We start from the raw sequence: 52,926 nt of genomic DNA on the forward strand, positions 1-52,926 counted from the left end.
CTGATTATCAGCCCTCACCAATCGGGCTTTTACGGGCAACAGGGACCCCGGCCTAACTTCTTTGCTTCCGCTGAATTTTGAGATGGGGGTCTTACTGTCCGCAAATAGCGGGATAAATGTATAATAAAAAGCCTGTTTTCACAGGCTTATGTTTTCGTCTATTAGTAACTCCATTACAACACCTACAACTGGACCTTCATCATCAATATCACCATTTAAGCGGAAACCAAATGATTCATATAGTCCCATTGCAAGTTTGTTGTCTGGATGTAAACTTAAGTAAATTATTTTACATTCGAATTTTTCTTGTAAGAATTGAATGAGTAAGCGAAGGAAACGTTTTGCGTATCCTTTTCCTTGATATTGTTGGTCAATCATAAAGCGATCGAGCCATACGCTTTTATGTTTTTCTGAATACCATCCATACATTGCGTATCCTACAAGTGTTTCTCCATCATATAAACCTACTGACGTTCCCTTTCCTTCATATAATGATTCTGCTAAAGAAAACGCGTTACTTTCAATAAATTGTTGCTGATCTTTTGTGACGTTTAAAGCAACTACTGAACGCCAATTTTTTGCTGTTACTTCACAAATGTGAAGATTCATAATTCCAACTCACCTTCTAAATTAATATAGCTTTAAAGCTAATATGGATAATTTTACTTGTTATTTTGGTCAAGTCAAGGATAAATACATAAAAAGGCAGCTGAATACCAGATTCAGCTGCCTAGAAAATATAATGGATTAGTTTGTTGCTTCTTTCAATGTGTTTACGTTTTCTTCCATTAAAGTGAAGTAATCTTTATTATTTTTCGCATCATCTTCAGAAATAGTAGCTAAGTGATTTAAGCGTAAAACTTTTGTACCAGTTTCTTTTTGAATTACGGATGCTACTTTTGGAGTAGAGAACGTTTCGAATAAAATATATTTTAGACTATGTTCTTTTACTGTTTTTGTAATGTCAGCAAGCTGCTTTTGAGATGGTTCATCAGAAGCTGAAATTCCAGCGATAGGAATTTGTTTTAGGCCGTATCGTTGTTCCCAGTAACCATAGGCAGCATGAGAAACTAAAATTTCTTTCGTTTTTGCGTTCGCTACAGCTGCCTTAAATTGATCGTCTAAATCAGTAAATTTAGTTTGAAGTGCGGCGAAGTTTTTTTCGAATTCTTGTTTATGTTCAGGTTGTAATTCTACAAGTGCATTTTTAATTTTTTCCGCCTGTTTCATTGCTAGAGTAGGATCTAACCAAACATGCGGGTCTTTATCGTGATGATGTTCATCTTCTTTATGGCCATCTCCATGATCATGATGCTCTTCTTCAGTAGAAGCACGAAGCTCAATACCTTTAGATGCATTTACAATTTTAACATTTTCTTTTTGTAATGTTTTTTCCATTTTTTCAGCAAATGGTTCTAATTCAGCGCCGTTATAAACGAATAAATTAGCTTTTGCAACTTGTACTGTTTGTTTTTGACTTGGTTCAAATGTATGTGAATCTGCACCAGGTGGGTAAATTGCTTCAACATTTACATAGTCGCCACCGATTTTCTTTGCGAAATCAGCAAGTGGGAAAATCGTTGTATAAACTGTTAGCTTTCCATCTTTCTTGGCATTACTTTCTTTTTTATTTGAGCAGCCAGCGAAAATTAAGGTGAAAATAAGTAAGAATGAAAATATAGTCAATCTTTTAGGCATGAAGTTCTCCTCTTTTCTTTTTTACGGATATATTTTCCCCAATTATAGAAGAAAAATATCATTTTAATACAAAACGGAATAATTACGTTTTAGTTTGCGAACTTAGTATAATACATCTTTAATAAAGTTGCAATAAATAATAATCATTCCGATTTGTTTTTGTTATAAAGTTGTCAAATATAAGTGTATTATTTTTGCAAATGCATGCATATGTGACAACGCTGTTTTCATATATTGAAAAGGAGGTTAAAGAGGGGGGTGAGCGTTTGGGTTACTTAATGGAAGCTATTTTATTAATATTAGCGGTAGTATTGCCATTATCTTTTGTATTAATTTTTTTAAGAAGATTAATAAGTAATTTAGGGGACGCTACAACAATAACGAAATTACAAGAGAGAGATGAGAAAAAAGAGTAAGTAAAACACTATGCGTACGCATAGTGTTTTACTTGTGGTAAAATAAGATCAGGAAACTCCTAAAGGTTGTATTTTACTGAAGGAGAGAAAAGTAAAATAAGAGGTATATGCATATATGAATAAGCGAACAGCGTTAATACTTGGTGCAAGTGGTTTAGTTGGACAAGAGATAACGCGTCTATTACTTGAATCAGATTACTATGATTCGGTTACTATTTTTGTAAGAGATCCAATGCAATGGCAACATGAAAAGTTACAGCAGAAACAAGTTGATTTTTCGGTATTAGAGGAATATAAAGAGTTCTTTGCTGTGGATGATGTTTTTAGTTGCTTAGGAACAACAATAAAAAAAGCAAAAACAAAAGCAAATTTTAAAAAAGTAGATTATGAATATACGTTACGAGCTGCTTGTTTAGCTGAAAAACAAGGGGTACAAAATTTCCTTGTTGTGTCTTCTATGGGAGCGAATCCTAAATCATTTTTCTTTTATTCACAAGTGAAAGGAAGAATGGAAGAAGAATTGCAAAAGTTAGTGATCGGTGGTATTCACATTTTTAGACCATCATTATTAGTAGGAAATCGACAAGAATTTCGTTTCGGTGAACGAATGGCTGAAAAGTTATCTCGTATTATTCCTTTTATTTTTAAAGGGGCTTTCAAAAAGTATAAACCAATTTCAGCTAAAGATGTGGCGAAAGGGATGTATATAACCGCGCTGCGCGAAGAATCGGGTATCCATACTTATAATTCAAATGAAATTCCAACGATAGAATAAATAAAACCGAGAAGAATGACTTCTCGGTTTTATTTATTCGTATGAATTTTTCCTGGTGCTCGCTTATATTGGTGAGGTTCTTGCAATTCAAAGCCAAGTTCATTGGCTGCTATTCTCGGGAAGTACGGGTTGCGAAGTAACTCACGTCCGATGAAAATTAAATCTGCTTCGTTATCATTTAAAATTTGCTCTGCTTGAGATCCAGTCGTAATCAATCCAACTGCACCAGTTGCAATGTTAGCATGCTCTTTAATATGTTTAGCATATTGTACTTGATACCCAGGATAAACATCGATGCGTGCAGGGACAACAGCCCCAGAGCTACAATCAATTAAATCTACTCCTTGTTCTTTCATCCATTTTGTATACTGAACATAATCTTGAACTGTTAACCCGTCAGGATGATAATCATTTGCTGAAATACGAACGAATATTGGTCCGTCCCAAACTTTATTTACAGAGTCGATGATTTCGCGTAAGAAGCGATAGCGGTTTTCAGGTGAGCCGCCGTATTCATCCGTTCGTTTATTAGTAAGTGGTGATAGGAATTCATTGATAAGGTAACCGTGAGCGCCATGTAGTTCGATAACATCAAATCCGGCTTGTTTTGAACGTAACGCGGCCCTCTGAAAAGCTAATATAGTCTCTTTGATTTGCTGTATATTCATTTCTACTGGTATTTTCATCGTATCATTAAAAGGAATTGCAGAAGGAGCGAAAGCATTCATATCTAATTCAGCTTTTCTTCCGGCGTGAGCGAGTTGAATGGCAGCTTTTGCACCGTTATCATGTATAAAAGTAGTCGTTTTATGTAAGCCTTCAATTAGGTTGTCATCCCAAATGCCTAAGTCTTTATTAGAAATTCGTCCTTCAGCTAAAACGGCTGTTGCTTCAATCATAACTAAACCAACTTGACCGGCAGCTCTTGTTCCATAATGAATGAGATGGAAATTCGTTACTTGGCCATCCCCGTTTTCCGATGAATACATGCACATAGGTGACATAACAATCCGGTTTTTTAATGTAACGTCCTTAATTGTATAAGGTGAAAAAAGTTCGGAATTCATCCAATAGCCTCCTAGATTGAATTTTCTTACATTGTATCATTCTCTTTTTTGTTTCTCTAATAAAACGCTTATACGAAAAATTTTGTATATTCGTGTTACAATGACTAATATGAACTGAATTGGAGGATGGCATATGTACCAGGCTTATTATGAAAGCGAAGTAGGTTTGCTTGAAATTACAGCGAATCAAGAAGGAATTACGTCTGTTATATTTGTTGATGAACGACAAGAAGAAAATAAAAATGAAATGATAGAACAATGTATAAATGAGTTAGATGAATATTTTAAAGGGAAAAGAAAAGAGTTTACGGTCCCGCTGTCTGCGGAGGGAACAGCATTTCAAAAAAATGTATGGGATGCACTTTATACTATTCCATACGGCGTAAGTGCTTCATATTTAGATATTGCAGAGAAAGTTGGAAATACAAAAGCTGTACGGGCAATAGGAGGGGCAAATAGTCGGAATCCAATTTCAATAATTGTTCCATGTCACCGTGTAATAGGAAAGAGTGGAAAGCTTGTTGGATATGCTGGTGGTTTATGGAGGAAAGAGTGGTTATTAAAACACGAAGGTATTTTGAAATGACGTATGGATGGGAAGAGGGATTGTTTTGAAATGTATAAATTGTGGGCAATCTTGCGAGGAGGAACAGTTAAATTGTGCAAGTTGTCAGCGAAACTTGGATAATGAACAAGAGGAAGGTAGCTCGTTAATAGATAAAGAACTAGAAGTATATGTAGGGAGACAATATCCGTATTACAAAAGGAAATGGGAACTTGAGAATAAGCGGATTGCTAGGTGGAGTTGGAATGGTTGGGCTGCTATTTTCAATATAGGCTGGCTAGGATATCGTAAGTATTATGTACCAGCTGCTTTATTTATGTTGTTATTAGTAGCGTGTGATGCATTTTCGTATTATATGGGATTTAATGTAGCGTTGCCAATCATTAATATGGTACCTCTTACGTTTTTATTACTCATTTTTATTCTGTTTGGAATGGGGATTTTTGCAAATGGATTATACTATCAATTTGCGGAAAGACGTATATACCGAATAAAAGCAAGAGAAATAAAAGATAAATCAGTTGAAAACTATCTAATCAATGATAGCGGCGGAACGAGCAAAATGGGAGCGACAATTGTTACTATTTTAGCAGTTGCTAGCATATTTTTTAGTCATTTCTTTTTTCCGACTGATCGAGACGTTATTCAAAAGGTTCGTACAAGCTCGCTTTATGAATATCCTTTCTTTTCAATAGGTGAATCTTTCGAAAATTATTTTCAAAATTCAGGTTGGATATATTATCGTGGAACGGAAGGGTTAGAATTAGTAGAATTCCAAGGATATAACACCGGAACGCCAAGACAAAAGGTGAAGATTCAATTTGTTGTCGATTATAAATTAGGTGAAGTGGAACCATACTCACTTATGGTTAATGGTGAATCTAAAACTGAAGAAGAGTTTTTGAAGCTGATGGAAGAAATATTTAAAGTTCAAAATCCATTTGATATAGAGGATGGATTACAAGTAAATGCTATTCAAGGAAGCGGCTGGAAAGAAATTTCCGATCGCTTTTTTCTATGTTTGTTAAAATAAATATTTAAAATAATCAGAATCTTTTGTATAATAAAATATATTATATAGGATTTAACTTATACATATAGATTGGGGGAAGGAAGAATGAAGAGAAAGACAACAACAATTGCTGCACTTGCGTTAACGACGAGTGTATTGGTTGCAGGATGTGGGAATGGTGAGAAGGCTTCGACAACGAAGAAAGAATCGAATAAGGGAATGGCCGATAAACAAGTTTTAAATTTGCTAGAAACAGCTGAAATTCCTTCAATGGATACATCTAAATCAACGGATTCTGTATCTTTCCGTGTATTTGTAAATGCAATGGAAGGTTTATATCGTCTAGATAAAGATAATAAACCAACACCAGGTATGGCAAAAGATGTGAAGATTAGTGAAGATAAAAAGACATATACATTTGAATTACGTGATGCGAAATGGTCAAATGGTGATCCAGTTCGAGCACAAGATTTTGTATATGCATGGCAACGTACATTAGATAAAGCAATAGCGGCAGAATATGCATTCATTTTATTTGATGTGAAAAATGCACAGAAAGTAAATAAAGGTGAATTACCAGCAGATCAATTGGGTGTTAAAGCGAAGGATGATAAAACGTTGGTAGTAGAATTAGAGCAACCAGCACCTTATTTTCTTGAGCTTACGTCGTTCCCTACATTTTTCCCATTAAATGAAAAATATGTGAAAGAGCAAGGAGATAAATACGGATTAGAAGCAGATAAATTAGTATATAATGGACCATTTACAATGAGTCAATGGAAACATGAACAAAATTATCAGTTAAAGAAAAATCCTAATTATTGGGATAAAGATACTGTAAAGTTAGACGAAATTAATGTAAGTATTGTGAAGGAAACAAGCACGGGAGTAAATTTATATGATAGTGATCAAGCAGATCGAGTTATTTTAACTTCTGAATTTGTTGATAAATATAAAAAGAATAAACCAGATGAATTTAAAACGAAGTTAGATCCACGCATATATTTCTTACGTTTTAACCAAAAAAATGCAACATTTAAAAACCAAAAAGTACGTGAAGCGATTGATTTAGCATACGATAAAAAAGGAATTGCTGATGTCATTTTAAATGACGGTTCATTGCCAGCATATTTCTTAGTACCTGAAAAATTCACGACAGGTCCGGATGGAAAAGATTTCCGCTCTGTAAATAAAAACTTCCGTGATAGTAAAGATAACGCAGAGAAAGCAAAAAAATTATGGGAAGAAGCGAAGAAAGAGCTTGGTCAAGATACAATTACGGTTGAATTACTAAACGATGATAACGGTAGCCGTAAAAAAGTAGGCGACTTTATTAAGGAAGAACTAGAGAAAAACTTGCCTGGTATTAAAGTGAATTTGAAACAGCAACCATACAAGCAGAAGCTAGATTTAGAAAAGAAATTCCAATATGAATTCTCATTATCTGCATGGAGCCCTGATTATCCGGATCCAATGACTTATATTGATATGTTTGTTACTGGAAGCTCATTTAATGAAATGGATTATTCTAATCCGAAGTATGATGATTTAGTAGCGAAATCAAAAGGAGAGCTATTAAAAGATGATAAAGCACGCTGGAATGCACTTGCGGAAGCTGAAAAAATCTTAATTGGTCAAGACGCAGCAATTTCTCCTACGTACCAACAAAGTACAGCTTATTTAGAGAAGCCATTTGTAAAAGGCATTGCTAACCATACGTTTGGCGGGGACTTCAGTTATAAATGGGCATATATTACAAAAAAATAGTATAATAAAAGATGAGTGAATTTTCGCTCATCTTTTATTTGTATAAGGAGGAATTATAGTTGTTAAGGGGAATCAATCACATTTGTTTTTCGGTATCTAATTTAGAAAACTCTATTATGTTTTATGAAAAAGTATTAGAAGGAGAATTACTAGTTAAAGGAAGAAAATTAGCTTATTTTAACATATGTGGAGTATGGATAGCGCTTAATGAAGAGACGCATATTCCGAGAAATGAGATTCATCAATCTTATACGCACATTGCATTTTCTGTTGAACAAGAAGACTTTAAATGTCTAATACAGCGATTAGAAGAAAATGATGTTCATATTTTACAAGGAAGAGAACGTGATGTAAGAGATTGCGAATCTATATACTTTGTTGATCCTGACGGTCATAAATTTGAGTTTCACTCAGGGACACTGCAAGACCGTTTAAATTATTATAGAGATGAGAAACCTCATATGACATTTTATTAGGGAGGGATAGCATTTGCATGCACTTGTAATTGGTGGAACAGGAATGCTAAAGAAAGTTTCTATGTGGCTTTGTGAGAAAGGATTTTATGTTTCTATTATCGGGCGAGATGAAGTGAAATTAGAAAATGTTAAGCGAATGAGTTCTGCACCAGAAAATATTACATGCCTTTCGTTAGATTATCATAATGATGAAGATGTAAAGCTAGCTATTAAAAGTACAATTAAGAAAAATGGCCCGATCACATTAGTTGTTGCATGGGTACACACAAGTGCAAAGCATGCACTATCAAATATTTGTAAAGAACTAGATTTGTCGTCTAAAACATATAGTTTATTTCATATTTTAGGTAGTAAAGCATCACGTATGCCTGCACAAAAAATAGGGAGTACGCGATGTATTTATCATAGAATTATTTTAGGTTTTATTTTAGAAGATACATATGGAAGATGGCTTACTCATGAAGAGATAGCTGATGGAGTTATAAAAGGGATTGAAAGTAAACGAGCGGAGTGGATTGTAGGGAGAGTTGAACCGTGGGAATTACGACCAACATGGTGAGGGGGAGTAAGAAATGAAAACAACTATATATGTAACAAGGCATGGTGAAACAGAGTGGAATGTAGCGAAGCGAATGCAGGGACGGAAAAATTCTGCTTTAACTGAAAATGGTATAGTTCAGGCGAAACAATTAGGGAATCGAATGAAAGATTTACCAATCCATGCGATCTATAGTAGTCCGAGCGAAAGAACACTTCATACGGCAGAGTTAATAAAGGGGGAACGTGATATACCTATTATAGCGGATGAGCATTTCTATGAAATCAACATGGGTATATGGGAAGGACAAACAATCGCGGATATAGAAAAGCAATTTCCAGAAGAAGTACATCTGTTTTGGAATGAGCCACATCTTTTTCAGTCAACATCAGGCGAAAATTTTGAGGCCGTTTATGAAAGAGTAATTGAAGGGATGCAGCTTCTTTTAGAGAAGCATAAGGGACAAAGCATATTGATTGTTTCTCATGCGGCAGCAGCAAAATTACTTGTAGGGCATTTCGCGGGAATTGAAATAGAAAATGTGTGGGATGATCCATTTATGCATAGTGCTAGTTTGAGCATAATAGAATTTGAAGAGGGTATTGGTAAAGTGAAACAATTTGCAGATATAAGTCACTTTCAATAAATGTAAAAAAGGCCGCAAAACGGCCTTTTTTTGGTGGTATAAAAACTAGCAGTTACGTTTTTTATACCAGAAGTGATCAAATTTCTTATTTTTGCAAGATGGGAATTTATGTCCGCCTTTGCAATCATTCCATTTGTGCCCATCATCGTGACAGTCTTTACCACGATCACATGAATCATCGCAAGAGCCGCCGTGTCCGTGAGGGAAGAATTCGCATTTTTTACAGTAACATCGTTTAGTCCAGTAAAATTTCTTTTCAAAACGTACACATTTTGTAACGAAAGTACAATGTTTTCTACGCGTACGTTTTGTAACTAAAACGCATTCTTTTCTACGTGTTACTTTCGTAACGAACGTCCATTTTTGAACGCGTACACGAGTACATTTCGTAACAAATGTCCACTTTTTAACGTGAGTACATTTTGTAACAAATGTACAATGTTTCACACGAGTACATCTTGTTCTTGGGCATTTACAATCGTCGCTACACTCAATTTTTGAAGAGCAATCGTCATCACATTCGAATGTGCTTGGATCTTGGTGTAAGAAATCCTCCATCCCAGCACTTTTGATTTCTTCAACAGCTTTTCTAATATCACGTTTCATAGAAATCCTCCTTATCATGTATTAAGTTGAAAAGGTATTCTTTTTCCTTAACATGATATGAGAGATGACGTCTTTCTGAACAGGACAAGAGTGTAATTTTCTATAAATAGATGATAGCGGATGTATGGACAAGACAAGGCGCATACATTGAATGAAGAGAACTGAGAAGGGATGAGAAAATATGTTACCTTCATATGATTTTTTTGTTCATCCAATGTACTTAGTGGAATTGAAAAAAGACATTTGGTCAGATAGTCCAGTGCCAGCAAAATTAACTTATGGAAAAAAGAAATATGACATTGATATCGTATACCGAGGAGCTCATATTCGTGAGTTTGAGAAAAAATCTTATCATGTTATGTTTTATAAACCAAAAAAATTTCAAGGTGCGAAAGAGTTTCATTTGAATTCTGAGTTTATGGATCCGTCTCTCATACGAAATAAACTATCGCTAGACTTTTTTCATAACATTGGTGTACTTTCGCCAAAATCACAACATGTATTTATAAAAATTAATGGTCAAATTCAAGGTGTGTATTTACAGTTAGAATCAGTTGATGAAAACTTTTTGAAAAATAGAGGATTACCGAGTGGTTCTATTTATTATGCGATAGATGATGATGCGAATTTTTCATTAATGAGTGAACGAGATAAAGATGTTAAGACGGAGCTCTTTGCGGGTTATGAATTTAAATATTCGAATGAAAATAGTGAAGAACAACTGAGTGAATTTGTATTTCAAGCGAATACTTTGACGAGGGAAGCCTATGAAAAAGAGATTGGGAAGTTTCTACATGTAGATAAATATTTACGATGGTTAGCAGGAGTTATTTTTACGCAAAACTTTGATGGTTTTGTCCATAACTATGCACTATATCATAACGATGAAACAAATTTATTTGAAGTTATACCGTGGGATTATGATGCGACTTGGGGGCGAGATGTACAAGGGAGACCGCTTAATCATGAATATATCCGCATTCAAGGGTATAACACGCTAAGTGCAAGATTGTTAGACATACCTGTGTTTAGAAAGCAGTATCGAAGTATTTTAGAAGAAATATTAGAAGACCAATTTACAGTTTCGTTTATGAGGCCGAAAGTAGAAGGATTGTGTGAATTGATTCGTCCATATTTACTACAAGATCCATATATGAAAGAAAAATTAGAAACATTTGATCAAGAGGCTGATATGATTTATGAATATATAAATAAAAGAAGAAAGTATATACAAGACCACTTATATGAATTGGATTAATTTTGAAAGAGATTGAAACGTTATCAATCTCTTTTTTTTGTATAATAAAGATGTATCAATAAAAGTGAAGTAATATATTTGAAAGAGAATGGGGATGCGGATATATGACGATTAAATGGATTGATTGGGTAAAACAAATACAATCTATAACCCAAGCAGGTTTAACGTATTCTAAGGATGTGTACGATATAGAACGCTTCCAACAATTACGAGACATTTCGATTTCGATGATGTCACATTACACAAAAACTGATTGGGAAGTTGTAGAGAAATTATTTGCAAGTGAGACAGGCTATCAAACACCTAAAGTTGATATAAGAGCAGTTGTTTTTCAAAATGAAAAGTTATTATTTGTGAAAGAAAAAAGCGATGGGAAATGGGCATTGCCAGGTGGATGGGCTGATGTCGGTTATACGCCAACCGAAGTTGCAGCAAAAGAGGTTGTCGAAGAGACGGGTTATGAGGTAGATCATTTTAAGTTACTAGCTATATTTGATAAAGAAAAACATCAACCATCTCCATCGGCGACGCATGTATATAAGATTTTCATTGGATGCGAGATTATTGGTGGAGAAAAGAAAACTAGCATTGAAACAGAAGAGGTGGAGTTTTTTGGTGAAAATGAATTGCCTAATTTATCAATTGCTAGAAATACAGAAGACCAAATTAAAGAGATGTTTGCCTACATGAAAGACCCGCAGAAAGAGAAATTAATAGATTAATCCTGCTTGAATTGTACATATTGTTAAAATGAAGATATTGGCAGATTGCAGCCTTTATGTAATAATGGGATGGTATGTGAAGAAAAAAGGAGATAAAAAAGAACATGTTAGCAAACATAATAGATCAGTTATTGCAATTTTTTGCAAGCTTAGGTTACTTTGGAGTAGCTCTTGCTTTAATGATTGAAGTAATCCCAAGTGAAATTGTACTTTCGTATGCTGGCTTTTTAGTAGCGAATGGTAAAATTAGTTTTGTGGGTGCAGTTATCGCCGGAACTATTGGTGGTACTTTAGCCCAAATCTTTTTATACTGGCTTGGATACTACGGAGGGCGTCCGGTTGTAGAGAAATATGGGAAATATCTGCTTATTAATAAACACCATTTAGACATAGCGGAAGGTTGGTTTAAGCGTTATGGAGCTGGCGTAATATTTTCTGCGCGCTTTATCCCAGTAGTACGTCATGCAATCTCTATTCCAGCAGGACTAGCTAAGATGCCATTAAAACTATTTACGCTTTATACGGTTGTAGCGATCATTCCATGGTCAATTCTATTTATATACTTAGGTGAAAAACTTGGTGGGAATTGGCGACAAATTAAAGAGTATGCATCTGATTACACACATTACATAATTATAGGAGCTGTTCTTTTTATTGCTCTATACTTCGGTTTAAAATATTTGAAAAAGAAAAAAACAACACGCTAAAGTCAATGATAATTCATTGGCTTTTTTTATTTGTTTCGGTTCTAAAAAAAAAGAGTTGTCCATAATGTATAATAATAAAGCGTAGCGGAGGAATGTGATGAAAGGGTCACCGTTTATACGTGGAACGATATTTTTAACGATGGCAACGATGATATCAAAAATGTTAGGGTTTATATATGTTATACCATTTACAGCAATGGTCGGTACGAGTGGGTACGTTTTATATACGTATGCATATCGCCCCTATACAATTATGCTCAGCATTGCGACAATGGGATTACCACTTGCAGTTTCAAAAATGGTATCAAAATATGATCAACTGAATGATTATCATACGGTTAAGAGAGTGTTGAAAAGTGGAATCGTGTTTATGTTTATAATGGGAGTCATTTCGTGTTTTACGTTATATATGCTAGCTCCGCATTTAGCTAAGCTTGTCATCGATGGGAATGATCAAACGGGGAATAGTGTAGGAGCGGTTACTACTAATATTCGAATTGTAAGTTTTGCGTTAATACTTGTGCCAGTAATGAGTTTATTAAGGGGCTTCTTTCAAGGATTCCAATCGATGGGGCCTTCTGCATTAAGTGTAGTTGTAGAGCAATTTTTTCGGGTTTTAACCATTTTAATAGGAAGCTTTGTCGTTTTATATGTTTTAAAAGCGTCTGTTTCATTAGCGGTTGGTATTTCAACGTTCGGTGCATTTATGGGAGCTGTAGGTGGATTAACTGTTTTAAGTGCATATTATATAAGAAGGAGAAGGCACTTAAAGAAAAAAGAGATGGCAAGTATACCACAAACAACAAAATCCTTTTTCTCATTGTATAAGGAGCTCTTTACATATTCTATTCCTTTTGTTGTGGTGGGCTTAGCAATTCCGTTGTATCAGACTATTGATACATTTACAATTAATAAACTACTTATACAAATAGGGTATATGCAAGGAGAAGCGGAAAAAATTAATGCGATAATTGGTCTTGTTCAAATGGTTGTGCTCATCCCGGTATCCGTTGCGACAGCTTTTAGTATGTCTCTCGTACCAGAGATGACGAAAGCTTACACAGCAGGAAATATGAAGCTATTGTACAAACATTTTACGAGAACAAATGTATTAGTAGTAGCGATTACGGTGCCGGCTGCAATTGGAATGATTGTGTTAGCCAAGCCTGTATATACTCTTTTATTCGGTGCTGGAAATGATCCAGAGATGGGGAGAATCATTTTACAGTATTATGCTCCTGCTTGCATACTATTTTCTCTTTTTACAGTAACGGCTGCTATGCTACAAGGAATCAATCAACAGCAGAAGACGGTGCTAGGACTAGTGATTGGAATTATTGTGAAAATAGTTTTAAATATTGTATTGCTTCCGTATTTCGATTATGTAAGTTTTATTATTTCAACATACGCGGGCTATACGATTTCAGTTGGGTTTAACTTGTGGATGCTTTCTAAATATGTTATAAAGGCAACATAAGCTTTTAAGGCAGAGAGCACTCTGTCTTTTTCTATGTTTATAATATTTTTCTTATAAAAACGTTTTCAAAATAATTTTTCTATTGAAATTTAAACGTATGTTTCATATGCTGAGAATGGCGGTTTAAAAACTGTGATTTAAGAGAGGTAGATTCCTACATGTAAAAAGAATCGGGGTGATAGTATGTTAAATATATATTTAACAGACCGAAACGGAAAACTACAAGAGATTGAGGAAATGCAAAAGGGGTGCTGGATTAATGTACTTCATCCAACAGAAGAAGAAATTCAATATCTAGTACAAACTTTAAATGTAGACTTAGATTTCATTAAAGACCCTTTGGATGATGAAGAACGCTCTCGTATTGAAAAGGAAGACAATAATACTTTAATTATCGTGGATATTCCGACAGTTAGACATGACGAAGAAGGAAATTCGATTTATGACACGATTCCAATAGGTATGATTGTGATGCCAGATTGCTTTGTGACAATTTGTTTAGAAGAAAACCCAATTTTTGAACGTTTTATTAATCAACGTATTAAAGAATTTTATACGTTTAAGAAGACGCGCTTTGCACTTCAGCTCTTATATACGATTTCTACTTATTATTTAAGATACTTAAAGCAAATAAATCGAAAAACAATTGATTTAGAGCATCAATTAAATCAGTCAATGAAAAATAAAGAGATTTTCACATTATTAGGCCTTGAGAAAAGTTTAGTATACTTTACAACGTCATTAAAGGCTAATAAAATTGTGATTCAAAAGTTAATGCGTAATAGTACATTTTTAAAAATGTATGAAGACGATCAAGATTTATTAGAAGATGTATTAATTGAAAATAAACAGGCTATTGAAATGGCGGAAATATATAGTCACATTTTAAGTGGAATGATGAATACTTTTAGCTCCGTTATATCAAATAATTTAAATAGTGTTATGAAACTGTTAACGTCAATTACGATCATTTTATCTTTACCGACGATGGTTTCTAGTTTCTTTGGAATGAACGTAAAGGTTCCGTTTGAAGGGGAAGCCCACGGTTTTGTAATTGTACTCATCATATGTGTAACACTATCTTTCACGTTAGCTTTTGTTTTTTGGAAGAAACGTTACTTTTAACGATAAAAAAGCTGCTCTAGCATAGTTATATAACTACGCTAGAGCAGCTTTTTTGCTATGAAATCTCAAATTTTGAATAGAATATAACTTGTACAATGTAATGTATATAAAGGGTATGTATTCCATATAAACCTTGTCCAATTAATGAAATGGGGTTAAAATTACATATTGTTAATGAAAAGTTGGAGGAAATACATCATGGAATTGTTTCAATTACCGAAAGCATTCCTGCAAATGAATACAATTTTTATCTCCATATTAATCGAAGCACTTCCTTTCGTGCTCATTGGTGTATTTATTTCAGGATTCATTCAAATGTTCGTGACAGAAGATATGGTAGCAAAATGGATGCCGAAAAACCGATTTCTGTCTGTTTTAGTAGCTACTTTTTTAGGGATGTTGTTTCCAGGTTGTGAATGTGGAATTGTTCCGATTGTAAGACGATTAATCGGAAAAGGGGTTCCGCCATATGCGGGGATTGCATTTATGTTAACTGGGCCAATTATTAATCCAGTTGTTTTATTTGCAACATACGTTGCCTTTGGAAGTAGTATGCACATGGTATGGTATCGTTCTATTGTAGCGATTATCGTAGCAATTATCGTTGGAATTATATTATCATTTATGTTTAGAGAACATCAATTAAGAGATGATCACTTCCCAGAAGTGAATCATAAGCGTCCATTACGTAAAAAAATGTGGGATGTATGTACGCATGCTGTTGAGGAATTTTTCTCGATGGGAAAATATTTAGTATTAGGTGCGTTAATTGCAGCTGCAGTTCAAACGTTCGTACAAACTTCAACACTTCTTGCTATAGGACAAGGGCCGTTCTCTTCACCAGCTGTTATGATGGGACTTGCTTACATATTATCACTTTGTTCAGAAGCGGATGCGTTTATTGCTTCATCATTCCAAAGTACATTTTCAACAGCATCACTTGTCGCGTTCCTTGTTTACGGACCGATGGTGGATATTAAAAATATGTTTATGATGCTTGCGACATTTAAAACGAAATTTGTAATTGTCGTTACAGTTACAGTTACACTTGTTGTTTATGCAAGCTCACTACTCATTTATGCGATGGGGTGGTAGGTTATGTTTCGAGCGTATATATTATTAGGTTTTACAATATTAATTGCGCAGCTTCATATTTCGGGTAACATTACGAAGTATATCAATATGAAGTATGCTTATTTATCAACAACAGCAGCAATTATTTTAGGTTTCTTAACGATTGTACAAATTATCGTCGTTTTCCAAAAAGAGCACCAAAAGGAAAAAGAGAAAAATGATTGCAGTTGTGACCATAGCCATTGCGGGCATGATCATTCAAAAGATGAGAATACATGGTGGAAAAAAGCATTTTCGTACTCATTGTTTTGTTTTCCAATTATCTCAGGCTTATTTTTCCCGATTGCAACGTTAGATTCAGATATTGTTAAGGCGAAAGGATTTCATTTTCCTGTTGCACAAGCAGAAAGTAAGGATCCATTTATGACAAGACAATTTCTAAGACCTGATACGAGCATTTATTACGGGAAAGAAGGATACCGCGGTGTAATGGAAAAAGGGAAGAAAGAGTTTGTTACGAAAGACAATATTAATTTGAAAGATGAAGACTTCCTAAAGGGTATGGAAACAATTTATAATTATCCTGGCGAGTTTACTGGGAAAAAATTATCTTTTAAAGGGTTTGTTTTTAGAGATGATTCTTCTAAAAAAGAACAATACTTCTTATTCCGTTTCGGTATTATACATTGTGTAGCAGATTCTGGTGTGTATGGTATGTTAGTGAAAAAACCAGAAGGTGTAGAATGGAAAAATGATGATTGGATTCAAATAGAGGGAGAAATTTCTACTGAATTTTATCAGCCGTTTCATGCGAATATTCCTGTATTAGAAGTAACGAAATGGAATAAAGTTGAACAGCCGAAAGAACAATATGTATTTAGAGGGGCCGATTGATAAGATCGGTTCTTTTTTGTGGACTAAAAGTTCTGAATGTTGTTAATATTAAACGTGTAGTTCATTTCGTATAGTGATTATTGAAATATTAGGGATAAATCATTAAAGGGGTGATAACAATGACAGAAGTAAAGGGGAAAACAGCCAATGAGTCAAGGGTGTTCAAAACGAGCCGAGTATTCCCAACAGATTTAAATGATCATAACACGCTATTTGGTGGGAAGATATTAGCGGAGATGGATATGGTTGCTTCTATTTCAGCATCCAGACATTCGAGAAAGGAATGTGTCACAGCGTCTATGGACTGGGTCGATTTCTTACATCCTGTTCGTTCTTCAGATTGTGTTAGTTATGAATCTTTCGTAATTTGGACGGGAAGAACTTCAATGGAAGTGTTTGTGAAGGTAGTGGCTGAAGATTTAATCTCAGGTGAGAAGCGTATAGCGGCAACGTCATTCGTTACTTTTGTGGCACTTAGTAAGGAAAATAATCCAGTTCCTGTACCGCGTGTTATCCCTGAAACAGAAGAAGAGAAAGAATTACATCGTATTGCTGTGTTACGTGCAGAACAGCGTCATATACGTAAGGCAGAGAGTAAGAAAGTAGCCACATTGTTAACCTTTTGAGATGAATATTTAGCCATTTAATTTACTATAGTAGGCGGAAATGGTTTTAAAATGAAAAGCGGACACCTAAAAATAGGTGTCCGCTTTTATAGTTTTTTCATCCACATATCATATGACAGTAGCTACTTAGCAGAAGCAAGCAGCACCGACGATGATTAAGAGGATAAATAATACGACTAGTAGCGCAAATCCATTACCATGTGCGAAGCCCATTGTTATTTCCTCCTTTTATTTTAAGATACAACATACAATATGCAAATGAGCTATTGTTTGATATGGACATATATCATGCAATGACATATTTTCTTGAATGATAATGTAATAAAAAAGGGAAGATATAGAAATAACAGTAAGTGGAGAAAGGAATTTATCCATGAAGCACTTTTTCGCTATAATTCTTTGTTTAATAGGTGTATTCATTTGGATGAACATCGATGTGGAAATGGGGAAGGAAATGGCTAGTGAATATGAATTAGGACAAGTTCGATTAGGTGAATTTCAACTATATACGAACGGTGAAGAGTTATATAGAAAATTATTTGACGATATAAACGATGCAGAAAAGTATATATATATCCATTTTTATATTGTAGGAAAAGATGAAATAAGCCAAGAGTTTTTACAGTTATTAGAGAAAAAAGCATCTAGCGGAGTAGAAGTGAAATTGTCAGTCGATCGGATAGGCGGATATAAGTTGAAGAAAAAGGTAATTAGCCGATTAAAGGAAAACGATGTGAAGTTTACATTTAGTAAAAAACTGAAACTGAAAAATGTGTTCTATTCTTTGCATCAACGGAATCATAGACGCATTGTTACCATAGATGGAAAGATATCATACGTCGGTGGCTTTAATATCGGAAAGGAGTACCTTGGACAAGATCCGAAGTTTGGGCCATGGCGTGATTATCACGTGCGCATCCATGGTGATGGTGCAGCGGATATGGAAAGAAAGTTCGCCGAAGATTGGAAAGAAGATACAGGAGAAAAAATGCCTATACATGAAAGTATACCTACATTAGGGAATGTGAAATATCAATATTTATTTTCAAATGGAAAAGGCTTATGGGAAAAGTATGGGGCACTTTTAAAAAAGGCTAAAAAGTCTTTAATTATCGCTACACCATATTTTGTACCAAGTAAAGAAATGGTGAAAGAGTTAAAAGCTGCATTAAATCGTGGTGTTAATGTAAAAATTCTCGTGCCATTTAAAAGTGATGCCATATTGTTAAAACAAGCTGCCTATCCATATTTGAAAGATATGTTACATGCTGGAGCGGAGATTTATCAATATCGAAATGGATTCTTTCATGGGAAAGTAACAATCATTGATGGAGAAATTGTTGATATTGGGACAGCGAATTTTGATAATAGAAGTTTTTATTTAAATTGCGAGTCTAACTGTATCATATATGATAAAACAGTTGTTGATGAAGTATGGAGTCGATTACAGGTAGACTTTCATAAATCAAAACGATTTTCTGAAGAAGATTTTGAGAAAATTAGTGGATGGGATTGGTTTTTAGCAAGAATAGCGAATGTTTTAGCATCATATTTATAGCATATGGACAAAAGAGAAGGGAGGCGCTTTAATGGACTGTATGAAAGAATTAATGAGATATAGTTATATGTTAATATACAAGGTTGGAGAGTATGCTGGAAAGGTCAGAGACGAAGAATTAAAAAATCTATTACAGCACCATTTACCATATATGTTACAAGCATATAATGAACAAGTAAATTTTCAAGAAGGAGAGAATGTGCAGCATATAACCTGTGAAACAACGGAGTTTGATTTGCATGAAATGGAAAAGGAGACAGTTAGTAAATATACAGGGGATATTCATATTGCAACCTGTTATATTGCGCACTTGAAACGATTAGCTTTAAAGTTTGCTCAAGTTGCAGTGGAAGTTGCTAATCCGGAGTTTCGCTCATTTTTGGAAAATTGTTTCTTGAAAATGAACCGTTACGCTTATAGTGTGTGGCAATATGTTATGAAGAAGGAATATAAGATTACACATCTATATGAAAATGAAAAGTTTGCATGAGAAACTAAGGCGGAATGGTATGCGCCTTAGTTTTTTTACGTCCATTGAGAGGGAAAAACTAGTTTTATTGTGTATCAATTGGAAATGAAATATATAAATTTAAATTAGGTTTTGTTATCAGAAAATTTACAAAAATTTACCGTATATTTACTGTTTTTCAATCTCTTCTTTAAAAATAGAGAGTAATATGAGGTTGTACATATTCTATCACAAGGGGGAAACGCAAATGAATAAATGGGTTAAATCATTAACTGCTATGGCACTTGCAAGTTCTTTATTAATGGTAGGTTGTAGTAATGGTGAGGACAAGAAGAAAGAAGACGAAACAACAACACAACAAGAGGACAAAAAGGATAAAGAAACAAGCGGAACTGAGAAGTCTACGGATTCTAAAGAAAAGAAATAATGTAATAATAGAGCTTCCTCTTTTATATGAGGAAGCTTTTTTGTTGTAAATTGATTGAGATTATTGAAAAATAGAAAGAGAATGAAAGAGGGGGAAAACAAATGAAAGTATGTATATTGGGAGCAACAGGACGAGTAGGTTCAAATATAATTAATTTAGCATTAAAGGATTCAGCTGAAGTGACTGCATTAGCGCGTGATTTAAATAGAATAGAAATACAACATGAAAGGTTACGAGTGATAGAAGGTAATGTATTGAACGAAGAGGATATAAAGAAAGCGATAGAAGGAAGTGATATAGTAATTAGTGCACTTGGAACGGATCAAAATAGAACATTAGCGAAGAGTATGCCACAAATTATAAAGCAAATGGAAGAAGCAGGGGTTCATAAAATTATTACAGTAGGAACAGCCGGTATTTTACAAGCAAGAACAAATCCAAATTTATATCGTTTCCAATCAACGGAATCCAAAAGGAAAACGACAACAGCAGCAGAAGATCATTTGGCTGCATATAAGGTACTAAGTAATAGTAATAATTTATGTTGGACAGTTGTTTGTCCGACACATTTAATAGATGGTGAGGCGACAGAGGTATATCGAACTGAAAAAGATATATTGCCAGAAGGTGGATCAAAAATTACAGTGGGTGATACGGCACACTTTGCATGGGATCTATGTAAGAAAAACATATATGAAAATAGCCGAGTAGGTATTGCATATTAAAAAACCATCCCGAAGTCGGGATGGTTAAAAGATGATATAACATACGAAGATGATAATCATAATGATTTGGAGAATTGCTTTCGCTACTGTACTGCTTAAAAAACCAACTACAGTAGCGACTCCAACTAGAAAGGCATCTTTTGGCGCTTTTTTATGCACTAGTTCTGTTATAAATACTGATAAGAACGGTATGATAATAAGTCCGAATGGTGGGAAGAAAAACGATCCAACAATGATAGAAATCATTCCGACACGTTCGCCCCATTTAGAACTACCGTATTTTTTTAAGAAATATCCATTTGCAATAAAATCAGCAACGAAAATGAAAAGAGTGAAAATGACTTGAATAATCCAAAAAGAAGTTGTTAATTCTCCTCCATTTATACCGAAATGGTAAATCAAATATCCAGCCCAGACAGCTAGTATGCCAGGGATAATGGGATAAATAAAGGCGAGAAATGAAACAATGAAACAGGCAATGATACAAATTGTTAATAAAACAGTCACTTTATAGCTCCTTTTTAATATCTAGTTTATGTACAGCAACTTTTTTGACTTGATGTCCATCAAGTTCTAATACTTTAAATTGAAAACCAGCATATTCAATGGAATAGCCAGCTTCAATATTTAAGTCAACTGCTTGAGAGAGAATCCACCCTCCGATTGTATCTAAATCACTATCATCAATATGTAGGCCAAACATATCATTTACTTCAGAAATAAGTACCTTTCCATCTACAACAGTAAGCTTAGGTGTACGTTTTTCAATCATAGGTGGTTCATCCGCATCGAATTCATCTTGAATTTCTCCAATGATTTCTTCAAGAATATCTTCCATCGTTAAAAGTCCGGCAGTGCCACCATATTCATCCATAACGATTGCCATCTGAACGCGATTTTTTTGAAGGTGGACTAACGTTTTACGAATTGGAACTGTTTCAAATACAGTTAGAACAGGATGTATATAAGATTCAAGTGGTTTATAAATACCTTTCGTTTGATCATGGAATACTTCTTTCGTATTGATCATCCCAATGATATCATCTTTATCTTTTTCAATGATTGGATAGCGTGTATATTTCTCAGTAGCGACGATATCCATATTTTCTTCTAACGTATTTTCAGTAGATAAGCAAATCATTTCGGTACGAGGAACCATAATTTCTTTCGCAACTCGATCATCAAATTCAAAAATGTTATTTACATATTTATATTCGGTTTGGTTTATTTCACCGCTTTTAAAACTTTCACCTAAAATGAGTCGCAATTCCTCTTCAGAATGAGCAAGTTCATTTTCTTTCGCAGGTTCTAATCCGAGTAGTTTTGTGAAAAATATAGCTGCACTATTTAGTAGCCAAATGAATGGATACATAATTTTATCAAATAAAATAAGTGGTCTTGCAAATTTGAGTGTGATTGCTTCTGCTTTTTGAATTGCGAAAGACTTTGGAACTAACTCACCTAATACAACGTGGAAAAATGTAATAACACTAAAAGCAATAACAAAAGATAAAGTGTTAGCCATTGTTCCAGTAATATTAATTTTTTCAAAGAGCGGTCGTAGTATATGCTCCACAGTCGGTTCACCAAGCCAACCAAGCCCTAAAGAAGTGATCGTAATGCCGAGTTGACAAGCTGATAAATAAACATCTAAATTAGATAGGACACTTCTTGCAGCTAAAGCTTGTTTATTACCTTCATTTGCAAGTTGGTCAATTCGACTTTTACGTACTTTTACAACAGCGAATTCTGATGCGACGAAAAAGCCAGAAATAAGAATAAGTACAAATATGAGAAAAATATTTAATATGTCCAAGTGTGTTCTCTATTCCAAGGTTTGGAATAAAGATGTCACCTCCTGCAATTATGTTATACTTTTATAATAAATCCAAATGAAAAGAATAGTCAAAGGAAAAGGGTAAATATTGGTATGTTTCTGTAATAGTTTTTGAATTTGCTGTTATTTTGTCCGCGATACAAAAGGAATAACCCCCTACTTTTAGATTATAGAGGGTAATTTCAAATTAAGGTTTTGGAACACTTCTTGTTAAAGTATATGACTGTTGCTTGGAGTAGTTTGTGGTCCATAGTGTTTGAAGGAAAGAAAGTATGCTATATGGGATATAGAGTAGTAATAAGCCGACTGTAACAATTATAGGTGAATTTCCGCCAAATTGAACGATAAATTGTAACAGTCCACTTGTATGAAAAACGCATTCCATAAAAACGAATGAAAGAATAATGGAACCTAAAATTGATTTATGATTCGAAGTAAGCGCCAAAAACAATGTATCCACAAGAAAAGAATCATGTTTTATTTCATATTCATTTGTGTTTTTCAAGAAAGGAATCCATTTTTTTATTGCTTGCATAACGATAATCATGGAAGTACTACATACGATGATAAAAGATGAGTAGTAAGGAAGGTTTATAAATTGTGCGACGTATAGAAGTAGTAATAAGACTGAACATTGTAATACTACAGTGCAAAAAGAGTAAGGTATCCAATTCAATACAGTAGTAAACTTTTTAAACGAGTTAGGTACTTTGAAAAATAAATGGCCGATACCCAAACTTATGAAAAATCCGATCGCAAGGGTAAAAGTAAAACGAACAATCGATATAAAATATATTTCCCATATGTAAGGGAATAATGGTGTTGAATGATTAGAAGTATGTATCATTTGATTTGCTGAGAAAAAGATAGATTCATGCATCCAATCAACCTTTGGAATTGATATAGAAGAAAGCTGTGCGAAGTTTTGAAAAATGCTAATAAATCCATTTTGATAAGAGTAATTGTGTGTAATAAAAAGAGCTGGAATTGGACTTATGGCAAAAATAACAATAACACCAATTATTAATTTGTATATATGTGAGCGTAATAAGGACATATAACCACCTACTCTTGGAATATTCAGAAAATTCTTATTCTTATTTTAGCCGTTTTTGGAGCAAGTTACAATATATTTTTCTTCATGTATGGGCATATGGATAATTTTAAATTGTATTTAGAAATCTATTTTATGTGTGGAATATAAAGCAGAAACTGGTATGTAACAGTACAAATACAAAAAGCGTGAACAGTTTTGCATTTTCACGCTTTTTGTGTGGAATGAAGAGAATGTAGGGAAATGTTGAAAGGATTAAATAGATTTTTAAAATTGGAAAGTGATACCATAAAATTAAACGATGTTTAACTGATACATTCTAGAGGGGGGAGATAAATTGGGGGGGGAATGAAAACGTATCAACGAAAGAAAAGATTTTAAATACAACATTGGAATTAATTAAAAAAGAAGGTTTTGAAAGGGTAACGATAAGAAAAATTGCAGCATTGTCAGATGTAAATATCGCGCTTGTAAATTACCATTTTGGTTCAAAAGAAAAGTTGATTAGTGAGACGATTAGAGTCTTATTAATTAGCTTTCAAGGCACTTTTTCTATTTTAGATAATATTACAGTGCCAGCAAAAGAAAGATTAAAAATATTTTTATTGGATTATGTACTAGTAATTCGGCAATATCCGAAGTTAGTTAGGAAGATTATTGCAATGGGAACTACGGCATTTACATCTCAATACGAATATGGGGATTTTTTGAAGAGGCTAGGTTTTAGTAAAGTGAAGAATATTTTGAGCGAAATAACGAATGAAACGGATCAGGAAATTTTAATGATGATGACAGTACAAATATTTGGATCTATTTTTCTTCCCACATTAATGATGCCAATTCTCGAATCAGGGGCAGATATAAAAGTACCATCTGTAGAAAAACAGATTGATTTCCTATTTGAACGCTATTTTTATAAAAATTGAGATAGTGGGTGATAGAGATGGCTAGTTTCTTTAGAAAGCATTGGTGTGATATAGGATTAGTGGTCGCTATTGTTGTCGTAGTTTGTTTAGTCGCGAATTTGGGAGAAATGAGTGAAATGAAAGTACTGTTATGGTTAAGTTTTGTGGCCATTTTAGTGCATCAATTTGAAGAGTATCGTTGGCCAGGTTATTTTGCTGGTCTATTTAATGTAGTTATATTTAAAAGTGATATACCAGATCGCTATCCATTAAATACGCAATCTGCTATGGTAATAAATATTTTGATTACGTATGTTTTTTATTTACTCCCGGTTTTCTTTCAAAATATAATATGGCTTGGGTTGGCACCTATTTTAATGGGATTTTTTCAATTCATATGGCATGGTATTTTTGCGAATATAAAAGCTAAAACAATATATAATCCGGGATTAGGTGCGGTTGTATTACTACATGTTCCAATTGGTTATGTATATATGAGATATATTCTTTTACACAATCTGGCTACAAATTTGGATTGGTTATTTGGGGTGATCTACTTTCTAATAGCTACCTATTTTTTAATTATAAAAGGAAATATATTAATGAAAAGTAAGGAGACAAATCATTACTTTTCTAAAAAGCAACTAGGTCCGTACAAATGATACATTGAAGTGATTCAGAATTCAGAGGAAGGGTTTTAGATGCTGAAGAAAGTGCAAGTGAAGGATTCATGAATAAATTATGACAAGAAAATGGAAAATTTTCAGAAAAATAAAATAAATTATTTATTTTTTTCTGAAAATATAATATAGTTATGGCACAGAAAGTATTTTAACATAAGGAGGCTTTTTATGAGGATTAAAGGGAATTACGTGCCGAAAAGGGAAGTTTTACTGTGCTCAAGTTCGATTACGATAGGGGAAGCGTTAGAGCATTTAAATAAAACGGGGTATCGTTGTGTACCAGTTTTAGATGAAAAAAAAGAGAAATTTTTAGGGAATATATATAAAGTAGATATTTTAGAATATAAAGGATCGCTTGATGAGAGTGTAATACAATTATTAAACGATAAAGAAGGATTTGTGAGAGAAGATTCATCTTTCTTTAAAGTATTTTTTACAATAAAAAAATTGCCATATTTATCAGTAGTTGACGAAAAAGGGATTTTCCTTGGAATTTTAACGCATAAAAAAGTTTTTGAGTTATTAGAGGATGCATGGGGCGTTCACTCTAGTAAATACTCTGTCATGATTGGAACGCAAGACTATAATGGAGCAATTCAAAAGTTATCGACAGTTTTAAAGAAATACACTGGTATTCAAAGTTTGATGACTTTTGATAATGATGCCTTATTAGTTCGTAGAATTATGTTTACATTAGGAGAAGAGTTTAACGACGGTGAATTAGAGACATTATTGAAAGATTTAGAAGATCACGGATTTAGAGTTGTGTATGTGGAAGAGATGAAAAATCCACGTGAAGTTGAAACGATAGAGTAACATACAAAAGCCATCTAATTATCTTGGATGGCTTTTGTTATGTTACGTGTGTAAAGTTATTTGAAAATAACGATAGGATAATAGGAGAGATTGTAACAATATTTGTGTAAGAGAATAAAAATTGTAGATAATTTCGATTTTCAAAAAAATCAATTTGAAAATATGTTTTTATTTTGCAACTAAATATGTTACTATATGTGTGATAAAAACAAAGAGGTCTGACAACTATACTCCACGTAATAACACTCTAATGATTTAAAAATTCAAAAAAATCAAAATTCGAAAATAACAATTGTATTAATGATTAGAGTAAAAATAAGGGGAATGGAGAAATTATGGAGAAAGACACTGCTTTGTAAGGGGCATATTTTATCATCTTGAGCAGAGAGGAGGATGCATAGCATATTGTAAAATATAGAGATAAACAATGGAAAAGTGCTATGCAAATGAAGAGCATGAAGGGACGTTTAAGGCCAGGTGATACGGTAGCAATTGGTTTAATGCTATTTGCATTATTTTTAGGAGCAGGAAATTTAATTTTTCCGCCAGTTTTAGGTCAACAAGCAGGAGAGAATGTTTGGATTGCTACAATAGGATTCCTTGTAACGGGAGTCGGATTACCCCTACTAGCTGTAACAGCTGTCGCGTTTGTAGAGGGGGACTTGAAAGCGCTGTCTTCTAGAGTCCACCCTATATTTGCGTTTATTTTCCCATTGATTAGTTATTTAGCAATTGGACCATTTTTCGCAATCCCGCGTACTGGAGCTGTTTCGTTTGAAATGGGTATGAAGCCGTTTTTATCAGAGGCAATGGTTTCAGAGTGGTACATGCTATTTCTTTTCACGATAGTTTTCTTCGGAATAACGTGGTATTTATCATTAAATCCATCTAAATTAGTGGATTGGTTCGGAAAGTTTCTTACGCCACTATTGGTATTAATTGTCGCTGTTATTGTCGGAAAGGCAATTATTGATCCAATTGGAGAGCCGGCTGCGCCGTTAGCTGCTTACAAAGAAAATGCTTTCTTTGGTGGATTTATTCAAGGATATTTAACGATGGATGCAATTAGTGCTCTCGTATTTGGAATTGTCGTTGTACAAGTTATTCGCTCTAAAGGGATAAAAGAGAGTAGTCAAATTGCAAAAATAACAGTCGTATCAGGTATTATTGCTGTACTTGGTTTAACGTTAATTTATTTATCACTTGCTTATCTTGGTTCAACAAGTACATCACTTGGTGTCTCAGAAAACGGTGGTCTTATTTTAACGAATGTTGTAAATGAGCTATATGGGACGAGTGGTAAAATTTTATTGGGGCTTGTTATTATACTCGCTTGTTTAACAACTTCTGTTGGGTTAACATCTGCGTGTGCGGGTTTCTTTACAAACTTATTCCCAAAACTTTCACATAAAACGATTGTAACAATGGTATGTGTATTTAGTTTAATTGTATCTAACCTAGGTTTAACACAATTAATCGCCGTAACATTACCTGTGTTAATGATCATTTATCCAGTTGCAATTGTATTAATCGTACTTTCGTATTTCCATAAGTGGATTGGGAAGCGTAATACAATTTATATTGGAGCTATTTTAGGTGCATTGTTAATTAGTTTCTTTAACGGTTTAGAAAGTGCGAACATTAAAATTGACGTGATTTCTAATGTACTACAAATGTTACCGTTATATAACGAAGGAATCGGATGGTTAATTCCATCATGTATTGGCGGGATTCTCGGTTTCTTCCTCTATAAATCAAATGAATCAAGTAAATTACAAAAGAAAGGTGCTTAGGCACCTTTCTTTTTTTGAAGGGGATTTTTATATTTTGTCTAAGTAATAATTGGGAGGAATGATAAAATGGCTAATTTTGAAGATTTTTTAAATTTGGATTTGCGAATTGGAACTGTAATACATGCAGAGGAATTTAAAGAAGCGAGAGTTCCAGCGATTAAACTAGAAATTAATTTTGGAGAAATTGGGATAAAGCAGTCAAGTGCTCAAATTACGAAAAGGTATAGCCCAGAAGGTTTAGTCGGTCAACAAATTGTTGCTGTTGTAAATTTCCCGCCAAAGCGTGTAGCTGGATTTAAATCGGAAGTGCTTGTGCTTGGCGGCGTTCCTGAAGCTGATGATGTTGTGTTGCTTCAGCCTAATATGGAATTGCCAAATGGAACAAAAATTAGCTAGGGTGAAGGCAGGGGCTAATATGGGTATCGGACGAGAATATTTACAATGTGCGATTTCGAACTTTAAAGCAACAAAGAAGCAAGGGGAACGGGCACTTTCTCAATTATCATACGAACAAATACAATGGTCTTCTCATGAAGAAACAAATAGTATAGCGATTATTATAAAGCATCTGCATGGTAATATGCGTTCTAGATGGACGGATTTTTTAACATCTGATGGTGAAAAAGTTGATCGTGACCGAGATGGTGAATTTGAAGGAGGCTATTCTTCAAAGAAGGAAGCCCTTGTAGCGTGGCAAGAAGGATGGGAATACGTTTTTAATACGATGAATACGATATTGCCGGAACATCTATTGAAGACGGTATACATTCGTGGTGAAGCTCATACGGTCCTGCAAGCAATTGAAAGGCAAATTTCTCATTATGCATTGCATATTGGACAGATTATTTACATCGGTAAAATGTTAAAAGAAAATGAGTGGCTATGTTTAAGCATTCCTAAAGGACAGTCAACTCGTTATGTAGAGAAAAAACGTTCAACATAATAATAAGAAAGAAACCGATAAAAAATGGGGAAAAAGAAAGTCAGCCAAATAATAGATGGTTCTGTAATCATAAGAATACTGCCAAAAATAAGTCCATATACAATAAGAAAGAAATTGAAAAGTGTATTCACAGGGAGAAACCGTGAGATGAACACTTGCTGTCGTTTAAAACAATCACTGTGAAATAAATAAAAGCGGAAGCACCATGTGGCTGTAATAAGATCTTTCTTTCTTACAATTCTTTTTTTGCATGTATGACAGATAAATGGTGGTTGCATTTCATTACGCTCCATTTTTTATTTTCATAATAATGTGAGACAAAAGTAGGTACAAAGTGTAAGTTCCTATATACGCTCCTGCAATAAGGAAAAATGGATTCAGTAAAATTCCATGAATGCTTGTCATGAAAACTAAATCTTGTATTAAAACATCGTATATATTAATGGAAATAATTGTACCGAGTACATACAGTGCCAAGTACGCAGAAATATGTAGCACAATAGAGACTTTTGGATGCTTAGCGGACAAATAAAAAATGAATGATAGAGCGATTGGTAATATTCCTATTAATAGCTTCAATTCATTTCACCTCATTAACAATATAGCCGAAATTTTAACGGTCTATTCTCTAGGGCTTGTACATAACTTGAAATAGAGAGGTGATAGTATGAATCGGGGCTTTTTTTTTATGAAGTTTACAAGCATGCGTAAGTTAGTTTTATTTGTTATTACTACAGTGCTAGCGACTTTTTTTCTTATTAGTATGATGGTAACCTCTATGAAAGAGACGAAGTCAACGTATTTATATAATTGGTTAAATGAGTTATCGATGAATGGTTACATGTATGTACTTGGAAAAGAGAATCATTATTTTACACAGGAGTATCGAAATTTGAATCAAGATTTTTCAATTTCTTCTTTTCTCTTTTCTATGGCTACAAATATTCGCTTTAATGATGTACGCAGTTTTGTCGGGAAAGAGCTCCCTGGGTTTGGTAAGTACGATACAGAAATTGTTATTGCGGGTGAGGGTACAAATTATTCTAACTTACCGATAGAGTCGAGTGTCCCTCTTGAAGAAGTAGTGAAGGAACGGACTAGTGGAACTGGACAAGCACCTAAACAAGATACGAGTAAAGAGAAAAAACAGCCGTCCCAAACGACCGGGAAAAGACAAGTTGCGTTTATTTATCATACACATAGCTGGGAATCCTATTTACCTTTACTTAACTTAACGAATGACCCGAATCCGAATAAAGCAACGAGTTCTGTATCGAATATTTCTATATTAGGAGACCGTTTCCGTGAACAACTAGAAGGTGAAGGAATTGGCGCCACTAACGATAAGAGTGATGTTGGTCAAAAGTTAATAAGTAAAGGTTTAAACAGTAATAGTTCGTATAAGATGTCACGAGAAATTGTGCAGCAAGCTATGGCTGGAAATAAAGATCTTCAATACTTTTTTGATTTGCATCGTGATAGTGCCCGAAAGAATGTAACGACAAAAACAATTGGAGATAAATCATATGCAAAGCTTGCATTTGTAGTAGGGAAAGGAAATAAAAACTATGAAAAAAACTTACAATTAGCGACAGCTTTACATGAGGCGATTAATAAGAAATATCCAGGAGTGAGTCGTGGGGTCATTCAAAAAGGGTTCCAGACAGGAAATGGAATCTATAATCAAGACTTATCAGGACAAGCGATATTAATAGAAGTTGGCGGTGTAGATAATACAGAGGAAGAATTGAATCGATCAATTGATGCACTTGCTAAAGCATTTGGTGAATATTTTTGGCAGGCAGAAAAAGTGAATGGATAAAGTGAAATTTAAATTGGTGAGAGACCTCACCTGATGAAGATGAGTTCACAGTATTTTTGAAAAAACGTAAGTGTAATGCTTGCGTTTTTTCTTTGTAATGATGAGACGTCACAGAATAGACATAATTTGTCGTTGTTATAGTAATATCGAAATTTGTCAATTTATAGTAGGAGATTTACAAAGGGATTTTCGGGAAAGTAGAGAAAATCTTTTTATAAGGAAAACTTTTTATTATGAAACTGGTAGGGTGATTGAAGTGATTAGGGAAATCGAAATAGAAGATGCAGCATCATTTTTGCAATTAAGTAAGCAATTAGATGAAGAAACGAAGTTTATGTTATATGAACCAGGAGAAAGAAAAACTACAGCTGAGCAACAAGAAAAAATGATCCATCGCTTTATAGAAAATGAATATGCAACAATATTTGTAGCAGTTGAAGATGAGAGGATAGTAGGTTTTATATTAGTGAATGGAAATAACATTCAAAGAAAGAGGCATGTAGCAACCATTGTAATTGGTATTTTGCAAGAGTATAACGGGCGAGGTATTGGGACGAGATTGTTTAAAGAGGTTGAGAAGTGGGCAAAATTACATGATGTATGGCGTTTAGAATTAACAGTAATGGCCCACAATACAAGAGCTCAGGCACTATATAAAAAAGCTGGATTTGAGAAAGAAGGTGTCAAAAAAGCTGCTCTTATTATCGATGGAAAGGGCATCGATGAGTATGAAATGGCCAAATTATTAAAATAAGAGGTCGTTATATGAAAAAAAGATGGGCACTACTTGGTATCATAGCTGCAATAATTATTGTTGGAGTAGCAGGAATCAATTATAAAATGTATAAGGATAAGCAGGCGCGGGAAGTAAGTGTAAATAGCATATTTCCGAAAGCAAAAGAAACGATTGCTAATATGGATGGGGATATTGCGGTAATTAATAATCCGAATTCAATGCTTGTACTTGTGAATAAAAGTAGGCGTTTACCAGATGGGTATAGACCGCCAGATTTAGTTATTCCGAAAGTGCGCTACTCTAGTGAAGGTGATCAAGAAAAGAAAAAGATGAGAAAAGAGGCAGCGAGGGCGCTTGAGGATATGTTTCAGCAGGCTGACAACGAGCGTATTTTCCTGTTTGCAGTTTCTGGATTTAGATCTTTTGATCGACAAAAAGCATTAAATACGATGTATAAAAAACAAGATGGAGAAGCAAAAACAGCAATGTCTAGCGCGGTTCCTGGTACAAGTGAGCATCAAACTGGACTAGCTATGGATATTACGTCTCAATCTGCTAAATTTCAGTTAGAGACGGTTTTTGGGGAAACGAAAGAAGGTCAGTGGCTTTCTGAAAATGCCCATAAATTTGGTTTTGTGATTCGATACACAAAAGCGAAAGAGACGATTACGGGCTATCGGTATGAACCATGGCACGTAAGGTATGTGGGAAATCCACAAGCTACATATTTGTATGATAATCAACTGACGCTTGAAGAAGTAACAGAGTGAACAATTGAGGGGAGAGGCGTACAATGACGATGTTATATAAGAAAAAAGTACATGCATATATTACAAGAGAAAAAGAGGGGGTTATGCAATTACTTGTTTTTAAACATCGTGATATACATGAAGCTGGTATTCAAGTGCCAGGGGGAACGGTTGATGAAGGTGAAACGTTAGAAGCGGCTATATTGCGTGAAGTACAGGAAGAATCCGGATTGCGTCATTTATGCATAGAGCGTTTTTTAGCAGATTACATTATACATATGAAAGAAAAACAGGAATATGAAAAACGCCACTTTTTCCATGTAACTTTACTAACAGATGTAAAGGATACTTGGGAACATATTGTAAGTGCTGGTGAGGAAGATAAAGGATTAGTATTTTGCTACGAATGGATTAATATTGCAAAATGCCCTGAATTAGCTGGGAAACAAGGTGAGTTTTTACATTTGTTAGATGAAGTATACGCACAGTAATGTAAGAGTCTGAAGCGAAGGTTAATCCGTTTCAGACTTTTTTTATTTTTCGGGAAATTAAAGGTGTTTAAATAAGGAAATTGAATTTCTTTAAAGGGATATTAATTTAGGATGTGTTGAGGTGAAAAAATGAAAAAGTAAGGGGTATACGCTAAAAAAGTTCATATAAGGGAGAATATAAATGGAAATTCAGTTTAATCCAATCTTAAAAACGGAACTAACAATTCAAGATATTCAAAATGAAATGGAATCTGGAAAGTTAACTTCAAAAGAGCTAGTGATGTATTATCTCTATAGAATCGCAAAGTATGATCAAGACGGACCGAAAATCAATTCAATTTTAGAAATCAATCCAGATGCTATTTTTATTGCAGAAGCGTTAGATCATGAAAGAAAGACAAAGGGTGTAAGGGGTCCGCTACATGGTATACCTGTTTTGGTTAAGGATAATATTGAAACGAATGACTCCATGCATACAAGTGCAGGTACGATTGCTCTAGAACAAAATATAAGTAGTGAAGATGCATTTCTCGTTACTAAACTGCGAGAAGCAGGGGCCGTGATAATAGGAAAAACGAATATGACAGAATTAGCAAATGCAATGTCTTTTAAAATGTGGGCTGGATATAGTGCAAGAGGTGGTCAAACAATTAATCCATACGGAACGGGTAAGGATGGTATGTTTGTTGGGGGCTCAAGTACAGGCTCTGCGATAGCAGTTGCCGCTAACTTTACAGTAGTATCTATTGGGACAGAAACCGATGCTTCTATTTTGAGCCCCGCTGTTCAAAACTCTGTAGTTGGCATTAAACCGACTGTCGGTCTAATTAGTCGTAGAGGAATTATTCCATTCACTTATTCGCAAGATACAGCTGGACCATTTGCTAGAACAGTAACAGATGCCGCTATTTTACTAGGGAGCTTAACTGGAGTGGATGAGAAAGATGTAGCAACTCGTAAAAGTGAAGGTAGGGCATATCCGGATTATACATCTTACCTTGATGCTAATGGTTTAAATGGAGCGAAAATTGGTGTGTTTAACGACGCACCAAAAGATTATTACGAAAATGGTGAGTATGATGAAAAATTGTTTAAAGAAACGATCCAAGTATTACGTAATGAAGGAGCGGCAGTAGTAGAGAATATTGATATTCATTCTTTTCATAGAGAATGGAGTTGGGGAGTTCCGCTTTATGAACTGAAGCATAGTTTAGATAACTATCTTTCTAAATTACCTTCTACTATTCCGGTACATTCTATTTCGGAGTTAATGGAGTTTAATGCAAACATAGCAGAAAGAGCTTTAAAATATGGACAAACTAAGTTAGAGAGAAGAAAAGATTTTCCTAATACGTTACGAAATCCAGAATATTTAAATGCGAGATTAGAAGATATATATTTTTCTCAAGAACAAGGCATTGATTTTGCATTGGAAAAATATAATCTTGATGCGATACTGTTTCCTTCCTATATAGGTTCTACTATATGTGCGAAAGCGGGTTATCCGTCTATAGCAATACCAGCAGGGTATATGGAAAGCGGGAGACCTTTTGGAATTACGATTGCAAGTACTGCCTTTAGTGAAGGGATATTAATTAAGCTAGCTTACGCTTTTGAACAGGCGACAAAACATAGAAAAATCCCGAACTTGTCATGAACAGAATAAACAAAAAGGACAGGGAATTCCTGTCCTTTTTGCTGTGTTGACTACAGTGATAGATTATTCTACTCTGGTTTATAATATTTTAATAAACTGAAAGATAAACAAGCGGAACATAAAATAAGAATAGAAGCGATTATATAAATTGTACGGACACCGAACATATCAGTAATAATGCCAACGCTAAGCATAGAAAGACCAGAAGTTGTTGAAAGAAGGGCGCCATGTGCTGTATACATTTTTGATAATAAAGAAGGGGCGACACTTGATTGTAAAACTGTCGTTTGAGAAATATCTCTAATTTGATAACATGGTCCCATTAGAACACATAGAAAAAGCGCAATAAATCCGCTGCTCGTCATACCATATAAAAATGTAAGAATGCTAAACATAAGAGAGCCAATCGACATGGATCGTATTAAATTGTTTTGAATATAGGAACTCATTTTCCATGCTAATAGACCACCGATTAACGTACCAACATAATAACTTGTATTAATATATCCCCACCATTCTTCGCTTTTATGAAGAATAGACGTAACATATGCCATTGTAATAGCACCAATCCATATTGTCCCTGCGAAAGTTTCAATTAAGTCCATATATGTAACGGTACGGAGAGAAGGATTTTGAAATAAGAGTTTCCAACCTTCCGATAAAGCAGTACTTTTTGAAGAGGGAGGGTCTGCTATTCGTTCAGTATGTATGGTATGTAATGAAAAGTGTAATGCAATGCATCCAAAAATCATCAACATGTTATTAATCATGAGTGTAGATGTAGCGCCAATGAGAAGAACGATAACACTCGTAAATGAATAAGCGGCGGCTTGCGCAATTTGTGTTGAAAAGGAAAAGATACTATTTACTTTTACTAATTTTTCTTTTGGTGTAAGGCGCGGAAGAATGCTGTATAGTAATGGAGCACTCCATCCACTACATAATGAAATGAAAAAAATAAAAGTTAATAGAGCTATAATATTTGTGGATAAGACCGGAAATAAAATCATTAATAATAGTAAAAAGACTGTTTTTAGCCATTGTAGCGTATATAACAACGTATAAGGTGGAAAACGATTTACTATAAGAGGTGCAGAGATGTTAGCAATTAGATTTGTGATAACTTGTAATAGTGGAAAAAGAGCAGTAATAGTAGCTGATTTAGTTGCTATATAAATATGAGTTGTAATAATCATTACATATACGATGTCAGCAAGAGTAATGCATATTTTGGAACCTAAGTAGTAAGTTAGTGACTGGTTTTTCAATAAGAATACCACCTCTAAAAAATAGTATTTAGTAATTAGAATAATTGTAGTTTAAAAATTAAAATTTTTAAAGAATTTCATTTTTTGTCACTTTTTGAAAGGAATTTTCATGTATAATGAAGAATATATTGATATAGTATTATATTAATAATCATTGTAACAGTGAGTATGTACAATAGCTTGTAGCAAACGCCCAAGTGTAAGAAAGGGCGGATAAACCATTCTTTTCTTCATATACATATAGAAAATGAGAAAGAAAGTGAGGGTTGCATATGGCTGCTTGGGTAATTTGGTTTATAATAGCTGGTATTTTATTTATCGCAGAAATGTTGTCGATTACATTTTACATGCTTTGGCTTGGAATTGGGGCTGTTGTCGGAGGTCTTATTGCTTTGTTTGCTCCTGATGCACTACTGTTACAAGTTACTGTTGGTGCAATTGTAAGTTTAACTTTGACATTCTTTACGAAAAGAATTTCAAAAAACTTTCGAGAAGCAAAAGGTTTTACTGATACAGTAGATATGCTTGTTGGTAAAAAAGGGATTATTATGCAAGCGATTACAAATGAAGCGAATGGTATTGTAAAGGTGGATGGAGATACTTGGACAGCTATTGCAGATTCTTCAATTGATGCTGGAGAAAAAGTCGTTGTTATAAAGAGGCATAGTACTATATTACAAGTGAAAAAGGAGAGTGAATAAATATGGTAGCATTAACGTTAACGATTATATTCGCACTAATTGTAGTTACATTTATCGCATTAACAATTAAAATTATTCCTCAGCAAAAAGTTGGGGTTGTTGAAAGATTTGGTAAGTTTCAACGTATCATGCACCCTGGGTTAAATATTTTAATACCAATTGTAGATCGTGTCCGTGTATATCATGACTTACGTATTCAACAAACGAATGTACCACCGCAAAAGGTAATTACGAAAGATAATGTTCAAGTAGAAATTGATACAATTATTTTCTATCAAATTGTTGAACCAGAACTTGCGACATATGGTATTTCAAACTATGAATATGGTGTTCGTAATATTACTTCAGCAACGATGCGTCAAATCATCGGTAAAATGGAACTAGATGAAACGTTATCTGGTCGTGAAAAAATTTCAACAGAAATCCGCTTAGCGCTTGATGAAGCAACAGAAAAATGGGGCGTACGTATTGAACGTGTCGAAGTTGTTGATATTAACCCGCCAAAAGATGTGCAAGCATCAATGGAAAAACAAATGAAGGCTGAGCGTAATAAACGTGCGATTATTTTAGAAGCTGAAGCAGCAAAACAAGATAAAGTTCTTCGCGCTGAAGGGGAAAAGCAAAGTAAAATCTTGATGGCTGAAGGGGATAAAGAAGCGCGTATTCGCGAAGCTGAAGGTTTAAAAGAAGCGAAAGAATTAGAAGCGCAAGGGGAAGCAAGAGCAATTGAAGAAATCGCAAAAGCAGAACAAAACCGTATTGAATTGCTTCGTGAAGCGAATATAGATGAACGTATACTTGCTTATAAATCATTTGAATCATTAGAAGAAGTTGCAAAAGGACCAGCAAATAAAGTCTTTATTCCGTCTAATGCAATTGAAACACTTGGTACTCTTGGGGCAATTGGAGAAATATTTAAAGAAAAACAAGCGAAGAAACTACCTTCAAATGATACAGGAAAAGAACAATAAAAGTGAGGAAGAGAAATGGGATACCATTTCTCTTTTTTTGTGCGTATATTCCGAAAAGCTTGTACATATCCATGTATAAAGAAGGTGATGCAGTGAAAAAGTATGCAACTCGAATACATGGGAAGAAACTAATTTCGTTACTCCTTTTATATGCGCTAATAGTAATTATGATAGCGTCGATTCTGACGTCACTTTTACATACAATGAAATCGAATTATGCAAATCAATGGTTTGGAAAAGTATCGATGCAAGGTTTTGTTCAAATGATAGAAAGTGAGAATCGCTATTATGGATTTGATTATTTTAAGCAGAATAAACGAGAGTCAGTTGGGAATTTAATGTTCTCTATTGCGACAGATTTGAAGATTAAAGATTTAAGAACATTTGTCGGTAAAGAAGTACCTGGTATGTCAAAGTATTATTCTAACATTATCGTAGCTGGGGAAGGGACAAACTTGACGAATATCCCAAATGAATCTAGTGTACCGATTGAAGAAGTAACGAAAGAGCGGAAAGTAGCAAAAGATAAAGTTACAGAAGCGGAAAAGAATAATCCGGTTCAGAAAAAGAACGGAGCGAAAAAAGGTGAGAGTGCAGTATATATTTATCATACACATAGCTGGGAATCCTTCTTTCCATTATTACCAGGGGCAACTGATCCATCTAGCCCAGATGTAAATGTGTCCTTACTAGGAAAACGTATGAAGGAACAACTTGAGGGGCAAGGAATTCCAGTAATTCACGATAAAACGAATATGGGTGATTTATTAGCGAGTAAAAAGTGGGTATGGTATCAGTCATATAAAGCGTCTCATGAATATGTAAAAGAAGCATTAGCACAAAATAATAAAATTGCGTTTCCGATTGATATACATCGTGATGACCAGCGTAAGAAAGTAACAACAAAAGTAATTAACGGGAAATCGTATGCAAGATTATATTTTATAATTGGGATGGAAAATGAAAGGCGTGCTGAAAATGAAAAAATTGCAAGAGCAATCAATAGTTATTTAGATGAAAACTACTACGGATTAAGTAGAGGGATTTTTCCAAAGTATAAAAAAGATGGAAATGGCGTTTATAACCAAGATTTATCGAAAAATGCGATGTTAATTGAAGTTGGTGGTGTTGATAATACGTTAGATGAATTATATAACACAATTGATGTGTTAACAGAAGCGTTTAGTAAATATTATTGGAATGATGCGGAAAAAGTGAATGGATGAGGGACGGGAGACCGTTCCTTTTTTATTTTGAAATCTTAAAATGTGATATAATGGAATTTTATGAATGTTAAATAAAGGGAGAGAGAAACATGCAAATACTACTAATACGCCACGGAGAATCAGAAGCTGATATTTTACATGTGCATGAAGGACGAGCTGATTTTGAGTTAACTGAAAAAGGGAGACAACAAGTACAAAAACTTGTACAGAAAGTGAAAAAAGATTTTGCACCAGATTTCATTTGGGCAAGCACATTAAAACGTGCTCGTGAAACGGGTGAAACATTAGCAGAAGTAATTGGTTGTCCAATTCAATTAGAAGAGGAATTAATGGAGTTTAATAATGGAATACAAGCTGGCTTATCATTTGAAGAAGCAAAGAAATATCCAGAACCAAAGTTTCTTCATGACCGTTTTGAAAACGGAGAGTCATTTATTGAGTTTCGAATGAGAATAGAAGGGATTTTTTCTAAAATTGTGACAGAGAATACATATGATCGAATTGCGATTGTTGCCCATGGAGGCGTAATTAATAGTCTATTACGTGCATTTTTCAATATGCCAATTTCAATGGACTACTATTTCAAAATGGGAGATACGGGAATAAGTTTAATTGAAATTGAGGGTGAACAAAAAACGGTGCATTTCATTAATGATACGAATCATTTGGACGGGATGTAAAGACTTATGTACAAAGTTGCATTTTTTGATGTTGACGGTACGCTTTTAAGCGAGATTGATAGAAGTATGCACGAAAGTACAAAAGAAGCGGTACAAAGATTAATAGATAAGGGGATTCACGTAGTTGTTACAACAGGGAGACCATATAGTTTATGCTCACAATTTAAGGGGTTAGGCATAAATACGTATATTTCTGCAAATGGTGCACATATAAAATGTGGGGAAGAAGTTATACATAAATCAGTACTTTCAAGCGAAATCGTTCATGATATTTCAAATTTTGCTGAATTACATGGTCACAGTGTTTCTTACTTTACAGAAGAATTTGCAATGAATGATATTGCCTCCAAAGATGAACGTGTCATACGAGCGTTAAATGAAACTTTAAATTTAGAGCGGTATCCTGACAAAGTTAAAAACTTGTCAGATGAGATGTATTGCATATGTCTGTATGCCGATGAAGCAGAAGCTCAAAAATTCATTGAAAGATATCCAGCACTTACGTTTGACCGTTTTCATGGTTACGTTATAAATGTATTGGAAGATAGTAAAGTATCGAAGCTAACTGCAATTCAAAAAGTATTGGAACATTTAAATATTAGTAAATCAGAAGCCATTGCTTTTGGTGATGGTGGAAATGATATTGAGATGTTGCAGTATGTAGGATTAGGAGTTGCGATGGGAAATGGTGGAGAGGAGTTGAAGAGAAGGGCTGATTTCGTTACAACGAAGGCGAGTGAAGGCGGAATTTCTTATGCCTTAAAGAAGTTACGCATTATTTAAAACTGATAGCTAGTCAGTGTGAAAAATCCTGTTTTAATAATAGGATTTTTTTGTTCAACAATGTGCTTGCAATAAAAGGAAAAATATGAGTATAATGAGAAAGTAATTAGGTAAGCTAATTATTTAACGAGAAAGGAGAGTGAAGATGAATGGATTCAAGAAAAGATTCTCTTCCTTTAGGGATTGAGCCGTACGCAGAGTTAATCAAAAAGACAGCATCAGCGGAAACGGATCCAATCGCAGCAAAACTTGGTTTGTTAATGTTATGGACGTCTGATAATGTTCTTGATGCTGTTGACGTAGATTTAGCTCCACTTGGTATTTCAGAGAGTAAATTAGATTTTTTACTATTGTTTATTTTGCGTGAAATGGAAGCGAATGGGGAAGAAGTGAACATGAGTCCTTCGGATATTGCGAGTCGATTAGGGATTACACGTGCTTCTGTCACTGGCTTATTAGATTGGATGGAGAAACGAGAGTTAATCGTAAGATTCCACCATTCTAAAGATCGAAGAAGATTAAAGGTGAAAATTACTCCGAAAGGAAAAGAACTAGTTACACATTCTTTACCAACTTTTTGGTTATCTTGCGCTTCGTTAGTTGATGGCTTTAATCAAGAAGAGCGTCAAGTTTTAGAAAAGCTATTAAATAAAATGCAAGCAACTATGCAGGTGAAATTAGGAGAAGGTAGGTAAATAAGTTGATTATGAAGATCAACTTATTTATTTGGACATATAATTAGCTTGCCTTATTATATGTTTAACTAACTTTTTGTACGGTGATAATTTTTGCTATGTAATTAAAATAAATAAGAGTTAAAGGAATGCTATTTTAGTGATCTAGAGGTTTTAAACTAATAAAAATAAATGGTAATAAGGGAGAGAGTTTATGATGGAAATAGGAAAGGAAGTAAATAGTGAAAAGAATTATACAATAATGACAGCTGTATTATGTTGGTCGGGTATGGTAGTTATGTCTAGCCTATATGTAACAATACCTTTAATCTCTCTATTTTCAAACATTTTTAATACGTCATTGACACACTCGGCAGCTACAGGAAGTATATTTTCTGTTGGCTTTGCTATAGGGTGTTTGTTATTTGGGGCAATCTCTGATAAATATGGACGAAAAAAAGTGATTTTTATTGGATTGCTTGCACTGTCGATAGTTTCTTTTTGCTTAGGGTTTGTAGATAGTTTATTTTGGCTTGTTATTTTTAGAGGTATACAGGGGATAGCCGCAGCTACATTTTCTCCAGTAGCGTTAGCCTACGTTGTAGAAATGTTCCCAGTAGAAAAAAGGGTTACAACAATAGGGTTTGTTAGTACCGGTTTTTTAGTAGCTGGAATTGTAGGGCAGGTAATAAGTACTGCTGTTAGTCAGCATTTTGGATGGCATATGGTTTTCTTTCTTCTTAGCATTGTCTATATAAGTACTGCTATATGGGTTTATTATTCTCTTCCGAAAGGAGAGACGTCTCAATCCTATACTGATATTTTGGGACCAATTAAACAGATGGGTAAAGTTTTTACAAATAAAAGCTTAGTATTAAGCTATATAATTGCATTCGTTTTATTAATGGCTTTTGTTAATATGTATACTGTTTTAGGGAATTATTTGAGCTCTCCTACTTACAATTTAACTGCGGAACAAATCCTTTATTTTCGCTTAGCAGGGCTGTTTGGTATGTTGCTGTCACCACTTGCAGGTCGTTTAACAAAGAGGTTTGAAATAAGGAAAGTTCTTCAAGGAGGATTGTTGATTGCTATTTTTAGTCTAAGTTCAATGGGCTTTGTTTCGTATCTATTTCTACTTGTAATGATGAGTGTCTGTTTTGTAATAGGTATTGCTATATCCGTTCCGTCTTTAGTTTCTCTTGTAGGTCAATTAGGAGGGAAAGCAAGGGGAATAGCGGTATCTATTTATACTTTTATTTTATTTTTAGGTACTAGTATAGGGCCTATCATTTCTATTTATCTTATGAAAATAGGAGGTTATGCTCAAACATTTATTTTATTAGGAATGATACTTTTTATTGGTTTTGTAGCTTCTCTATTTATAATTAATGAATGAGTGGAAAATCACTCAAATAAAGGAATGCGAGGATCTTTCATATGCTCGCATAATAAAATATGAATTTGTCCACGATGATGATAAAAGTGTGCAACGATTTCAAGTAACCATTCAAAGCGCGAATAAGAAATCCCCCAATAGGCAGTCATAACTTCTGCTAATTCTATTTGGGAGTAGGAAAGAAATGTTTTAGAGAGAAGGTTGTATCCTTCAATCATCGTTTGTTGCATGTGAGCAACTGTTACGGGCGTATGTTCTATATAAAAGGTATGTAATTCTTTTTCTGAAATACCATTTAAAATGAGTAAATCAGCATGACAAATAAGAGAAAGATGTGCATACATTTCAAATAATGATCGTTTTGAGTGAATCGGTTGTATTTTTAAATCGTTTTCACTATATTGGTTAAGCATATCAATAGAAGTATCAATAGCAACTTTTAGTTGATGTAATGCAGATTGAACAAACATTGTAATTCTCCTCGTCTCCGTATATAATAGTTTCTTGAGGATATTATATCATACTCAAAATTCCGAAAATTCTAGTAGTTTGACTAGCATAATGAAAAGTATTATATTGTAAAAGGTCATATGAAACGTGAAATAGAATGGAATGCAATTATTGAGTTAGGAGTTAGACCAATGAGTTTGAAATATGGAAGAGATACAATTGTAGAAATTGACTTAAATGCTGTAAAACATAATGTAAACGAATTTAAAAAACATGTAAATGATGAAAAAATTAAGATGATGGCTGCTGTAAAAGCGAATGGGTATGGCCATGGGGCAGTTGAAGTTGCCAAAGCTGCAATTGAAGCAGGAATAAATCAACTTGCAGTTGCATTTGTAGATGAAGCGATAGAATTAAGAGAAGCAGGAATTACTGTGCCGATTTTAATTTTAGGATACACACCAGTTGCGGCTGTAGAAGATGTAATTCAATATGACGTTATGATGACTGTTTATAGAGTAGAAGATTTACATGGTATAAATGAAATTGCAAACCGTCTTCAAAAGAAAGTACAAATTCAAGTGAAAATTGATACAGGAATGAGTCGTATCGGTTTACAAGAAGAAGAGGTTAAACCATTTTTAGAAGAATTAAACCGTATGGAGTATGTAGAGGTAGTAGGGATATTTACGCATTACTCTACGGCAGATGAAATCGATAAATCATATACGAATATGCAAACAAGTTTATTTGAAAAAGCTGTTAATACAGCGAGAGAATTAGGAATTCAAATACCATATATTCATAGTTCAAATAGTGCAGGATCAATGGAATTAAGTAACACATTTCAAAATATGGTACGCGTTGGAATAGGAGTATACGGTATGTATCCGTCAAAAGAAGTGGATCATACAATCGTTTCTTTACAGCCTGCGTTGTCGTTAAAATCAAAAGTAGCTCATATTAAACATGCGAAGAAGAATCGCGGTGTAAGTTATGGGAATACGTATGTAACAACTGGTGAAGAATGGATTGCGACTGTACCAATTGGTTATGCTGATGGTTATAATCGTCAATTATCTAATAAAGGCTATGCGTTAATTAACGGGATTCGAGTACCTGTTATCGGCCGTGTTTGTATGGATCAGTTAATGCTGGATGTTTCAAAAGCGATGCCAGTACAAGTAGGAGACGAAGTAGTATTCTACGGTAAACAAGGTGAAGAAAATATCGCAGTAGAAGAAATAGCGGATATGTTAGGTACAATAAACTATGAAGTTACATGTATGCTAGATAGAAGAATTCCGCGTGTCTATAAAGAAAATGACGAAACAACTGCAGTTGTAAATATATTAAGAAAAAACTGAATCATTTCGATTCAGTTTTTTTATTTTTGGCAAGTGAAAAATGCTCTATTTGTACCGTGGAATTGAATGTTCTTAAAACCTACAGATTCCAATGAAGAAATTATTTCTTCATTGGAATAACAAGCTTCTTCAAAAGAAAAGTCACTTCTTGTCCAATTATTATCTATGTCATGGTGAAATAGTATAAAGTTCATTTCTGCTTTTTTATTTTCATTATTATATGTAGAATCAATCGTACAAACATATTCTTTCTCTGAAATATGAAACGAAGCAATCCAGTTTTTAAGAAATCCTTTTTCCATATTCATATCAAATGCGAATATACCCTCGTTATGTAATACGGAGTAAACTTTCTGAAACACACTTTTTAGTTCATCTAAATTCATAATATGGTTTAAACTATCACCGGCAGAGATGACGTAGTGGAATTGCTCATTTATATTGAAATAGCGAGCGTCATCGACGATAAAGGTTGCATCTGGCGCATTTTTACGTGCATACTCAATCATTTGAGTAGAACCATCTATACCAGTTACTACAAAATTATGATCAAGTAGTTTCCTAGTAAGATGACCAGTCCCGCAACAAAGATCTAAAATATGAGAACGTGGTTGTGCATATTGTAAAATGAGTTGTTCAAAAGCTGGATAGGAGTGTTCAGAAAAATGTCCCCAATGTTTATTATAAATAGATGCGAAAATATCATAATTAGAATAAATAAGTTTTTTAGACATAAATATTCTCCTTGCTATTCATTAAATTATAATAATCATGCTTCATCATAATTTTAAAACCGCATTGTGTATAAAGCTTCAAAGCATTGTTATTCTTTGTTTCAACTTGTAATTCAATTGTTGTAGCACCATTTGTGAAGAGCTTATGTGTCATATAGTTTAAAATAGCTTTACCGTAGCCTTTACCTTGATAGGAAGGGTGGACAGCGAATCCTGATAATATAGTAGAATGATCTTGCTCAGTAACTGTAATCGTTCCTATCATTTTTTTATCGACAAGAGCACTGTAAACTTTATGAGAAGGTGAAGTCATCATTTTTTGTAACCATGTAGCCGTATTTTCTACTGAATCACCAAAAGCTTTACTAGAAATTTCAATAAGATCAAGAAGTGATTCTGAAGTTGCAAGAGTAAGCTGTATATTATTATCTGTTGTTTTTTGAAGTTCGTTTGTCTTGAACTCCATACTATATTCACTATATAAATATGGTAACTTCATATGTTTTACAAATTCATTCCCAGAAATAGAATCCCCATTGATAATAAGAAGAGCTTCATCTGTCTCTCTATTTTGTATTTCTTTCATTGCAGTTTGTAAAAGGATAGTTCCGAAACGTTGTTTTCTAAAATGAGGATGTACAAAGCCTATTAGTTCAAGCTTTGTTGGTCTTTCAAAATCATACATATTTAAAGCGCCAATTAATTGAGTGCTGTTATAAAGAAGAAAATCGTTTATATAATCTTCATTTCGATTTTTTAAAAAGTTGATATGTAAATCTGAAGAGTAATCAAGGTTGTCTTGTTGCCCACAAATATAAGCCAAATCCTTCATTTGCTGTATTTCACTTTCTGTTACAGAACGCTTTTTCCGAATATCCATTGTATAATCCCTCTCATTCGTATTTAAAAATAGGATGGGTGACTTAACCATTTCTTTAATTCCACATTACCTTGCACAGATAACAGTCGGTATAAATAACGATAAGGCTGTCTATATTCTTCTAAGTGAGGAATAGACATAATTGTTTCGTAACCACTTTGAAAGGCATGTGCTTCTTTTTCGGTAAGTACATATTCTAGTCCGATAAAATCAAGCTCTCGCGGAGCAACAGCGTAAGCTTCAGTATCTACTAAACCCGTAATAGTTGTACCGTCAGATAAAAATTGAGTAGGATCCATATCAATTAAGACGAGTGTAGATTCCTTTGGTACGGACAGGGAAGAAAGTTGTGATTCAAAGGTAGGGAATGCATTTTGTATGCTTTCATCATCAGAATAAAACATATTCACAAGCTCTTTACTTACGTTTAAAATATGTGATTGGAATTCATCTAGTGGAACTTGGAACGTGCCTGACGGATTTCCTATGAAATCGGCTTTAAATTTATGTATTTCTGCAAGTCCTTTTCCTAGGCTGAATAAAATAGAATCTGGTTGCTCGATAAAAGATTGAACTGTGTTACCTACTAACTTTTCAACCACCACAAATTCACGGCCATTTAAAACATGTTTTTCTAATATTGTTGGGATAGGAAGATTCGTATGTTCTGGCAACAATGTATGTACCGTTTCTAAATGATGGACGTTCCTTGGATCAATTCCAAATAAATTTTTACATCCCCACCAAAAATCATTATTTGGTTCTTCATTCATTTTAGAAGCACGAACGATAACTTCTGTATCTTCTGTTTGAACGAGAAAAACATCACTTGCATGATCTTCATAACCTGGGTGCAAGGCTTGAACGGATAGAATAGGTGAATTGAATAGTTGTTGTAACATGAAAAGACCTCTTTTTCTGTAAATTTATTATATAACAGGTGATGTGTTATGGGGATAAAGATAAAAAATTGAAATCATAGTTACATTTATAGTGAGAACTTATTAAAAATATTATATTTCTCCATTTTTGTGTGAATTGTCAAAAAAAACAGAGTGATAGTATTTGAATGTAAAGCTCGTATCTTTAAAGCTATGAAGAGTAAAAGTAGAATTAAGCATTCGTTTATAAGATTGTGAATCATAATAATGTAGACTATTGAAAATATTTCTCAATAATAAAATGAAGAGAAAAGCATGAAGAAGTAGAATGCATTCATTTATAATAGATTTAAATTAATTAATATAATTAATTGTTAATTTTATTATATTAAATGGATAGGAGAGAATATTATGGCAAATGTACTCGTAATAAATTTCCCTGGGGAAGGTCATATTAATCCGACTTTAGCTATTGTAAGTGAGTTAATTCAGCGAGGGGAAACAGTTGTTTCTTATTGTATTGAAGATTATAGAAAGAAGGTTGAAGCAACAGGTGCGGAATTCCGAGTGTTTGAGAATTTTCTCTCTCAAATTAATATTATGGAACGAGTAAATGAAGGTGGGAGCCCTTTGACGATGCTATCTCATATGATTGAAGCATCAGAGCGTATTGTTACTCAAATTGTAGAGGAAACAAAAGAGGAAAAATACGATTATTTAATATATGATAATCATTTTCCAGTAGGACGTATTATAGCGAATATTTTACAATTACCAAGCGTTTCATCTTGTACAACGTTTGCTGTTAATCAGTACATTAATTTTCATGATGGGCAAGAATCGAGACAAGTAGATGAAATGAATCCATTATATCAATCTTGTTTAGCGGGAATGGAAAGATGGAATAAGCAGTATGGAATGAAATGTAATAGTATGTATGATATTATGAACCATCCTGGTGATATTACGATTGTATATACTTCAAAAGAATATCAGCCGCGTTCAGATGTATTTGATGAATCGTATAAATTTGTAGGTCCATCAATTGCTACTCGAAAAGAAGTGGGGAGTTTTCCTACTGAAGATTTAAAAAATGAAAAAGTAATTTTCATTTCTATGGGAACAGTTTTTAATGAGCAACCTGCTCTGTATGAAAAGTGTTTTGAAGCGTTTAAAGATGTAGATGCGACAGTCGTATTAGTCGTTGGTAAGAAGATAAATATAAGTCAATTTGAAAATATCCCGAAAAACTTTAAGTTGTATAATTATGTCCCGCAATTAGAAGTTTTACAGCATGCTGATGTATTCGTGACACATGGTGGTATGAATAGTTCGAGTGAAGCGTTATATTACGGTGTTCCATTAGTTGTAATTCCGGTAACAGGAGATCAGCCATTCGTTGCAAAACGATTGACTGAAGTAGGGGCAGGCATAAGACTTAATCGTAACGAGTTAACTTCTGAATTGTTATGTGAGACTGTAAAGAAAGTAATGGATGATGTGACGTTTAAGGAAAATAATCGTAAAGTGGGAGAGTCGCTTAGAAATGCTGGTGGATATCAAAGGGCAGTTGAGGAAATACTTGAATTAAAAATGAAGCCGTACGTAAAGATTAAATAGATGTTAAAAACACACTTACTTTTAATTGGTAAGTGTGTTTCTAGTATTACGCGCTAAATGTGTTACATAAAAATAGCGATAAAGGTGAAACTTTTGTGTATATAAACTGATATCTTTGTCTTAGCAGAAAAATTACGTTAAAATAATACTAAGAAAATATATAAGCTTTGGGGGTAATGAATGAAGAAAGTATTTGAATACGTATTATTAACAATTGGCTCAATTATAGTAGCAGGTTCATTAGAGCTTATTTTAGCACCTAATGGATTAGTAGATGGCGGGGTAACGGCTATTGCTATTATGGCAAATAAAGTTGCAGGATTGCCGCTTTATGGCGTTTTCTTAGGAATTAATATCCCAATTTTATTATTTACTGCAAAAGTAATGGGAAAGAAATTTTTTATCCGTACATCTTATGCGAATGTAGTTACAACACTCGGATTAATTTATTTAAAACCATTTCCAGCAATTACGACTTCTGAGTTATTAATTGTACTTTATGGTGGAGTGCTGTTCGGAATTGGTGTTGGGATTGTTGTTAAAATGGGTGGAGCAATTGACGGTTCGGAAATGTTAGCAGTTTGGATGAATAAACACTTTAATGTACCAATTAGTACATTTTTACTTGCAGTAAATGCAGTTATTTTCATCTTTGTTGCAATTTTATTTTCAATCGAACAAGCGATGTTCTCATTAGCAATTTTCTATATTGTTACGAAGATGATTGATTTTATATTAGATGGTATTAATCAAGGTAAGAGCGTTATGATTATTTCTGGTAAGAATAAAGAAATAGGCGATTTACTTATGAAAGAATTGCAACTATCTGTTACGTATCTACATGGAGAAGGTGGTTTTTTAGGGGAGCATAAGAGAATCATTTATTGCATTACAAACCGATTCATTTATCCGAAAATGAAAGATCTCGTTCTCTCTGTAGATCCAACCGCTATAATTGAAGCTTCCTATTCAACAGAAACGACTGGTGTGAAACGTCCGGGAAGGAAAGCTAGGTCAGGTGAGTAACTAGAAGAAGGCTGTCCAAAAAGTTATTTTGGAACAACCTTCTTTTTTATTTTGTTGAATTGTTAGTATGTTACAAGTTAAACCCACTGTTAACAAGTTTCCTTGCAACTAGGGAACCAAGCGTCTTTCAATAATGTAGCCAACGTCTCAATTTTATTTTCCGGAATACTACCAAAACCGAGTAATACATATGATTCCTTGCGTAAATCATTCATGAAATCATATGGAGAAAGTGGGTATAATTTAACGCTTTGTTTTTTAGCGGATTCAATCAGTTCATTTTCATTCATACTGTTATGTACACATAATACAATATGAAGTCCGGACTGTTCGCCAAGAATTTGAACATTAGCCCCCATTTCTTTCATAATGGATTTTACTAACGCATGATGTTTTCTTTTATATAGTGTACGACTCCGATTAAGGTGACGTTCCCAATTCCCGCTTTGTATAAAGTTAGCAAAAGCAAGTTGTTGTATTGTAGCCACTGTTTGTTTAAAAATTCCATGCAGTTCTTGATATATTTTTAAAAGATGTGGTGGTAAAACAACATATCCCATTCGTAAAGAAGGTAAAAAAGATTTTGAGAAAGTCCCCATATAAATAACGCGTTCATTTGAATCAAGACTTTGTAAAGAAGGAATCGGCTTACCAGCGTAGCGAAACTCTCCGTCATAGTCATCTTCAATAATGTATCCATTGCAATCATTAGCCCACTTTAACAATTCTAATCTTCTAGGTAAAGGCATAATAATCCCAAGTGGAAATTGGTGTGATGGTGTAACGTATGCGACATTGGCATTTGTATTGTATAAGCTAGAAATATTAATCCCTTTTTCATCCAATGGTATGGGATGGATTTGTCTATCACAGCTTTTAATGATTGCGTGTATACGGTGAAATCCAGGGTTTTCAATGCCGTATTCTTTTGTAGGGCCAAGCAGTTGAAGTAGTAACCAGAGAAGTGGCTGCGTTCCGGCACCGATCACAATTTGATCAGGTGAAGAATGTACACCGCGAGAATGATATAAATATGTTGATATATGCTCTCGAAGAGCGAATTCACCTTGAGGGTCTTCTTTGGCAAATAGTGCATTTTCGTATGTAAGTATGGATTCTTGTAATGCCCGTTTCCAATTTGTAATCGGAAATTTATTTTGATCAATAAGCCCTTGGCTACAATCGTATTCGAATTTTTCGTCTATCAAATTGCTCGTCTTCTTTGCTGCATTTCGTTTTTTATTTGGGATAACGTCAATATCGAAATTTGCTACAAAAATACCACGTTTCGGTTTACTTTCTACATAACCTTCAGCTAATAATTGTTGATAAGCTGATTCAACAGTAATGCGGCTAATATTAAGTTGTGATGCTAAATTTCTGTGTGAGGGTAGACGTGTGCCAACAGAAATAGTCCTTTGTATAATTTCAGCTTTTATATATTCGTAAATTTGCAAGTAAATAGGTGTGTTACTTTGTAATTGCAATGGGATAGTAAAATCCATATAAAACTCTCCTTTAAAACTGACCTTATAAAAAATACTGAAACTGCCACTTAAGTAAAGGGCAGTCACTTTCTATAATAATGATATAACATTTAGAAAATTAAATAAATAGTTAAGGGAGAGTTAAAAATGAATGTTAAAGAAGTAGTAACAGAAGAGCAATTACATGAAGTATTACCTGTTTTACAGCAATTACGAACACAACTTTCAAAAGAGGAAACAGGCACTTTATTTCGAAATATGAAAGAAGAAAATTATAAACTATTCTCGCTGCGTAATGAAGATGATGAAGTTGTTAGCCTTGCAGGTGTAGCGATTTGTACGAACTTTTATAATAAGAAGCACGTTTTCGTATATGACCTTGTAACGGCAGACGCACATCGTTCAAAAGGACATGGAAATGTATTACTTTCGTATATAGAGAACTGGGGAAAGGAAAACGGATGTGAGTCTATCACCCTCACGTCAGCATTTTCAAGAATTGATGCTCATCGTTTTTATGAAAGAGAAGGGTATGATAAGGTGAGTTATTCTTTTCATAAAGAATTATAAATAATAAGAAGAAGCTGTCTCGAAAAGTTGGGAACAGCTTCTTATTATTATTTCTCAAGTTATTATTGAACCGTAAATAGGTTGTAAGTTATGGTATATGTATTTGAAAAGGTTATATAGTGTTATTGTATCGAATTGTTTTAAGTAATAATAAAGAGAATGATTGGAGCGCTTATACTTGAAAAAAATAAAGAAACTATCAATCCCTAATGATGCTAGAGTTATTGTCATATCGGATATTCATGGAGAATTAAATCTTTTAAAAGAAGCACTACATAAAGTTAACTTTAAAGATGAAGATTATTTAATTATTAATGGAGATCTTTGCGAGAAAGGACGAGATAGCGTAGGTGTAGTAAACTACGTTATGAATCTTGTAAAGAACAATTCAAAGGTTCACGTTGTTGAAGGGAATTGTGAAGTTTTAGTTGATGCTCTTCTAAATGAAAATCCTCGTCTTATTAATTATTTATGTACGAGGAAGCATTCAATTTTTAATGAATGGCTAGAGCAATTGGATTTTTCAGTTCATGAAGGTACTTCAATTCGTGAAGTGAAAGAAGCATTGCTAAGTGAATTTTCACAAGAACTATATTGGCTAACGGAGTTGCCAACAGCGATTGAAACAGAAGATTATATTTTTGTGCATGCAGGGCTAGAAGATAGAGTAGATTGGAAAGAAACAGAGCGCAAAAATGCGATAGCAATGCCGGAGTTTTTTTATAAATCACATAAAGCAAATAAGTATGTAATAGTTGGTCATTGGCCAGTCGTGAACTATTCTGAAGAAGCACCGTCTAACAATCCAGTTATTGATGAGGAGAAAAAAATTATTGCAATTGATGGAGGAAATGCAATTAAAGAAGCAGGACAATTAAATGCATTTATTATTCAGAGGAAACAAACGGGCGATACATTTTCTTATACATATGTAGACTATTTCCCACAGTATGAAGTAATAGCGGATTTTAATGCGAATTCAGAAATGCAGGGCGGAGTGACATATCCGTATTATTACATAGAGCCTATCGAGAAGATGCAAGATTACACCGTATGTAAGCAAAAGGAAACGAATAATTTGCTCACTGTAAAAAATGAATATATGAAACAACTTGAGTCAGGTGAATATACAGTGAAAACCGATATTTCTTGTGCGCAAATAAGCGTTAGGAAGGGAGATATCGTTTCTCTCATTGATGATAGCTGTTCAGGATATGATTTAATTAAAAAAGATGGCGTAGAGGGTTGGATAGAGAAAGGGATTTTGCTTGAGGTGAATAAAAAGGGAAATAATATATTGAGCTGAAATAGGAGGGGATAACCTCCTATTTTTTATTACCTATTTTACAATCACATATTTCAATTAACCTTTTAAATTAGTGGACTGCTTGCTGTCTTTAATAAGTAAATAAATCGTAGTCGGCAGAATGATAAGCGTCATTCCTAAAAGAATTGCTAGTATGCCATAACCACTATAGGGAGCAGAAACGATAAAAGGAAGTATCGCTAAAAAAATCCCTGCTATCATCATTGAAATACTACTAATATTTAAAGCTCTTTTTTCAAGGTGCTTATCATTCCATTCTAATGAAACGGTTGATTTAGTCGTATCAATTTTGGAACTGAAATAACCTATTAATATAAATAAAAGCCCTAATGCTAAAAATATGAAATGATCAAGAGGGAGTGAAAAGCCAAGAGCAATGAGGGCGATGACAATATCGACAAAAAATAAGAATAGTAATATTGTGTTGCCGATCCAATGGAGAAATTTCTGGTTACTCGCTGCTTTAGATAAAGCTAAAAATATAAAGAATAAGAAGGAACATATAATTATATTTACGATTACAAAAGTGCTTTTATCCATTGTTGATGTAGGCGTTCCATTGAAGTCCCATTTCGTAACAATATTTGATGGTAAGAAGAAATATAGAATAATATTTGTGGTAACAATAGTGAGAAATAAAGCAATACTAAATCGATTATTCACTGAATCACCAGCTTTCTAAATCAATAATTGGTATCTAATAACAAAATTATACAATATAATATATGATATTAGTTTTGAATTTTCTGAAAAAACATTATAATTATA

At 34.0% G+C, this 52,926-nt stretch carries 60 protein-coding genes; 43 read left to right on the top strand and 17 right to left on the bottom strand.

Annotation, left to right across the window (positions count from 1 at the left end; translation table 11 throughout):
* Window positions 1-138 precede the first annotated feature (138 nt).
* Window positions 139-609 carry a GNAT family N-acetyltransferase gene (locus DN403_RS06395; protein ID WP_016098362.1) on the bottom strand — a complete coding sequence of 157 codons (471 nt, stop codon included), beginning with the start codon at window positions 607-609 and terminating at the stop codon, window positions 139-141.
* A 138-nt stretch (window positions 610-747) separates the two neighbouring features.
* The gene (locus DN403_RS06400) at window positions 748-1,698 is read right to left on the bottom strand and encodes a metal ABC transporter substrate-binding protein (RefSeq protein ID WP_001126157.1); all 951 of its coding nucleotides are present in this window, start codon (window positions 1,696-1,698) and stop codon (window positions 748-750) included.
* Between the two features lie 266 nt (window positions 1,699-1,964).
* Between DN403_RS06400 and DN403_RS31050 the strand changes: the two genes are divergently transcribed.
* Both DN403_RS31050 and DN403_RS06405 read left to right on the top strand, forming a co-directional pair.
* The gene (locus DN403_RS31050; RefSeq protein WP_000540932.1) at window positions 1,965-2,114 is read left to right on the top strand and encodes a hypothetical protein; all 150 of its coding nucleotides are present in this window, start codon (window positions 1,965-1,967) and stop codon (window positions 2,112-2,114) included.
* A 115-nt stretch (window positions 2,115-2,229) separates the two neighbouring features.
* The gene (locus DN403_RS06405) at window positions 2,230-2,889 is read left to right on the top strand and encodes an oxidoreductase (protein ID WP_001042731.1); all 660 of its coding nucleotides are present in this window, start codon (window positions 2,230-2,232) and stop codon (window positions 2,887-2,889) included.
* Between the two features lie 29 nt (window positions 2,890-2,918).
* On the opposite strand, the gene namA is transcribed toward DN403_RS06405, so the two are convergent.
* On the bottom strand, window positions 2,919-3,956 hold the full coding sequence (gene namA, locus DN403_RS06410; RefSeq protein ID WP_001083641.1) for an NADPH dehydrogenase NamA: 1,038 nt from the start codon (window positions 3,954-3,956) through the stop codon (window positions 2,919-2,921).
* Window positions 3,957-4,089: 133 nt separating this feature from the next.
* Here namA and DN403_RS06415 point away from each other — a divergent pair, with 133 nt between their 5' ends.
* From DN403_RS06415 to DN403_RS06440, 6 genes are all read left to right on the top strand, one after another.
* Window positions 4,090-4,542 (top strand): methylated-DNA--[protein]-cysteine S-methyltransferase, encoded by a 453-nt coding sequence (locus tag DN403_RS06415; RefSeq protein WP_000283913.1) that lies wholly within the window; start codon window positions 4,090-4,092, stop codon window positions 4,540-4,542.
* 7 nt (window positions 4,543-4,549) lie between these two features.
* Entirely contained in the window at window positions 4,550-5,554 is a 1,005-nt protein-coding gene (locus DN403_RS06420; protein WP_080117667.1) for a DUF2628 domain-containing protein, read from the top strand.
* Window positions 5,555-5,638: 84 nt separating this feature from the next.
* Window positions 5,639-7,300 carry a peptide ABC transporter substrate-binding protein gene (locus DN403_RS06425; protein WP_000824273.1) on the top strand — a complete coding sequence of 554 codons (1,662 nt, stop codon included), beginning with the start codon at window positions 5,639-5,641 and terminating at the stop codon, window positions 7,298-7,300.
* 59 nt (window positions 7,301-7,359) lie between these two features.
* Window positions 7,360-7,776 (top strand): FosBx1 family fosfomycin resistance bacillithiol transferase, encoded by a 417-nt coding sequence (fosB, locus tag DN403_RS06430; protein ID WP_000943769.1) that lies wholly within the window; start codon window positions 7,360-7,362, stop codon window positions 7,774-7,776.
* A 13-nt stretch (window positions 7,777-7,789) separates the two neighbouring features.
* Entirely contained in the window at window positions 7,790-8,335 is a 546-nt protein-coding gene (locus tag DN403_RS06435; protein ID WP_000543118.1) for a short-chain dehydrogenase, read from the top strand.
* A gap of 13 nt (window positions 8,336-8,348) precedes the next feature.
* Window positions 8,349-8,960: a phosphoserine phosphatase 1 gene (locus tag DN403_RS06440; protein WP_000858828.1), complete on the top strand. Its 612-nt coding sequence runs from the start codon at window positions 8,349-8,351 to the stop codon at window positions 8,958-8,960.
* 45 nt (window positions 8,961-9,005) lie between these two features.
* Here the strand turns inward: DN403_RS06440 and exsB are convergent, their stop codons facing one another.
* A complete protein-coding gene (gene exsB / locus DN403_RS06445; protein WP_000817481.1) occupies window positions 9,006-9,566 on the bottom strand; it encodes an exosporium protein ExsB in 561 nt (186 codons plus the stop codon).
* A 181-nt stretch (window positions 9,567-9,747) separates the two neighbouring features.
* On the opposite strand from exsB, the gene cotH reads away from it, so the two are divergent.
* The 8 genes from cotH to DN403_RS06485 all read left to right on the top strand — a co-directional run bounded on the left by cotH (window position 9,748) and on the right by DN403_RS06485 (window position 17,449).
* Complete coding sequence (gene cotH / locus DN403_RS06450) at window positions 9,748-10,824, top strand: spore coat protein CotH (protein WP_000938005.1); 1,077 nt, start codon at window positions 9,748-9,750, stop codon at window positions 10,822-10,824.
* Window positions 10,825-10,928: 104 nt separating this feature from the next.
* Window positions 10,929-11,546 carry an NUDIX hydrolase N-terminal domain-containing protein gene (locus tag DN403_RS06455; protein ID WP_000153595.1) on the top strand — a complete coding sequence of 206 codons (618 nt, stop codon included), beginning with the start codon at window positions 10,929-10,931 and terminating at the stop codon, window positions 11,544-11,546.
* A 104-nt stretch (window positions 11,547-11,650) separates the two neighbouring features.
* Complete coding sequence (gene uptA, locus DN403_RS06460) at window positions 11,651-12,253, top strand: undecaprenyl phosphate transporter UptA (protein WP_098437500.1); 603 nt, start codon at window positions 11,651-11,653, stop codon at window positions 12,251-12,253.
* A 97-nt stretch (window positions 12,254-12,350) separates the two neighbouring features.
* A complete protein-coding gene (locus DN403_RS06465; RefSeq protein ID WP_098437502.1) occupies window positions 12,351-13,730 on the top strand; it encodes a putative polysaccharide biosynthesis protein in 1,380 nt (459 codons plus the stop codon).
* 183 nt (window positions 13,731-13,913) lie between these two features.
* Window positions 13,914-14,855, top strand: coding sequence for a magnesium transporter CorA family protein (locus DN403_RS06470; protein ID WP_000932389.1), 942 nt, complete (start codon window positions 13,914-13,916; stop codon window positions 14,853-14,855).
* A gap of 198 nt (window positions 14,856-15,053) precedes the next feature.
* Window positions 15,054-15,950, top strand: coding sequence for a permease (locus DN403_RS06475; RefSeq protein WP_000418726.1), 897 nt, complete (start codon window positions 15,054-15,056; stop codon window positions 15,948-15,950).
* Between the two features lie 3 nt (window positions 15,951-15,953).
* On the top strand, window positions 15,954-16,823 hold the full coding sequence (locus tag DN403_RS06480) for a TIGR03943 family putative permease subunit (RefSeq protein ID WP_000488058.1): 870 nt from the start codon (window positions 15,954-15,956) through the stop codon (window positions 16,821-16,823).
* Between the two features lie 119 nt (window positions 16,824-16,942).
* Window positions 16,943-17,449, top strand: coding sequence for an acyl-CoA thioesterase (locus DN403_RS06485; RefSeq protein ID WP_000141164.1), 507 nt, complete (start codon window positions 16,943-16,945; stop codon window positions 17,447-17,449).
* Window positions 17,450-17,575: 126 nt separating this feature from the next.
* Here the strand turns inward: DN403_RS06485 and DN403_RS06490 are convergent, their stop codons facing one another.
* The gene (locus DN403_RS06490; RefSeq protein ID WP_000505094.1) at window positions 17,576-17,662 is read right to left on the bottom strand and encodes a YjcZ family sporulation protein; all 87 of its coding nucleotides are present in this window, start codon (window positions 17,660-17,662) and stop codon (window positions 17,576-17,578) included.
* Between the two features lie 160 nt (window positions 17,663-17,822).
* On the opposite strand from DN403_RS06490, the gene cls reads away from it, so the two are divergent.
* The 4 genes from cls (at window position 17,823) to DN403_RS06510 (ending at window position 20,628) form a co-directional block, all read left to right on the top strand.
* The gene (cls, locus tag DN403_RS06495; RefSeq protein ID WP_000680092.1) at window positions 17,823-19,007 is read left to right on the top strand and encodes a cardiolipin synthase; all 1,185 of its coding nucleotides are present in this window, start codon (window positions 17,823-17,825) and stop codon (window positions 19,005-19,007) included.
* 31 nt (window positions 19,008-19,038) lie between these two features.
* Window positions 19,039-19,497 (top strand): spore coat protein, encoded by a 459-nt coding sequence (locus tag DN403_RS06500; protein ID WP_000340541.1) that lies wholly within the window; start codon window positions 19,039-19,041, stop codon window positions 19,495-19,497.
* A gap of 226 nt (window positions 19,498-19,723) precedes the next feature.
* A complete protein-coding gene (locus DN403_RS06505; RefSeq protein WP_001045969.1) occupies window positions 19,724-19,903 on the top strand; it encodes a hypothetical protein in 180 nt (59 codons plus the stop codon).
* A 101-nt stretch (window positions 19,904-20,004) separates the two neighbouring features.
* Window positions 20,005-20,628, top strand: a complete 624-nt coding sequence (locus tag DN403_RS06510; RefSeq protein ID WP_000861641.1) for an NAD(P)-dependent oxidoreductase — start codon at window positions 20,005-20,007, stop codon at window positions 20,626-20,628.
* 24 nt (window positions 20,629-20,652) lie between these two features.
* Here DN403_RS06510 and DN403_RS06515 read toward each other — a convergent pair whose 3' ends face one another.
* The 3 genes from DN403_RS06515 to DN403_RS06525 all read right to left on the bottom strand — a co-directional run bounded on the left by DN403_RS06515 (window position 20,653) and on the right by DN403_RS06525 (window position 23,522).
* Window positions 20,653-21,135, bottom strand: coding sequence for a DUF456 domain-containing protein (locus DN403_RS06515; protein WP_000217335.1), 483 nt, complete (start codon window positions 21,133-21,135; stop codon window positions 20,653-20,655).
* A gap of 1 nt (window position 21,136) precedes the next feature.
* Window positions 21,137-22,444 (bottom strand): hemolysin family protein, encoded by a 1,308-nt coding sequence (locus DN403_RS06520; protein WP_000353734.1) that lies wholly within the window; start codon window positions 22,442-22,444, stop codon window positions 21,137-21,139.
* A gap of 208 nt (window positions 22,445-22,652) precedes the next feature.
* Window positions 22,653-23,522, bottom strand: coding sequence for a hypothetical protein (locus tag DN403_RS06525; RefSeq protein ID WP_000055307.1), 870 nt, complete (start codon window positions 23,520-23,522; stop codon window positions 22,653-22,655).
* A gap of 329 nt (window positions 23,523-23,851) precedes the next feature.
* Between DN403_RS06525 and DN403_RS06530 the strand changes: the two genes are divergently transcribed.
* From DN403_RS06530 to DN403_RS06555, 6 genes are all read left to right on the top strand, one after another.
* Window positions 23,852-24,445, top strand: coding sequence for a TetR/AcrR family transcriptional regulator (locus tag DN403_RS06530; protein ID WP_042887105.1), 594 nt, complete (start codon window positions 23,852-23,854; stop codon window positions 24,443-24,445).
* A 17-nt stretch (window positions 24,446-24,462) separates the two neighbouring features.
* Window positions 24,463-25,086: an HXXEE domain-containing protein gene (locus DN403_RS06535; RefSeq protein WP_000135769.1), complete on the top strand. Its 624-nt coding sequence runs from the start codon at window positions 24,463-24,465 to the stop codon at window positions 25,084-25,086.
* A gap of 189 nt (window positions 25,087-25,275) precedes the next feature.
* On the top strand, window positions 25,276-25,923 hold the full coding sequence (cbpA, locus tag DN403_RS06540; RefSeq protein ID WP_001220522.1) for a cyclic di-AMP binding protein CbpA: 648 nt from the start codon (window positions 25,276-25,278) through the stop codon (window positions 25,921-25,923).
* 455 nt (window positions 25,924-26,378) lie between these two features.
* Window positions 26,379-27,716: a branched-chain amino acid transport system II carrier protein BrnQ4 gene (brnQ4, locus tag DN403_RS06545; RefSeq protein WP_395939124.1), complete on the top strand. Its 1,338-nt coding sequence runs from the start codon at window positions 26,379-26,381 to the stop codon at window positions 27,714-27,716.
* Window positions 27,717-27,782: 66 nt separating this feature from the next.
* Complete coding sequence (csaA, locus tag DN403_RS06550; RefSeq protein ID WP_001263022.1) at window positions 27,783-28,112, top strand: chaperone CsaA; 330 nt, start codon at window positions 27,783-27,785, stop codon at window positions 28,110-28,112.
* Window positions 28,093-28,659, top strand: a complete 567-nt coding sequence (locus DN403_RS06555; RefSeq protein WP_149185358.1) for a DUF1572 domain-containing protein — start codon at window positions 28,093-28,095, stop codon at window positions 28,657-28,659. The genes csaA and DN403_RS06555 overlap by 20 nt, the downstream gene beginning before the upstream one ends.
* On the opposite strand, the gene DN403_RS06560 is transcribed toward DN403_RS06555, so the two are convergent.
* Together DN403_RS06560 and DN403_RS06565 are read right to left on the bottom strand one after the other, a co-directional pair.
* Window positions 28,632-28,937 (bottom strand): hypothetical protein, encoded by a 306-nt coding sequence (locus DN403_RS06560; RefSeq protein WP_043333388.1) that lies wholly within the window; start codon window positions 28,935-28,937, stop codon window positions 28,632-28,634. The two genes, DN403_RS06555 and DN403_RS06560, sit on opposite strands and share 28 nt — an antisense overlap.
* Window positions 28,938-28,941: 4 nt before the next feature.
* Entirely contained in the window at window positions 28,942-29,238 is a 297-nt protein-coding gene (locus DN403_RS06565) for a hypothetical protein (protein ID WP_000770731.1), read from the bottom strand.
* An 88-nt stretch (window positions 29,239-29,326) separates the two neighbouring features.
* On the opposite strand from DN403_RS06565, the gene spoIIP (DN403_RS06570) reads away from it, so the two are divergent.
* From spoIIP (DN403_RS06570) to DN403_RS06590, 5 genes are all read left to right on the top strand, one after another.
* A complete protein-coding gene (spoIIP, locus tag DN403_RS06570; protein ID WP_001079284.1) occupies window positions 29,327-30,481 on the top strand; it encodes a stage II sporulation protein P in 1,155 nt (384 codons plus the stop codon).
* 256 nt (window positions 30,482-30,737) lie between these two features.
* On the top strand, window positions 30,738-31,235 hold the full coding sequence (locus DN403_RS06575; protein WP_000617571.1) for a GNAT family N-acetyltransferase: 498 nt from the start codon (window positions 30,738-30,740) through the stop codon (window positions 31,233-31,235).
* A gap of 11 nt (window positions 31,236-31,246) precedes the next feature.
* Window positions 31,247-31,987: a M15 family metallopeptidase gene (locus tag DN403_RS06580; RefSeq protein ID WP_000747643.1), complete on the top strand. Its 741-nt coding sequence runs from the start codon at window positions 31,247-31,249 to the stop codon at window positions 31,985-31,987.
* A 23-nt stretch (window positions 31,988-32,010) separates the two neighbouring features.
* Window positions 32,011-32,457, top strand: a complete 447-nt coding sequence (locus tag DN403_RS06585; RefSeq protein WP_000178282.1) for an NUDIX hydrolase — start codon at window positions 32,011-32,013, stop codon at window positions 32,455-32,457.
* A gap of 181 nt (window positions 32,458-32,638) precedes the next feature.
* On the top strand, window positions 32,639-34,114 hold the full coding sequence (locus tag DN403_RS06590) for an amidase family protein (protein WP_017763056.1): 1,476 nt from the start codon (window positions 32,639-32,641) through the stop codon (window positions 34,112-34,114).
* A 68-nt stretch (window positions 34,115-34,182) separates the two neighbouring features.
* Here the strand turns inward: DN403_RS06590 and DN403_RS06595 are convergent, their stop codons facing one another.
* A complete protein-coding gene (locus DN403_RS06595) occupies window positions 34,183-35,382 on the bottom strand; it encodes an MFS transporter (RefSeq protein WP_000795939.1) in 1,200 nt (399 codons plus the stop codon).
* 272 nt (window positions 35,383-35,654) lie between these two features.
* On the opposite strand from DN403_RS06595, the gene DN403_RS06600 reads away from it, so the two are divergent.
* The 7 genes from DN403_RS06600 (at window position 35,655) to DN403_RS06630 (ending at window position 41,816) form a co-directional block, all read left to right on the top strand.
* The gene (locus DN403_RS06600; RefSeq protein ID WP_000741972.1) at window positions 35,655-36,083 is read left to right on the top strand and encodes an NfeD family protein; all 429 of its coding nucleotides are present in this window, start codon (window positions 35,655-35,657) and stop codon (window positions 36,081-36,083) included.
* Window positions 36,084-36,085: 2 nt separating this feature from the next.
* Entirely contained in the window at window positions 36,086-37,054 is a 969-nt protein-coding gene (locus DN403_RS06605) for an SPFH domain-containing protein (protein ID WP_000226256.1), read from the top strand.
* A gap of 20 nt (window positions 37,055-37,074) precedes the next feature.
* A complete protein-coding gene (gene spoIIP, locus DN403_RS06610) occupies window positions 37,075-38,280 on the top strand; it encodes a stage II sporulation protein P (RefSeq protein ID WP_374058747.1) in 1,206 nt (401 codons plus the stop codon).
* An 89-nt stretch (window positions 38,281-38,369) separates the two neighbouring features.
* Window positions 38,370-38,960, top strand: coding sequence for a histidine phosphatase family protein (locus tag DN403_RS06615; RefSeq protein ID WP_001166447.1), 591 nt, complete (start codon window positions 38,370-38,372; stop codon window positions 38,958-38,960).
* Window positions 38,961-38,966: 6 nt separating this feature from the next.
* Window positions 38,967-39,743 (top strand): Cof-type HAD-IIB family hydrolase, encoded by a 777-nt coding sequence (locus tag DN403_RS06620; RefSeq protein WP_000278724.1) that lies wholly within the window; start codon window positions 38,967-38,969, stop codon window positions 39,741-39,743.
* A gap of 149 nt (window positions 39,744-39,892) precedes the next feature.
* The gene (locus DN403_RS06625) at window positions 39,893-40,438 is read left to right on the top strand and encodes a MarR family winged helix-turn-helix transcriptional regulator (RefSeq protein WP_000378334.1); all 546 of its coding nucleotides are present in this window, start codon (window positions 39,893-39,895) and stop codon (window positions 40,436-40,438) included.
* A gap of 196 nt (window positions 40,439-40,634) precedes the next feature.
* Window positions 40,635-41,816 (top strand): MFS transporter, encoded by a 1,182-nt coding sequence (locus tag DN403_RS06630; protein WP_033668968.1) that lies wholly within the window; start codon window positions 40,635-40,637, stop codon window positions 41,814-41,816.
* Between the two features lie 8 nt (window positions 41,817-41,824).
* Here the strand turns inward: DN403_RS06630 and DN403_RS06635 are convergent, their stop codons facing one another.
* Window positions 41,825-42,286 carry a DinB family protein gene (locus DN403_RS06635; protein ID WP_000497993.1) on the bottom strand — a complete coding sequence of 154 codons (462 nt, stop codon included), beginning with the start codon at window positions 42,284-42,286 and terminating at the stop codon, window positions 41,825-41,827.
* 171 nt (window positions 42,287-42,457) lie between these two features.
* Here DN403_RS06635 and alr point away from each other — a divergent pair, with 171 nt between their 5' ends.
* The gene (gene alr / locus DN403_RS06640; protein WP_014895227.1) at window positions 42,458-43,633 is read left to right on the top strand and encodes an alanine racemase; all 1,176 of its coding nucleotides are present in this window, start codon (window positions 42,458-42,460) and stop codon (window positions 43,631-43,633) included.
* A 20-nt stretch (window positions 43,634-43,653) separates the two neighbouring features.
* Here the strand turns inward: alr and DN403_RS06645 are convergent, their stop codons facing one another.
* The 3 genes from DN403_RS06645 to DN403_RS06655 are packed head-to-tail and all read right to left on the bottom strand — an operon-like array spanning window position 43,654 to window position 46,149.
* A complete protein-coding gene (locus tag DN403_RS06645; RefSeq protein WP_149185359.1) occupies window positions 43,654-44,367 on the bottom strand; it encodes a class I SAM-dependent methyltransferase in 714 nt (237 codons plus the stop codon).
* Window positions 44,360-45,247 carry a GNAT family N-acetyltransferase gene (locus DN403_RS06650; RefSeq protein ID WP_149185360.1) on the bottom strand — a complete coding sequence of 296 codons (888 nt, stop codon included), beginning with the start codon at window positions 45,245-45,247 and terminating at the stop codon, window positions 44,360-44,362. Before DN403_RS06650 ends, DN403_RS06645 begins: the two co-directional genes overlap by 8 nt.
* A 23-nt stretch (window positions 45,248-45,270) precedes the next feature.
* Entirely contained in the window at window positions 45,271-46,149 is an 879-nt protein-coding gene (locus DN403_RS06655; RefSeq protein ID WP_149185361.1) for a nitrate reductase, read from the bottom strand.
* 390 nt (window positions 46,150-46,539) lie between these two features.
* Here DN403_RS06655 and DN403_RS06660 point away from each other — a divergent pair, with 390 nt between their 5' ends.
* Complete coding sequence (locus DN403_RS06660; RefSeq protein WP_149185362.1) at window positions 46,540-47,748, top strand: macrolide family glycosyltransferase; 1,209 nt, start codon at window positions 46,540-46,542, stop codon at window positions 47,746-47,748.
* A gap of 180 nt (window positions 47,749-47,928) precedes the next feature.
* Complete coding sequence (locus DN403_RS06665; RefSeq protein WP_000755126.1) at window positions 47,929-48,774, top strand: YitT family protein; 846 nt, start codon at window positions 47,929-47,931, stop codon at window positions 48,772-48,774.
* Between the two features lie 89 nt (window positions 48,775-48,863).
* Here the strand turns inward: DN403_RS06665 and pdxR are convergent, their stop codons facing one another.
* On the bottom strand, window positions 48,864-50,279 hold the full coding sequence (gene pdxR / locus DN403_RS06670; protein ID WP_000348043.1) for a MocR-like pyridoxine biosynthesis transcription factor PdxR: 1,416 nt from the start codon (window positions 50,277-50,279) through the stop codon (window positions 48,864-48,866).
* Window positions 50,280-50,408: 129 nt separating this feature from the next.
* On the opposite strand from pdxR, the gene DN403_RS06675 reads away from it, so the two are divergent.
* The gene (locus tag DN403_RS06675) at window positions 50,409-50,831 is read left to right on the top strand and encodes a GNAT family N-acetyltransferase (protein ID WP_001101124.1); all 423 of its coding nucleotides are present in this window, start codon (window positions 50,409-50,411) and stop codon (window positions 50,829-50,831) included.
* Window positions 50,832-51,009: 178 nt separating this feature from the next.
* Window positions 51,010-52,137 carry a metallophosphoesterase gene (locus DN403_RS06680; RefSeq protein WP_000721389.1) on the top strand — a complete coding sequence of 376 codons (1,128 nt, stop codon included), beginning with the start codon at window positions 51,010-51,012 and terminating at the stop codon, window positions 52,135-52,137.
* 57 nt (window positions 52,138-52,194) lie between these two features.
* On the opposite strand, the gene DN403_RS06685 is transcribed toward DN403_RS06680, so the two are convergent.
* Window positions 52,195-52,821, bottom strand: coding sequence for a DUF1648 domain-containing protein (locus DN403_RS06685; protein WP_001065176.1), 627 nt, complete (start codon window positions 52,819-52,821; stop codon window positions 52,195-52,197).
* Window positions 52,822-52,926: the final 105 nt, after the last annotated feature.

Source organism: Bacillus sp. AY2-1 (genome assembly GCF_008368965.1).
Lineage (GTDB): Bacteria > Bacillota > Bacilli > Bacillales > Bacillaceae_G > Bacillus_A > Bacillus_A thuringiensis_S.

Excerpts from the sequence above, each read along its gene's own strand:
- DN403_RS06395 (WP_016098362.1), bottom strand. The coding sequence starts at position 609 with ATGAATCTTCACATTTGTGAAGTAACAGCAAAAAATTGGCGTTCAGTA.
- DN403_RS06400 (WP_001126157.1), bottom strand. The coding sequence starts at position 1,698 with ATGCCTAAAAGATTGACTATATTTTCATTCTTACTTATTTTCACCTTA.
- DN403_RS06405 (WP_001042731.1), top strand. The coding sequence starts at position 2,230 with ATGAATAAGCGAACAGCGTTAATACTTGGTGCAAGTGGTTTAGTTGGA.
- namA (WP_001083641.1), bottom strand. The coding sequence starts at position 3,956 with ATGAATTCCGAACTTTTTTCACCTTATACAATTAAGGACGTTACATTA.
- DN403_RS06415 (WP_000283913.1), top strand. The coding sequence starts at position 4,090 with ATGTACCAGGCTTATTATGAAAGCGAAGTAGGTTTGCTTGAAATTACA.
- DN403_RS06420 (WP_080117667.1), top strand. The coding sequence starts at position 4,550 with ATGGGAAGAGGGATTGTTTTGAAATGTATAAATTGTGGGCAATCTTGC.
- DN403_RS06425 (WP_000824273.1), top strand. The coding sequence starts at position 5,639 with ATGAAGAGAAAGACAACAACAATTGCTGCACTTGCGTTAACGACGAGT.
- DN403_RS06440 (WP_000858828.1), top strand. The coding sequence starts at position 8,349 with ATGAAAACAACTATATATGTAACAAGGCATGGTGAAACAGAGTGGAAT.
- exsB (WP_000817481.1), bottom strand. The coding sequence starts at position 9,566 with ATGAAACGTGATATTAGAAAAGCTGTTGAAGAAATCAAAAGTGCTGGG.
- cotH (WP_000938005.1), top strand. The coding sequence starts at position 9,748 with ATGTTACCTTCATATGATTTTTTTGTTCATCCAATGTACTTAGTGGAA.
- DN403_RS06455 (WP_000153595.1), top strand. The coding sequence starts at position 10,929 with ATGACGATTAAATGGATTGATTGGGTAAAACAAATACAATCTATAACC.
- uptA (WP_098437500.1), top strand. The coding sequence starts at position 11,651 with ATGTTAGCAAACATAATAGATCAGTTATTGCAATTTTTTGCAAGCTTA.
- DN403_RS06465 (WP_098437502.1), top strand. The coding sequence starts at position 12,351 with ATGAAAGGGTCACCGTTTATACGTGGAACGATATTTTTAACGATGGCA.
- DN403_RS06470 (WP_000932389.1), top strand. The coding sequence starts at position 13,914 with ATGTTAAATATATATTTAACAGACCGAAACGGAAAACTACAAGAGATT.
- DN403_RS06475 (WP_000418726.1), top strand. The coding sequence starts at position 15,054 with ATGGAATTGTTTCAATTACCGAAAGCATTCCTGCAAATGAATACAATT.
- DN403_RS06480 (WP_000488058.1), top strand. The coding sequence starts at position 15,954 with ATGTTTCGAGCGTATATATTATTAGGTTTTACAATATTAATTGCGCAG.
- DN403_RS06485 (WP_000141164.1), top strand. The coding sequence starts at position 16,943 with ATGACAGAAGTAAAGGGGAAAACAGCCAATGAGTCAAGGGTGTTCAAA.
- DN403_RS06490 (WP_000505094.1), bottom strand. The coding sequence starts at position 17,662 with ATGGGCTTCGCACATGGTAATGGATTTGCGCTACTAGTCGTATTATTT.
- cls (WP_000680092.1), top strand. The coding sequence starts at position 17,823 with ATGAAGCACTTTTTCGCTATAATTCTTTGTTTAATAGGTGTATTCATT.
- DN403_RS06500 (WP_000340541.1), top strand. The coding sequence starts at position 19,039 with ATGGACTGTATGAAAGAATTAATGAGATATAGTTATATGTTAATATAC.
- DN403_RS06505 (WP_001045969.1), top strand. The coding sequence starts at position 19,724 with ATGAATAAATGGGTTAAATCATTAACTGCTATGGCACTTGCAAGTTCT.
- DN403_RS06510 (WP_000861641.1), top strand. The coding sequence starts at position 20,005 with ATGAAAGTATGTATATTGGGAGCAACAGGACGAGTAGGTTCAAATATA.
- DN403_RS06525 (WP_000055307.1), bottom strand. The coding sequence starts at position 23,522 with ATGTCCTTATTACGCTCACATATATACAAATTAATAATTGGTGTTATT.
- DN403_RS06535 (WP_000135769.1), top strand. The coding sequence starts at position 24,463 with ATGGCTAGTTTCTTTAGAAAGCATTGGTGTGATATAGGATTAGTGGTC.
- cbpA (WP_001220522.1), top strand. The coding sequence starts at position 25,276 with ATGAGGATTAAAGGGAATTACGTGCCGAAAAGGGAAGTTTTACTGTGC.
- brnQ4 (WP_395939124.1), top strand. The coding sequence starts at position 26,379 with ATGAAGGGACGTTTAAGGCCAGGTGATACGGTAGCAATTGGTTTAATG.
- csaA (WP_001263022.1), top strand. The coding sequence starts at position 27,783 with ATGGCTAATTTTGAAGATTTTTTAAATTTGGATTTGCGAATTGGAACT.
- DN403_RS06555 (WP_149185358.1), top strand. The coding sequence starts at position 28,093 with ATGGAACAAAAATTAGCTAGGGTGAAGGCAGGGGCTAATATGGGTATC.
- DN403_RS06560 (WP_043333388.1), bottom strand. The coding sequence starts at position 28,937 with ATGCAACCACCATTTATCTGTCATACATGCAAAAAAAGAATTGTAAGA.
- spoIIP (WP_001079284.1), top strand. The coding sequence starts at position 29,327 with ATGAATCGGGGCTTTTTTTTTATGAAGTTTACAAGCATGCGTAAGTTA.
- DN403_RS06580 (WP_000747643.1), top strand. The coding sequence starts at position 31,247 with ATGAAAAAAAGATGGGCACTACTTGGTATCATAGCTGCAATAATTATT.
- DN403_RS06585 (WP_000178282.1), top strand. The coding sequence starts at position 32,011 with ATGACGATGTTATATAAGAAAAAAGTACATGCATATATTACAAGAGAA.
- DN403_RS06590 (WP_017763056.1), top strand. The coding sequence starts at position 32,639 with ATGGAAATTCAGTTTAATCCAATCTTAAAAACGGAACTAACAATTCAA.
- DN403_RS06600 (WP_000741972.1), top strand. The coding sequence starts at position 35,655 with ATGGCTGCTTGGGTAATTTGGTTTATAATAGCTGGTATTTTATTTATC.
- DN403_RS06605 (WP_000226256.1), top strand. The coding sequence starts at position 36,086 with ATGGTAGCATTAACGTTAACGATTATATTCGCACTAATTGTAGTTACA.
- DN403_RS06615 (WP_001166447.1), top strand. The coding sequence starts at position 38,370 with ATGCAAATACTACTAATACGCCACGGAGAATCAGAAGCTGATATTTTA.
- DN403_RS06620 (WP_000278724.1), top strand. The coding sequence starts at position 38,967 with ATGTACAAAGTTGCATTTTTTGATGTTGACGGTACGCTTTTAAGCGAG.
- DN403_RS06625 (WP_000378334.1), top strand. The coding sequence starts at position 39,893 with ATGGATTCAAGAAAAGATTCTCTTCCTTTAGGGATTGAGCCGTACGCA.
- DN403_RS06630 (WP_033668968.1), top strand. The coding sequence starts at position 40,635 with ATGGAAATAGGAAAGGAAGTAAATAGTGAAAAGAATTATACAATAATG.
- DN403_RS06635 (WP_000497993.1), bottom strand. The coding sequence starts at position 42,286 with ATGTTTGTTCAATCTGCATTACATCAACTAAAAGTTGCTATTGATACT.
- alr (WP_014895227.1), top strand. The coding sequence starts at position 42,458 with ATGAGTTTGAAATATGGAAGAGATACAATTGTAGAAATTGACTTAAAT.
- DN403_RS06645 (WP_149185359.1), bottom strand. The coding sequence starts at position 44,367 with ATGTCTAAAAAACTTATTTATTCTAATTATGATATTTTCGCATCTATT.
- DN403_RS06650 (WP_149185360.1), bottom strand. The coding sequence starts at position 45,247 with ATGGATATTCGGAAAAAGCGTTCTGTAACAGAAAGTGAAATACAGCAA.
- DN403_RS06655 (WP_149185361.1), bottom strand. The coding sequence starts at position 46,149 with ATGTTACAACAACTATTCAATTCACCTATTCTATCCGTTCAAGCCTTG.
- DN403_RS06660 (WP_149185362.1), top strand. The coding sequence starts at position 46,540 with ATGGCAAATGTACTCGTAATAAATTTCCCTGGGGAAGGTCATATTAAT.
- DN403_RS06665 (WP_000755126.1), top strand. The coding sequence starts at position 47,929 with ATGAAGAAAGTATTTGAATACGTATTATTAACAATTGGCTCAATTATA.
- pdxR (WP_000348043.1), bottom strand. The coding sequence starts at position 50,279 with ATGGATTTTACTATCCCATTGCAATTACAAAGTAACACACCTATTTAC.
- DN403_RS06675 (WP_001101124.1), top strand. The coding sequence starts at position 50,409 with ATGAATGTTAAAGAAGTAGTAACAGAAGAGCAATTACATGAAGTATTA.